Genomic DNA, 56529 nt, shown 5'->3' on the forward strand with positions numbered 1-56529 from the left:
TGTGGGCCATAGCCCCGCTGGTGAAGCGCAGGGTGACCAGGGCGTAGTCGGCGTCCGGGCCCAGATGGCGTTGGCAGTAGACCCGCTCGACGTCACCGGCCAGCCAGCGGGCGTAGTCGTAGTCGTGCACCATGAGGTCGAGGAGGACGCCGCCGGAGCGGTACTCCTCTACGAACCACTGCCGGGGGCCGGTGCCCGGGTGGGCGCCCCCACGGGTCAGGCGGATGACGCCTACCTTCCCGATGGCGCCTTCATCAGTGAGCCGCTTGGCGGTGGCGTATTCGGGGAAGAAGCGCACCACCTGGGCCACGAAGAGCCGCACGCCGTTGGCCTCGGCGGCCCGGATCATGTCGCCGCAGCCGTCCACCGTCAGAGACATGGGCTTCTCGCAGATCACGTGCTTTCCCGCCTGGAGGGCGGCTATGGCCACCTCTCGGTGGGTGTAGGTGGGGGTGCACACGTCCACGATGTCGGCCGCATCCAGGAGGGCCTCCCGACTGGCGAAGGCGGCGACCTCGAACCTGTCGGCGGCTTGCTGCGCTGTCCGGGGCTCCAGGTCGAAGAAGCCCACCAGCTGTGCCTCGGTGGTGCGCCAGGCGTAGGCGTGCGCTCCACCCATGGTACCTGCGCCGACGATGCCGACTCGTCTCATCAGTTGCCTCCGCAAGCCAACCCACCGAGACGGGCTGGGTCGGTGCCGTTTGGTGCTGCGCCGGGATTATAGTGACGAGGGTCTCAGCCGACAACCGGCGAGGGGGGACAACGGGAGGGGGTGACGGGCAGAAGGTGAGAGGGGGGTTGGGGAGCCGGACGCAGGATGGGATCGGGTTGGGGACCGGCTGGCCGAGTGGCTGCATGTAGCGGGCGTGTTTCGCTCCCTTGCAAGGAGTCAGCGCCCCCAAGGCGCGGGGGTGCTGATCGGGGCCTGCTCGCGCGTAGGCGCGCGAGCTTTTCGGGTTGGGGGGATTCGGGAGCGATGCACGATCGGCCCGGGGGGTCGGGTCGGACCGGGTGCGCCCCAGATGGTCGGTCAAGCGACCGGCGAACGGACAGGGGCCCACGCCGCGGTGTGCTCCCTAGGCATATCCGGCTCGCGGCGCAGTTGACAGGCGAAGACTGTGCCGGCATAGTTGAGACCGAGTCTCAACTGGAGAGACGCACGTGAATGGTTCGTTGGAAGAGCGGTTGCGCCAGGCGGGACACCGCGTCACCGGAGCCAGGGTGGCAGTCCTGGAGGCCATGCAGGAGGCGCCTCCAGGCCAGCACTTCCGGCCTGGCCAGTTGCTTCGGCTCGGTCGCCGCCGGCACCGAGGGTTGAGTCGGGCGACGGTGTATCGCACCCTGGAGTTACTGACCTCACTGGGGCTTCTGCGCCCCATCTACCTCGGCCACGCGGACCGCTGCTACATCCGGTCGGACGAGGGCCACCATCACGTCATCTGTTCCGGGTGCGGTCGGGTGGTGGGATTTGAGGAGTGTGTGACCAAGGAATTGGAGGGCCGGCTGGCCCGGCGGCTTGGCTTCGCCATTCAGGGGCACCTGCTGGAGTTCTATGGCCTCTGTGGCGCCTGTCAGAATCCAGGAAGCATGCTGGTCTCCGCCCATGCGCCGGAGGCAGCCGCCACCAGCCAATCAAGCGGGGAGGGCTGTTATGCTCACCGTTAGTGCGACGAGCCGATGGGCTTCTGCTGGACTTCTCTGGGCCGTGGTGCTGATCCTCCTGACGGGCTGCAGGGCCGCTGGCGGGTTGCAGGCGGCGACTGCTGCTGCTCCTGCTTCCGATAAGTTGGCGGTGGTAGCTACCACCAACATCGTCGGAGACGTAGTGGCTGCGGTGGGCGGCGAGGCGATAGACCTAGTCGTGCTCATGCCCTTGGGCGCTGACCCACACGCCTTCGAACCCACACCCCGGGATCTGGCCGCCGTAGCTGCCGCCGACCTGGTGTTCATCAACGGAGCCGGCCTGGAAGCCAACCTGGAGCCATCGGTGCGCAGCGCTGCCACCGGTCCGGTGGTTGCCCTGTCGGAGGCCGTTCCATTGCGGAGGCTGGATGAGGGGCACCCCGAGGGAGACGCCGACCCCCACGTCTGGCTGGATCCGACCCGGGTGCTTCTCTGGGTGGACCGCATCGAGGCGGCGCTGACGGAGCAAGATCCGGACCGGGCGGAGGTGTACTCCGCCAACGCCGAGATGTACCGAAAGCAGTTGCGAGAGCTGGACACCTGGATCGCGGAGCAGGTGGCGAAGATACCGCCTGAGCGGCGCAAGCTGGTGACGGATCATCAGGTCTTCGGGTACTTCGCCGAACGCTATGGGTTCGAGCAGGTGGGAGCGCTGATGCCCGGGTTCAGCACCCTGGCGGAGCCCTCGGCCCGGGAGGTAGCCGAACTGGAGCGCAGGCTCGTTGAGCTGGACGTGCCGGCGGTATTCGTGGGTTCCACAGTGAACCCTATGCTAGCCGAGCGCCTGGCTGGGGACACCGGGGTGAAGGTGGTGGTCCTGTATACCGGTTCGCTGAGCGGGCCGGGAGGCCCGGCAGAAACCTACCTGGACCTGATGCGCTTCAACGTGACCGCCATGGTCGCGGCGCTGCGGTAGGAGAGAGGACGATGGTAGGGATTCTACGGCGTCCGATCGCCCACCAGGTAGGGTCAGCGGTCCTGGAAGTGACCAACCTGACGGTTCGTTACGGTGATGTGATTGCGCTTGAGGACGTCAGCTTCGAAGTGACCCTAGGTGAGCAGGTAGCCGTGGTGGGCCCCAACGGATCCGGCAAGAGCACTCTGTTGATGGCAGTTGCAGGGCTGATCCCGCCGGCGCGGGGTCGGGTTCAGGTCTTCGGCTCTGGCCCCGCCGGACACTGCTGTATCGCCTACGTGCCTCAGCGGACCCAAGTGGACTGGACGTTTCCGGTCTCGGTAGCGGATGTAGTGATGATGGGCCGGACCAGGCACGTGGGCTGGCTGCGCTGGCCTGGCCGGGCCGATCGCGAGATGGTGGAGCAGAGCCTGCAGACGGTAGGCCTGGCTCACCTGGCGGAGCGCCAGATTGGAGAGCTGTCGGGCGGTCAGAGGCAGCGAGCGTTCATCGCCCGAGCCCTGGCGCAGGAGGCGCGGCTGATGCTCCTGGACGAGCCACTCGCCGGGCTGGACTGGCCCTCGCAGCAAGAGGTTTTGGAGGTTCTGGGAGAGCTCCGGCCCCGGGGAGTGACTGTGCTCTTTAGCACCCACAACCTCAACCTGGCGAGCGAACGTTTCGACCGGGTGCTGTTGCTGAACCGGAGGCTGGTGGCGGCAGGCAGGCCTGAGGAGGTCCTGACCTCAGACCGGCTGTACCGGGCCTACGGCGATCAGATTCACCTGACCCCTTTGGCAGACAAGGGCATCCTGGACGAGTGCTGCGAAGGGCGGGAGTATGAGTGATCTGTCCGACCTGCTGCTGGAGCCGCTGCGTTACAGCTTCATGCTGCGGGGGCTGGTGGCTGTGGTTCTGGTGGGGCTGACCTCGGCGGTGGTCGGTTCCTACGTGGTGCTGCGCCGGATGGCCTTCTTCGGGGACGCGCTGGCCCACGCCATCCTCCCCGGGGTGGCCATCGGCTACATCGTCGGCGGTGGGGAGCGAGGAGTGCTCTTCTGGTGGGGGCTGTTGGCGGCGGTAGTGACGTCTGTGGCCATCGGAGCGGTGACGCGGGGCGGACAGGTGAAGGAGGACGCCGCCATAGGCATCATCTTCGCCGGCATGTTCGCTCTGGGCATCGCCATCATGTCCACAGCTCGCAGCTACGCCGTGGACCTGGCCCACTTCCTGTTCGGGAACGTACTGGGAGTGGCAGCTGCCGACCTGGCCCGCACCGCAGCGGTGGCCTTCGTGGTCCTGGTGGTGACGGCCCTGTTCTACAAGGAGTTCTTGCTCCTGTCTTTCGACAGCACCCTGGCAATCACCCTACGGCTCCCGGTGCGATTCCTGGACAATCTCCTCCTCATTCTGGTGGCGGTCACCATCGTGGCTTCGCTGCAGACGGTGGGCGTGGCTCTCATGGTAGCCATGCTGGTGGCGCCAGCGACGACGGGGTTCCTGCTGGCTCGCCGGCTGCCGGGCATGATGGCGGTGGCAGCGGCCGTGGGGGCCGCGTCGGGGATCGTGGGGCTGTACCTGTCCTACTACGCCGCCATCGCCTCGGGGGCGGCCATCGTGCTGGTGTCCATTGCCGCCTTCCTGCTAGCGTTCCTGTTCTCGCCCCGGAAGGGCTGGTTCTGGCGGCACTCGGCGGTAGGATAGGACGCTGATGGCGCTGATGAGGCGCAGATCTGCGCTGATCAGAAAGAGATGGCAAGGGAAGGTCGGCTGGGGACAGAGTAGCATGGGCGCCATCAACGTTCCATTCACCCCGAAGTTTGACGGTGCCAATGGGCTGCTGTTAGCATCGCGGTCATGGCTCAACGCTGGGTACTGACGGAAACCGAAGTCAGGCCGGCGACCCCCGAGGACGTCGACGAACTACGGCTGCTGGTGGCCTGGAGCGAGCGGGGCCACTTGCGTTTCCAGACCTCAAGGATGGCTCAGATTGTACAGGCTGGGCTCATCCAGACGGTGCATCAGGGCGGTCGGATGGCCGGGTTCTTCTACGTCACTATGGACAATCCCAACAGCTCCGTGCGCGGGCTGGTGGTACGGCCCGGGTACCAGACTCCCGCAGTGCTAGAGCCGGCCATGGAGTGGATCGTGTCTGCCGGTGCGGCGTTGGGCTCGCTCAGTGTCGTCTTCATCGGGGACGATCGCTGGCTGGTGCCTCACCTTCAGCGCGCTGGTTTCGAGCGCGCGGGAGAGATCGTGGGCCTGCATCGCCCAGGGTCTTTCCTGCCCGTAGAGGGCAATGTGTCCTGTCGCGTGCGTCCGGCGGCCTCGGCCGATGTGGATCAGGTAGTGGAGGTGGACTGGTCCGCCTTCGAGGGGCCGTGGCAGAACGGCCGACAGACTACGCTGGAGTTCCTGGCCCAGATGCCGTACTTCCTGGTGGCAGAGCAAGATGGACGCCTGCTGGGCTACGTGTGTGGCACCAACCAGGGCCGTTCGGGGCACATCGTCCGCCTGGCGGTGCGGCGTGAGGCCCAGAGACGGGGAATCGGCACTCGGCTGCTCCGGGAGGTGCTGCAGCGGATGGCCGCCGCAGGAGCACGCGCTCTCTCGCTGAACACCCAGCGCGAGAATGTCCAATCGCAGGCGTTCTACCGCGCCCTGGGCTTCACGCTGACGCGCCGGCCCACCTCGGTCTATCGCTACCACTTCTAGGAGAGGTAGTCCCTCAGTCGGTTGCTTCGACAAGGCTGGCGCAGCTTGCGTAGGGCCTTGCTTTCGATCTGCCGCACGCGCTCCCTGGAGATTCCCATCACTACCCCGATGTCCTCCAGGGTCCGGGCTGGCTCTCCGTTCAGGCCGAAGCGCATCTCCAGGACTTCCCGCTCTCGCTCGCTCAGTTCCTCTAGGATGTCGCGCAGGTGATCCTCAAGCAAGGACTGAGAGGCCGACTCCACCAGGTTGGCGGCCTGGGCATCGCTGACGAAGTCGCCGATGACGCTGCCCCCATCTTCGCCCACGGGTGTCTCCAGCGACAGCGGGTCTTGCGATACCTGGGCCAGCAGCTCCACCTTGGCGCAAGCGCGGCGAAGCTCCGCCTTCAGGGCGGGGCTGAGCGCAGACCGCTCTCGCCGGGCCTCTTCGATGGCGGCCTGATCTTCTTCCCTCAGCAGGCCCATCTCCAGGGCCACTTCCTCGGCCGTCGGCTCGCGGCCCAGGGACTGCTGCAGCCGCTGGCGGGTGCGGGCGTGCTTGCGGGCCTGGTCGGCCATGTGAGCGGGCAGGCGGATTATGCGGGAGTGCTCTGTCACGGAGCGGTTGATGGCCTGTCTGATCCACCAGGTAGCATAGGTGGAGAACTTGAATCCGCGGCGGTAGTCGAACTTCTCTGCGGCGCGTATGAGGCCGAAGTTGCCTTCCTGGACCAGGTCCCCTAGGAAGAGCCCAGTACCAACGTATCGCTTGGCGATGCTAACCACCAGGCGCAGGTTGGCCCGGATGAGGTGCACGCGCGCCTGCTCGCCATCGGCCACCGCTCGCTCCAGGGCCAGCCGGCGGGCGTAGTCGCGGTCGCTGCGAGCGGCCGCCTGCCGCAGCTGCCGGCGGGCTTGTTGGCCCTGGTAGATGCGTTTCCCCAATGCCAGCTCCTGCTCGGGCGTCAGAAGGGGTACGCGAGCTATCTCCCGCAGGTACATGGCGATGGGGTCGCGGGCCATTTCCACGGGCACCCTAATGGCCACCGGCTCGTCCTGGGCGTTGGCTCGGGCCTGCGCGGCGGGCGACGCCACCTCCGCATCAGAAGAGATGTGAAGTGGGCCGTTGCGCTCAGTAAGGCTGCGGTAGACAGCGCTGTCTTCGGGGTGCAGCGTCGTCAGTAGTGAGGACGCCAGAAACTGGTCGTCGGCGCCGCTCTCGTGGGGGCGTCTGGAGCGGGCGCCGTCCAGATGGCTATGGACCGGGTCACGCATGTCTCCTCCTCGAGCTACACCGTGCCGTCCCAGAGACCCGGCCGCTGTGTGGCAGCTGGGGCTGGGGCTAGGTCTTGGCCTTCAGCGAGGACCGCTCGGCCATGGCCCGGGTCAGGAGTAGGACCTGCCGGGTAGCCTTGCCGATGGCGGCCTCGAAGCTCCTCTCTTCCTCCTCTGTCTCAACCTCCCTCAAGGCCTGCTCGAGCAGGCGTAGTTGATGGCGAAGCCGGCGCTCTCGGACGCGCATGCAGGCGGCCACGCCGTCCCTGGTGAGCACGCTCTCCGCCGTCTCCGGTGCTTGCGCCCAGACTCGCTGCACTTCGTCGTAACGCTGCCGCAGCGCCGGGCTAAGCGACGAGCGCAGGGCCAGTCGGTCGGAGGCGCCCACGGAGAGCAGGGCGGAGAAGAGCGAGCGGTTGGCCGCATCGAGGAAGTCCGCGGGCTCCAACCTCTCCAGACCCGCGTTCTCGAGGGCCCCGTTCACCAGCGCAAGAGTGTCGGGCGACTGAAGCAAGAACCCGAGCACGTACTCCTCGGCGCTCATGGCCGGGCCGCGACGAAGAGCATCGGCAGTGGGTGGCTGGAGCTCTCTGCCGCGGGTCCTGCGCATGGCGGAGATCTCCTGCTCCACCACGTCCGGATCCACCTGTATGTGACGGGCCAGGCGCTCGATGTAGTGGGCCCGCTCTATGGGATCGGGGATGGCGGCGATTACGGGCAGAAGCTGGCGGGCCAGGCGCGACTTGCCCTTGGCGTCGGACAGGTCGGCCTCCGCTAGGGCCACCTCGAAGTTGTAGTCCACCAGGGAGCGCGCCTCCTGAATCAGGCGTTCCCAGGCGCCGGCGTCCTCGCGCACCACTTCGTCCGGATCCTTGCCCTCGGGCAACACGGCGACCCGAATTTCGGCCTCCAGCTTGCGCTCGAAGCGCAGCAGCCCCCCATCGAAGCTGGGGCTAGGCTCGCCCTGGAGGGCTTCGCTGGCCACCGACAGGCCGCGCAGAGTGGCAGCGCTGCCGGCTGAGTCGGCATCCAGGGCCAGCACGATGCGGGGGGCCAGGCGTACTAGGGCCTGCAAGTGGGGCTCGCCGATGGCAGTGCCCATGCTCGCAACCACGTTGCGGTAACCGCTCTGGTGGAGGGAGATGACGTCCAGATAGCCTTCGACGATGACGGAGAAGCCGGCGTCGACGATCGCCCGGCGCGCCTTGTCCAGCCCGTAGAGCAGTCTGCTCTTGTCAAAGACCCGCGTCTGAGGGGAGTTAATGTACTTGGGCAGGGATGAGTCCAGAGCGCGGGCCCCGAAGCCGACCACGCGTCCACGGGCATCGGCGATGGGTATGATCAGGCGGTTGCGGAAACGGTCGTAGGCGCGGGCACCGACGCGAGTGGGGTCATCTCCCTCCCGCTCCACCACCAGCCCCGCCTCCACCAGCTCTTGGTGCGTGTAACCCTCGGCCGTCATGCGGGTGATCAGAGCCCGCCACGAGTCGGGGGCGTAGCCTAGCTGGAAGTGGTCCGCCGTGGCCTCGGTCACCCCGCGCCGGGCGAGGTACTGCCGAGCCGAGTCCCCCTGGGGGCCACGCAAGTGATCGGCGAAGAAAGCGGCCGCCCGGTCCAGCAGCTCAAGCAGTCGGTCTCTCTCCTCCGCCTCCTGAATCATCTCGGGAGTCTGCGGGTGCAAGCTCATGCCGGCCCGTTGGGCCAGAATGCGCAGCGCCTCCCCGAACTCCACACCCTCCATCTTCTGCACGAAGGTGAAGACGTCCCCTCCCTCGCCACAGGCGCCAAAGCAGTGCCACGATTGGCTCTCGGGGTAGACGACAAAGGAGGGCGTGCGCTCCTGGTGGAAGGGGCAGAGGCCCTTGTAGTGGCGGCCTGCCTTCTTCAGGACGACAGACTCGGAGATGATCTCGACGATATCCACTCTCTGCTTGACTTCGTCGGCTACCGACATCTGTCCCCCGAAGACCAGAACAGTCTAGGGATAGCAGCTCGAACCGTCAACCCCGACTCTCTCTCCCCCCATGCTTCGCCCGGACGGGTCATGACGCGCGAGCGTCGAGGTGCCAATGCCGAGCTGAATGCACTGAACGCTGCGACCGCAGCACCGATGCATGGGGCCCACCGGTGCAGCGACAGGCGGGCGTGCCTCCCCCGGGGGTACGGCCGTCTGCCCCTACCTAGAAATGACTGCTGGGAAGGCTCAGATATCTCCGGGTGGCTGCTTTCGGCACGGGCCACGCTGAGCCCGATCACCCTCACGATGCGCGCGTAGGACACGAGCGGGTTCAGCCGTAGGGGCGATGCCGAAGGTTTCAGCCTGTAGCCCCGCCGGTTGCCCTGTCTGGTTCAGGACGACTTGGATGCTGACTCACCACTCTATCCTACCACCCACGGCCCCAGGATCAAGCTGGCCACCCGTCGTGGCGAGAGCCAAGGCCAGGGCGCTCAGCCGGCATGCCGGCGGCTCAAGCATCTGGTGGGACTGTCGAGGCGGCCCTCCTCACAGTCCTGCCGCCCGGCGGCTCCCTCGAGCGTCGAGCGCCCAACCATGTGACTGCCTTGCTCGGGAGCGGCTAGGCTCTCTTCCACACCGGCCCGCCAGAGTTGGCTCTCCTGGCTGGTCGGAGCAAGCACCCCAACCTTGTGCCTGTTTGCCTCTCAGACGTCGGGCATGCTCGCTGCCGGGTACGAGCCCAGGACCTTGACGAAGGTGGCTCGTTGCAGAAGGCCAAGCAAGGCCTCTCGGCACGCCGGGTCGGCAGCGTGGCCTTCGAAGTCCAGGTAGAACACGTACTCCCACGGCCGGTTACGCCTGGGCCTCGACTCCAGCTTGGTAAGGTTGATGCCACGAGTAGCGAACTCGCCCAGGCATTCGTAGAGGGCGCCGGGGCGATGGGGCAGGGCCAGCACCAGGGAGGTCTTGCTACGTTCGGTGGGCTCCGGGGTAGAGGGGCCCAGAACGAAGAACCGGGTGTAGTTGAAGGGGTAGTCCTCGATGCCTACGTCCAAGACCTCAAGGTTGTAGATCTCCGCCGCCAGGCGGCTGGCGATGGCGGCGACGCCCGGCTCGGGGTTAGCAGCCAGGTCCTTGGCCGCGCCAGCGGTGTCGTAGGCTGGCTGGGGCTCCCAGCCTCGGGCCGCCAGATAGCGTTCGCACTGGGCCAGAGCTTGGGGGTGCGAGCGCACCACTCGGATCTGCTCCATCCGAGTGCCGCGAGGGGCCAGCAGGCAGTGGCGCACGCGCAGGAATACCTCCGCCTCGATCTTGAGATCACTCTCGAGAAGGAGATCGTAGGCGGCTATGACCGAGCCGGCCACAGCGTTCTCGATGGGCAGCATGCCTCGGTCGGCCCGCCCGCCCTGGACGGCGGCGATGATGTCGCCGAAGGAAGGCTGAGGGATGGGCTCGACGTCCGGACCGAAGTGCTGGCGGACGGCCTCCTCGGAGTAGGCTCCGTGTTCCCCCTGGAATGCTACCCTGGGCATAGCGGCTACTGCCTTGCCATGCGGGATTGCGGCGCTGCCAGGATCTGCCGCACTCGTTCGGCGATGGCTTCTGCCATGCGCCGCGTTCCCACCGCTGTAGGGTCGTCCCGGCTGGGTTTGAGGTCGTAGGTTACGTACTCCCCGGCGGCGATTACGTCCGCCACCGCCTGCTCCACCGCTGTCGCAGCAGCCTCCTCGCCCAGATGGCGCAGCATCATCATGCCGCTGAGGATGGTGGCGGTGGGGTTGACCTTGTCCTGGCCGGCATACTTGGGAGCGGAGCCGTGTACGGGCTCGAATACGGCGATGTCCTGGCCGATGTTGGCGCCAGGCGCCACTCCCAACCCGCCCACCAGGCCCGAGGCCAGGTCGCTCACGATGTCTCCGTACAGATTGGGCAGGACGAGGACGTCGTACTCCTCCGGCCGCTGGACCAGCTGCATGCACATGTTGTCCACGATGCGATCGTTGAACTCGAGGTCGGGGTAGTCGGCTGCCACCTCGCGGGCCACGGCCAGGAAGAGCCCGTCGGTGTGCTTCATGATGTTGGCCTTGTGCACGGCTGTCACACAGCGGCGTCCGTGCCGCCGGGCGTAGTCGAAAGCGAACCGCACGATCCTCTCGGAGGCGGGCCGGGTGATGACCTTGATGGACTCGGCAGCCACGCCCGGTATGACATCGTGCTCGATGCCAGCGTAGAGGTCCTCGGTGTTCTCCCTCACTATCACCAGGTCTATCCCCTGATAGCGGGAACGCACGCCGGGATAGCTCTTGGCGGGCCGAAGGTTGGCGTACAGGTCTAGGGCTTGGCGCAGGCTGACGTTGACGCTGCGGAAGCCGCCTCCTACCGGGGTGGTGATGGGCCCCTTGAGGGCGACTCGGGTGCGGCGAATTGAATCCAGGACCCTGTCCGGCAGAGGCGTGCCCTCGTCTTCGTACACGGGCAACCCGGCCTCCTCCACCTCCCACTCGAAGGCGACCCCGGTGGCCTCCAGGACCAGTCGAGCGGCACTCACCAGTTCGGGGCCGGTCCCGTCCCCCGGTATCAGGGTCACTCGATGCAGCTCTCTCAAGGTTCGTCTCTCCTTCGGCAACCAACTGCCCTGGATGGAAGTCGCGGCCAAGGCTTCGCCCTCTGCGACCACGCCGACACGGCGGTGGTGCCTCGCTGTCTCGCCACCGGTTTGGCCGTATGCCGTGCCGCGAGAACAGGCCCCGGTACCTGCGCCCCAGGGCGAGCGCAGGGGACTGCCCCCGCCCGCCCGATGCCGGAAAGGACGAGCGGCAACCTGCCCGTGGATTCAGTGTAACGGCCGGCGTGCCTCGAGGCCAACGGCGCGGTCATCCAGCGTGGGTGGCCACTCCGAGGAGGGACTCGGCACCCTCCAGGACCGCCTCCGACACTGTAGGATGGGCATGGACGGTGGCGGCTATCTCGGCGGCAGTGGCCTCCAACCGCATGGCCAGGGCAGCCTCCGCGATCAGCTCGGAGGCCGAGGGGCCCACGATGTGCACCCCTCGAACCACGTGGGTGTCCTCCTCGGCGACGATCTTCACCATACCCTCGATCTCGCCGTAGATGGCAGCCTTACCGTTGGCCCGCAGAGGGTAGCGAGTGACGGCCACGTCCAGACCCTGACTCTCTGCCTGCTCCTGGGTTAGGCCCACGCTGGCTATCTCGGGATGGGCGTACGTCGCACGGGGCATGGTCTCCTGATCCAGCCGCCGGGGCCGGCCTCCCGCGATGAGGTCAGCCACGTGCTTGCCCTCAGCCGCGGCGACATGAGCCAGGGCGAGCGTCGGAACGCAGTCCCCGATGGCGTACAGGTCGGGCACCGAGGTGCGCAGGTCGGCGTCCACCTCTATGAACCCCCGGACGCGTCGCACCCCCAGTTCCTCCAGGCCGATGTCGTCGGTGTTGGGGACCCGTCCCACGGCGACTAGGACCTTGTCCGCGGTGACTCGAACCGCCTGCCCCTGGGCTTGGCACTCTAGTAGGACGCGACCGCCGGACTGCCCTACGGCACGGACGGGAGCGTCGGTCAGGATGCGCACCCCGCGGCTGGCAAGCGATTGGGCCACCACCTCGGCGCACTCGCGGTCCTCCAGGGGGAGGATGTGAGGAAGCGCCTCGATGAGCGTCACCTCGGAGCCGAAGTCGGCAAACATGGAAGCGAACTCGGTGCCCACGGCGCCGGCACCCACCACCGCGATGGCGCCGGGGAGCTCCTCCAGGGCGAGAGCTTCGGTGCTGCCAAGCACGCGCGCTCCGTCTATGGGAAGCTGAGGAAGTTGGCGCTCGCGCGAGCCGGTGGCGATGACACGAATGGAGCCCCGGACGGTCCTGTGCCCCTCCTGGCCCCGAATGCCCACCACGCCGTCCGGCGCCAGACGTGCGTCTCCCGGGAAGACTTCGACCCCACGTTGGTAGAGCAAGGCCTCCACGCCGGAGGTAAGCCAACGCACCACTTTGGCCTGGTGCTGCCTTAGGGCAGGGAGGTTCAGCTTCGCCGGGCCCAGGGAGACGCCGAAGGGCGCGGCAGCAGCAGGACCACGCATGAAGGCGGCCGCCTGAAGGGCTACCTTGGTAGGAATGCAGCCTCGATTGAGGCAGACCCCGCCGATCCGATCCTTCTCCACCAAGGCCACCCGGAGGCCGCGTTGAGCAGCACGCAGGGCGCAGGAGTATCCCCCGGGGCCTCCCCCTAGGACCACCAGGTCATACAGCGTGTCTCCCGGCATACGAGCCTCCCCCCAAGGTCGGCGCGATTATAGCAGCCGGCCCAAAGGGGCGGCAAAGGGCTGGGCCTGATGCCGTTCTAACCAGGCTCTAATGAATCACTTGACATAAGAGGTGCATGCGAGCGTATGCGTGCGTTACAATTGGAGTGAGAAGGGTGCTCTTGGAGACGGATGAGTGGAGGGAAGGGTGCCCCCCGAGGTGCTGGTTCTGGCGGAGCGGCCGGAGAACTACGGCGGCCTCAGCGAGGAACTGGCCCAGAGGGGTTTCAGTGTCTCCATGGTGGAGTGGGGAGGCGGTGCCTGCATAGGCAGCGCGGAGAAGTCCGCCGCCTCCCTAGTGCTTGTGCAGGTGGACGACTTGGCCGAGGTGAGCCAGGCGGACATCGCCCAGCTAGCGGGCGAACGACCGGGACAGCGTCGGATCGTGGTGGTGGGGCGGGGCGAAGTGGAGGACCGGGTGCGGGTGTTGAATGCCGGGGCTGACATGTGCTTGGCGCCCGGGCTGAGCCGCGCGGAGCTCCTGGCCAGGCTGCTGGCGCTCTTGCGGCGTCCCAGCTTTCATCGGGAGCATCCGACTCTCTGGGAGGGGCAGCTGTCCATGGACCTGGTACGGCGCTCGGCGGCCTATCGGGGCCGTCGGCTGAACCTGTCGTCTTACGAGTACAAGGTTCTGCGTGACCTGGTGCTGCGGGTCATGGAATGTCGCTCGCGGTTCTCCGGTGGCCTGGGGGACGAGCGTCTTACCGGCGCTCTGCGGCGCCTGAGCGAGTATGCCGAGGGGCTGGAACAGCGGTCGCAGGCGAGGATGATGCACCCGCAGAGTCTTCCCTCGGGGGAGACGTTCGACACCCTGAGTGACTAACCCCGCCGCGGCCGGGCCGGCACGCCATAGACGAGCGCTCCCGCCGGGACGTCGTGGGTGACCACGGAGCCGGCTCCAATGACTGCGCCCGGCCCGATCTCCAGCGGTGCCACCAACATACTGCCGCTGCCCACGAAGGCGCGCTCCCCGATCCGGGTCCGGTGTTTGGTCTCTCCGTCGTAGTTGCAGGTCACCGCGCCAGCGCCTATGTTGGCCTCCGCCCCTACCTCGGCATCTCCCACATAGGAGAAGTGCCCCATGTGCACCCGCTGGCCCAGGTGGGAGCCTTTGACTTCTCCGAACGACCCCATGTGCACCCCTGAGTCGAGGGTGGTTCCCGGCCTGATGCGGGCGAAAGGTCCGATGGAGCAGTCCTCGGCGATTCGAGCTCCCTCGACGAACGAAGCCCGCACGGTGCAGCGGTCGGCGATGTGGCAGTCTCGCACGAACGTGTTGGGGCCGATGTGGCAGTCCTCGCCCACAGTGGTCTGGCCGCTGAGGAAGGTGTTGGGCCATATGGTGGTGTCCTGCCCCACCTTCACTCCGTGGTCCACGTAGGTGGTGTTCGGATCCAACAGAGTCACGCCCGAGAGCATTAGCTCCTCATTGATGCGCCGTCGCAGCACGCGTTCTGCCTGGGCCAGTTGCACCCGGTTATTGGGCCCGAGGACCTCATCTGCGTCGTAGGTGACCACGGGTTCTACCCGCCGGCCCTGGGCGACGGCCATGCCCACCATATCGGTCAGGTAGAGCTCCCCCTTGGGGCTGGGCTGCAGGAAGGGGAGGTTGTCCCACAGCCAGGCAGCGTCGAAGCAGTAGACGCTGCAATTGAGTTCCTTGATGGCCAGCTGCTCGGGGGAAGCTACCGCCTCCTCCACCACTGCCACCACACCGCCGGAGGCGTCGCGTATCACGCGGCCGTAGGCCATGGAATCCTCGGACACTACGGTGAGCATGGAGATGGTGGGGCGCAGCTGCCGGTAGCGGTCCACCACTGCCTCGAGCGTCTCTCGGCGCAGGAGAGGCATGTCGCCGAAGCTCACGAGCACGGCATCGCCCTCGCCCTGGAGAGCTTCCCTTGCCTGGAGGACGGCGTGGCCGGTGCCTAACGGCTGGTCCTGACGCACATAGCGCACCCGGTCGCCCAGGAGGGCGCGCAGCTGGAGCTCGTTGTCGCCCACGACGAGGGTGGGTGGGTAGGGGGAGAAGGTCTGGGCGGCGTCCACGCTGTACAGGATCATGGGCCGGCCCGCCAGGGGGTGGAGCACCTTGGAGGTACGGGAGCGGAAGCGGGTGCTCTTGCCGGCGGCGAGGATGAGTACCGAAAGCTCCATGTGTGGCGGCCTCGGATGGGTTGAGGTGGTGAGACGATCGGCCCATGGTGTGGCCGGGGTCCCGCTGAAGAAGGCTGGGGCGGGAGGATTCGAACCTCCAGATGGCGGCTCCAAAGGCCGCTGCCTTGACCGTTTGGCGACGCCCCAAGGGCTCAGCCCTATTGTAGCATCGCCGGGCCAGGGGGCACAAGGGTGTGCTCCTGGCCCTGGGAGTGCTGCAATCGCCCTTCCTGGCCGCACAAACCGCCCCAGTGCTGGTGTGCCCTTCCGACAGCCTCATGCTACACGATGCTACACTGATGCTGTCAGAACACCCGTTCTGGCCCAGAAGCACGAAGCCCGCCAGTGTGGTAGCTGACGGGCCGATGTGGTATCCTGTCGGTGTCAGTCAGCTCACCCTGACTGGCCATGCCCTGGGCTGCTAACACCAGCGCCGGGGCTTTTCGCTTGGTAAGGTGGCCACAGTCTACACCCAGTCAGCCAGGGCGTCAACAGCCCATTAGTGCGGAACGCCTCACGCCGGAATGTCAGGCCTATTGTCAGTGGCAGGGGCTCTAGGGCCACTCAGACGGGCAGCGTGATACCCCCCTTTGTGAATTTTGCGGTCATACGAGTGAGACCCCCGCCACGGTCCCGGCATCGGACCAGTCTGGCGATGGCGACGCCCTACCCTCGCCTATCCACTACCCGCAGGCCTGCTTCCCGTGTTGGGATGGCCAGCTCGCCCGTCTCCGCCTGCCGCACGGCCTCAGCCAGCAGGAAGTCCACCAGGTCGGACACTCCTACCCTGTGACTGACGGCCAGCCGGTCCAGAGCGGCAATGGTCTCCTCACGCAGCCGGTACGTGCGGGCACGGGAGTCCGGCCAGCGGGTGGCCAGCCGGTGGTAGTCGTGGGCGCCACCCCAGGTGTCAGTCATGGTTGCCCCCGAATGTTAGCAATTGTAGTCCAGAACGAGGATAGAAGCGGGACAATTCCCGCTAATGGCCCGAGCCAACGGGGAGGTCCCCGAACCAGTCGCAGAAGTCGCCCAACCGCAGCACCACCAGGTCGCCATCGTGGCGGGAGCCGGCCTCGTGCAGCACTACGCATGGCAACTGCGAGACTCCAGCAGCGGCCACCGCCTGACTCATGGCCTCGGTCAGCCACTGGGGCAGGGCCCTCCGGTGCTTCACCTCGATGCTCAGCCACTCGTGGGCCACATCGGGCACGTCTCCCCGTTGCCTGCCAGTGATAGGGACTCTACGGCCACCCAGGCGGGTGGCCACGGCCCGTTCGGTGGCCTTCCAGGTGGCTTCACTCATGGCGCCTCCTCTGCCGGCACCAGCTCGGATACCGGCACATTGCTCAGCAGCTGGCCCGAAGGGGTGAGCAGGTCGCACCGCCTGCCGTCGTCGCCGGCCTTCCTGGCGGCGTCCGCATCGGTCCACAGGCGAAGCACCGTGACCGCCAGCGTGGCCGTGTCGCCGAGGCGCAGCCGGTCGCCTACTACGTCTTTGGGGCGTCCCTGCTTCCTTGGGGTCGCCCCCGTCACCGCCACCGCTCTCGCTCCGGGGGCCACTGCCGGGGGTCGGGAGTCTGCCACCGCCCCCGGGCCCAGGCTCCGATTTCTCTCAGGCTCCACCCCTCGCCCAGCAGGTAGGCCAGCTTGGTGGCCCAGCTCGCCAGCTTGGGGCGGTAGCGGCCTCCGGGGCGGTCGGGGCGCAACAGCCCCGCCTCCTGCAGCCGCTCCAGGTCGTCCGGGGAGAGGCCGGACCTCCGGCACAGCTCCTCAGCGCTCAGGTAGGCCATTGTTCCACCCCCAAGGCGTTCCAGTAATGCTCGGGTCGCTCATGTTGAGTTTTCCAAGGCGTTGCAGTCACCCGCCTCAGCCAGCGACGGCGTGACCACCATTCCAAGACCACCGCCAGGCAGGCCAGCAGCCCCAGGGCTGCCACGGCCAGCACGGACTCGCTCATGCCTCCCCCCTTTCGTGTCCGGTTCCGGCCAGCATGATGCACTCAGTACATTGCAATTCTGGCCCGTTCCTGTCTGTCTGGTGCCGGGCTCACTGCACGGAAAGCCCATTTCCTGCCCTGTAGTGGCTTGCTGCTGGCATGGCACATACGGCGGGAACCGGAACCAGGCCGGACGTTTTCGGACATCTCCGGTCAGTTCAACACCGCACGGCGCTTCGCCTGAAGCCGGTCTTCCACCACGTACTGCACTCCTGGACGGGCACAGTTCTCACACAGGCCGTACCAGACGGTTCTCAACGTGCCCGGCGCCGGCGCCTCCGAGGTCAGTCCCCACCGTTCGGGTTGGTGCGGCACGAAGCAACCGAGGATGGTTGCCGGCGCCCCACAGAGCAGACAGCGTCTGACTGCCGGCTGAGCAGCGCCCTGGGGCACACAGGCCGACACTGTGCGGGGAACAGAGCCACGGGGCTTGCTCATAGTGGCTCCTCAGCTGCCAGGGCTGCCTCCCGGCATGCATTGCAGTACGTACGGGGCCACGGCACCGGTCTGCCGCAGTCCAGACAGGTCCGCCCAGAGGGCGCCTCAAGCTGGGTCACTGGCTCACTCTGTTCCGCTGCCTGGTGTTCCGCCCTGGCGGCCATGTCCGGCCAGCGCGCTTGATTCTTCCCCGTGGTCAGGTTGACTCGCCACTCCACACCGGGCGGGCAAACGTATCCATCGGGCAGGTCCTGCCACTCGGCGGAGGGGGTGAAGGGGGCAGCGTCGGTTGCAGTGTTGCAGTGTTGCACGGTTGTTGGGGGGGATAGAACACCCCCCTCCCCCCCTGCGACGACGGCGGCTAGAGTCTGCGGAGTCGGAAGAATAGGCTTCTCTTCGGGGAGGTCCTCGCCCGGCAGCAGCCGAGCGGGTTTGCCCCGTCGGTCCTCCAGGTTCACGAGGTAGCCGAGCTCAGTAGCCACCCGCACCCGGCGGCTGACAGTGCTCTTATCCAGGCCCAGAAGGTCGGCTAGGCGGCCAACGCTCACGGGGTCCTCGCCGCCGTGGCTTAGCTCCACCACCGCCTCGACAGTCTCCCGCACCGTGGGGCTCACCGTAGCCTGCACCCCTTCGCTCACCAGGTCCGCCACCAGCTCATACACGGCGGCGTAGTCGGCCAGAGTGGCGACGATGCGCCCCTGAGCGTCCCGCTCCCGCTGGGTCTGGTGCAGGATGGCATGGGCCTTGATGAGGTTCAGCAGGGCGCCGAAGTCCCGCCGCAGCCGCACGGCGGCAGGGTTGCACAGGGACGCCAGGTCGAGGGCGTAGGGGATGGTCACATCCCGGCAACCGGCCAGCTCCAGCCAGGTTTGCAGAGCGTGCCAGGGCGTCAGGTCCGAGTCCGCCGGCCCTTTGCCGTTGGCCCGGTCGGCCAGCGTGGCCAGGACGGCAGCGGTCTGCTCGGTGGTGTCCTTGACAGTGAGGGATAGCAACCGGGTCTCATTCTCCGGGTGCAGACTGGCCCAGGTGGTGGTGAGGATGGCGCCGGTGGGCCCGGCCCGCTCGATAAGCCGGGGCACCAGGCCCTCAGAAGTCTTCTCTACAGTCTCGTAGCGGATGCGCCCCTCGGAGAGGAGCGTCCTGAGCAGGTAGCTGCCGAAGTCGCTGGCCATGCCCGCTGCCTCATAGAGTACCAGCATGCGATGCGACAGGGGCTCCTGGCTGTAGGCCAGAGCCCTCTCGGACATGCTGGACAGGGCGTAGTACGCCGAATCCGGAAAGGCATCCAGGACCGTCTGGACGGCGAAGGACTTGCCGCCGGCGCTGGGGCCCTTCACTACGGCGCTCACCGGCCTGTCTAGCAGCCGGGTGGTCAGCACCAGGTACAGCAGCTTGGCGTTGCGCTCCTCTCCCACCAGGCCGGCCCGGCGGCAGTGCTCGGCGAAGGCACCCAGGATGTCGGGCTGGGTCAGCAGTTGCCCCGCCCTGGCCTTGGCTGCTGCTGCTTCCTGGCTCACCTGCTTGGCGGCTATCTCCCGATATGGCCTGGCCTCTGCCATGAGGCGCTGCATCAGCGCCGGCACGTCCTCGCCCAGTAGGTGACACTCGCTGATATCCTTACGGCCATCCGGCGCCGTGATGATGCGGGCGTCGGGGAGCGACTGGCCCACCTTGGCGGCAAACCTGTGCCCACCGTCGTCCGGCTCCTGCCACACGTAGACGGTCAGCCCTTCTAGGTAGGTGGCCCACTCCGCTTTCCAGGTACTGGCGCCGGGGAGGCCCAGGGCGGGGACGTCATGGTACCAGAGCGTTTGGGTGTCGGACTCCCCCTCCACCAGGACCACATAGCCGGCCTGGCGGGCATTGTCCAGCCGCCAGAGGCCATAGGGCATGGTCTTGGAGCCCTTGCGCCAACGGAAGCGGTCCTTGCCGGTCAGGCTCAGCCGCAGCCGGGCCGCCGTCTCGGTACCATCGGCGTCATAGTAGGGAACGCTCAGGGCTGGACGGCCCTTGAGGTGCACCGTCCCCACCCCTAGGACCTCCAGGAAGGGCACCGGCAGGGCCTTGGCCTCGGCGTAAGCTTCCAGAGTGAGGGGGGGAGGGGGGGTGTTCTTACCCCCCGTGCAACACTGCAACACTGCAACGCTACTTACGGGCGCTAACTTCTCGGCAAGCTGCCGAAGGCTGCCTTTGTCCCCTGTGGCGAAGTCAACGTAGCCCTTCGGTCCGACAGAGAAGCTGCCGCTGCTACGGTCCGCTCGGAGCGGCGACAGGGGCCAATAGTCGCCTTTGCTGTCTGGCCACTTGTCGTCGGGACAGTCGCCACGGTTCAGGTGGGGCAGGATGGCTTGCAGTAGGTCAGTCACGGCATCACCGCCTCGAAGAGCCCCAGCTGGCGCACTGCCGGCTCCCCAGGGTCGGAGACCTTCCACAGCGCCAGCGGTAGCGCTAACTGCTCACCATGCCCCCGATTCAGGCGTATGCCCTTGCTCCAGAACAGCCCTAGAGGTGCGCTGTATGTCCGGCCGGAGTCGGTGTCCGTGACTTCGGTAGCCAGGGCCCCAAGGTGCTGAGCATCCAGGAGGGTCCGTACATCCCAGGCGATGGCCGGCGGGGTGCGCAGGAAGTGCTCACGGGCTCGCACCCGCTTGCGGAGCACGCCACTGGCGACCGTGCCCACTACCTTGCCAGATTGATTGCGGACCGGGGTGCCGCTAGAATGGGGATGACGGTCTCCGCCGTCTGTGTTCCGTTGCCCGCCCCTGGCCTGCCAGCCGGGGGCACTTCTTTTCAGCGGGGGCATGGTGTGGCCTCCCGCTCGGGCTCCGGCTCCTCGCCCAGCAGCTCCCGCCGCACGGCGTCCCGAATGAGTGACTCCAGCACCTCGTCTTCAGACTGCTGGCGCCGCTCGGCTAGCTCGGTGAGCGCCACTCGAATGAGGAGCGGGACACGTATCTGATGCAGACTCGCCGACATAGCGAAACCTCCTGAGCGTTTGCCAGGAGGCTACCACAAGCCAGATAACAAAAATTGTTAAATGAGCGATATTGGCTTTATTGGTTTTCGCCCAGCTCCCTCATCCTTTGCTGGATGCGCCGCACGGTACTGGGCGGCAGCCCCACAACGGCAGCAGCGCCTATGGCGTTGTGCTTACCCTCAGCTATCAGTCGCTCATAGCGCCTGGCTTTCTGGCACCGCTCTGCCCAGTCTTCCCGCTCTTCCATCCGGGGAGCGCCCCGCTTCGGCCTGTCTTTCGCCTCGGCCTCCCCCTCGGTCTCCATAGGGCCGGCCTCGGCGGGGGTATTGCCCTCTAGTACATGCCCCTCCAGCCTCAGGTGCTCGGCAAAGCGCTCGCACCACCTAACCAGCGGGGGGTAATCGTCAGCAGCAAGCATGCCCTGGCCAAGGACGCCCTTCACAGGGTGGCCAACACGAAAGCCCCAGTCGTGCGAGTCGTTGGGCAGTATGGTGAGCACACAGCCCACCCCACTCTTGCTGAACTCGATGACCGGCCCGCCTGGTATCTGGCCCAAACGAAAGCGCAGAAGGCCGGACACAGATTGCTCCCTGAGAAGGGGCGGCCAGTATGATAGGCCACCTTCCCGAAAGTAGTGTTGCTCCAGGGCTTGGGCCGCCGCCTCCTGGTCAAGGCTCAGGCGCAGCGTCAGCGGCGGCGTAACCCCACTCGCACCCTCGACGAGGGGAACGGGCCTGCCTGGCTGCCACGGTATCCGGTACCAGCAAGACTCTGCGGGCCCTTCGTGCCTTGGCTGCCCCGCTTCGGCTGGGCCTTCAGTGGCCCTTGCCAGGAGCTCGGGCCACGCAATGAATGACTCCCTTCTCACTTCGTGCATCAAGAGCTGCCAGCGAAGGAGCCCAGACGTGCTCTCCCCATTGGAGAGTAGTCTGCCGCCATCGTCAGTCCAGAACATAGAGCGGTGGCACCGAGGTGCGTCGTGGCCCCAGTTAACCTGACACCCTTCGCACGTCCGCTCCAGGCCAGCAGCGGCGAGCATGTCCCAGGTTGGCTGCTGGCCGTCGGGCACCTGCCATACGACAAGGTGGATGCTCCACTTGTCGCTGTACCTCTCATGGCAGCCCATCACCCACTTGCCCATGGCCCACCCCCAACGCAACGAGCCCGCCCCAGCAATGTGCTTGCTGAAGCGGGCTCTGTCGATTACCCTTCCCTTGCTGGGGCGCTGTGCCCGCCTCAGCCATAGCCCCAGGGCTCCCACCCGTGGGGCTTCTCTCTTGCGTGGCGTAAGTCTAGCACGGGGATGCTACTCCGTCGAGGCGGTGACAGCCGTACACCTAGCGGATACTTCTGGCGCCTACGGTCCGGCTCGGTCGCCACATAAGCGCATTGCACTTCCATATGTTCCAAAAGAGGTGCGCACTTCTGCGCACGCTGTGTGCACTTTTGCGCACTATGGTTGCCCCCCTTCCCGCACCACTCCCAGGAGGGCCGGATAGCTGTTGTCTCCCAGCTTGACGATGCTGCCATCATCCAGCTCTACTGTGTACACGTGCTCGGTGGGGCCGAAACCCCTCAGGCTGAAGTCGTCCGGCGCCCCGCCACAGAAGCGGTGGCCGATGACAGCCGCCACCTTGCGCCCCGGCAGTAGCCCGGCCTCCTGGGCCTTCTCCAGGAGCCTCTCGGCCAGAATCACCATGCGGCCAGAATGGTAGGAGTTGCGCCAATAGGGCGTCCTCTCCTCCTCCGGCAAGGCCTCGATTCTCATCCTCGCACCTCCTCCAGGTAGGCATCCCAAGGTCCCCGCCGGCGCCCATCCCTCAGGCAGGCAGCCAGGGCCTTGGCTTTCAGAACTTCACGGCGCCAGCGGGTCAGCACCGCCTGATTGCGATGGCCGGCCTCCAGGCGGCGCTGGTAGTACTCCGCTCTGGCGTCCTGGCGGGCTAGGGCTTGCTCACGCTGTCTCTGGTTCATCCCAAACCCCCCTTTCTGCCAGCTCCGCAGGGCAGGGATAGAGGCTGCTCATGTTCACCGCTCCGCCCAGCTCCTCGATAGCCTCGATGGCCTCCTCCTCCAGCTCCTCCCAGTTGAGCGCCTCCTTGAGGACGTTGCCCTCCCAGCGCCCCACCGCAGCACGACAGTTCCAGACATTGATGACGTAGCCCGGTAGACCCATTAGAAAGTCCATGTTCCCACCTCCTCATGATGGATATGTCTCGGAGGGCCCAGAACGGCCCTCTGGCGGCCTCTCAGCGGCCTCTAGCGGCCATTCCTACCGGCTCCCCGACAGAGCCCGCTCTATGGCCCTGGTAGCGGCACTGTCGTCGCTGGCCAGGGCGTGGGAATACACCTGGGCCGTGATGCCGCTGTGAGCGTGGCCCAGGCGCCGGGACACTTCGGGCAAGGGCAGTCCCTGGCTGAGGAGTAGGCTGGCGTGCAGGTGTCTCAGGCCATGAGGAGTCAGTTTCGGCACCCCGACGGCCTCACAGGCCCTCTGGAGGGCACGGGCCACGGTGCTCCCCTGGAGGGGCTGTCCTGCCTCCCCGGTGAACACCAGCCCGGAGTCATGCCAGTGGGGGCCGGCCCGTAGCCGCCGTTCTGCCTGCAGAGCTCTCTGGCGCCGCAAGGCCGCCACTCCCTCCGGTGGCAATGAGATGGTGCGGCTCCCCGCTTTCGTCTTGGGCGTCGTCACTACCCACTCCCCCCGGATGTGCTGGCCGGCCTTGGTGATGCTCACCACACTGCCCTGCACGTCCGTCCACTCCAGAGCCAGCGCCTCCCCCAGCCGACAGCCGGACGTGAGGAGCACCACCCATAGGGGTTGCAACCAATGGCCTGCCGTGCCGGCCAGGAAGGTACCCAGCTCCTCCGGGCTCCACACGTCCTGCCGGGGAGCCTGATACTGGGGGCGCAACACCTTGTCGCAAGGGTTGTCCGCCATCCAGCCCCAGACCACTGCCAGCCGGAACATCCGGTGCAGCCGGCAGTGGAGGCGCTGGGCCAGGCGGTGGTGTCCCCGCCCTTGGACGGCGGCATAGAGGGACTGGATGCGGTCGGGGCTGACCTGGGAGAGCCGCACCCGGCCCAGGGCGGGCAGGACGTGCAGCTCCATCTCCTGGCGGTAGTCGTGCAGGGTGCGGGGCTTGAGCTGGGGACTGACCGCCCCCAGCCAGGCCGCCACCAGGTCGGCCACGGTGCGCCGCCCCGGAGCGGGCAGAGTGCCGGCGCCGGCCTGTCGCTTGAGGGCGGCCAGCTTCTCCGCCGCCTCTTTGCGGGTAGCGCCGTAGACGGTGCGTCGCCTGCCCTCCAGGCTGAGGGAGGCCACCCATCGTCCGTCTGTTCGTTGGTAGATACTGCCTTCGCCGGGGCTTCTGCGTGCCATGTCGGCTCCTTTCGCCCCGGCTGGGTCACAACTTGCTGTGACCGGTGATGCTACACGGAAGCTACACGAACGGATGTTCTGGGTGGGGGCATACTACTGGTAGGGCTGGGGAGGTCTGTGGGAGACTAGGGGTAGGGGGTGGTTGGGCCTCGGGTTCGGGACAGCGGCTCCAAAGGCCGCTGCCTTGACCGTTTGGCGACGCCCCAAGGGCTCAGCCCTATTGTAGCATCGCCGGGCCAGGGGGCACAACGAGGGCAGGCAAGAGCTCAGGGCCGGGGGGAGCGAGTGTGCTCAGATGGCAGTGGCACGGCGTGCTCTCGCGCGGGCGGCCTCTACGCCGAGCTCATGCCCTGGAGGTACCGAAGAGAACGTAAACGGTGTGGTAGGGGCAGACCACCGTGTCTGCCCTCGGGCGGATGGAGGCGTCCGCCCCTCCCGGCCGTTCTCGGGTTAGGCTCCCAGAGCCCGCTCTTCGGCCGGCTGCGGGGGCAAGGCGATGTGGTTTGACTCCCCCTTGAGCAGTGCCCGTGCCCATGCGCGCTGGCCGTGCGGAGACATGGCGCGCGTGGGCGCGCGCACTCCTCACATAGAGGGTGCGGCAGGCGCGGTGGGCAGGTCGGAACACGCCACCCGTGGGCGCGCGCAGTCCTCCAAGGAACGCTGTGGATGCGGTGTAGTCGGGGCTTGCTCTCGTAGTCTGAGGCCAGCGAAGAGACTGAGCGGCGGTGCTCGTCTCAGCACTCGTCCCCCCGGCCCTGAGGCGTTGCGGGGGTGAGCTCCTACTTGAGTAGCGCCCACTCAACTTACTTGACTGGGAGACACTCACATGCTAGAATGCCGCGCATGAGAATCCGGTGAGTCGGGGATGGAATACAAGGACTACTACAAGATACTGGGAGTGAGCCGGGACGCCAGCGACGATGACATTCGCAAGGCCTATCGCCGGCTGGCGCGCAAGCATCACCCGGACGTGAACCCCAATGACAAGGAAGCGGCCAACCGCTTCAAAGAGATCAACGAGGCCTATCACGTCCTTTCCGATCCCGAGAAGCGGCGCAAGTACGACCAGCTGGGTAGCAGCTGGGAGCAGTGGCAGCGGAGTGGTGCCAATGCCGGCGGGTTCGACTGGAGCCAGTGGTTCGGTGGCGCCCAGGCCGGCCCTGCCGCCGGTCAGAGGGTGTACACCACTGACTTCGGCACTGAGGACCTGGGTGGTTTCGGATTCTCCGACTTCTTCGAGGCGTTATTCGGCTCCATGGGGGGTGCCCCAGGCACTCGCACTCGCCAGCGTTCCTGGACGCAGGTGCCCCGCAGGGGACAAGACGTAGAGCACGAGGTGGAGATCAACCTCGAGGAGGCCTACCGCGGCACCACGCGGGTCATCGCCATAAACGGCAAGCGACTGGAGGCCAGCATCCCTCCTGGGGTGCGTACCGGGTCGCGCGTGCGGCTACGGGGGCAGGGCGGCCCAGGTTCCGCAGGAGGACCATCCGGCGACCTGTATCTGCGAGTGAAGGTGCGGGAGCACCCTCGCTTCGAGCGCAAGGGAGACGACCTCTACACCGAGGTGCCGGTGGACCTATACACCTGCATCCTGGGAGGCACCGTCAGTTTCCGCGGGCTGAGCGGCGACCTCAGGCTGAGCATCCCTCCCGGAACCCAGAACGGGCGCACCTTCCGCCTGCGGGGCCAGGGCATGCCGAACCTGCACCATCCGGAGCAGCGGGGCGATCTGTACGCCAAAGTCCGAGTCGTCCTCCCCACCGGATTGACCGAAGAGGAGCTGGAGCTATTCCGGCAGCTGGCTGGCCGACAGACGATCGAGAAAGCCCGATAGGGGATAGAGCCGTGTCTTCCCTTGATCCGCAGGCCGAACCAAGGTACTCCATCGGGGTCGCGGCGCGTATGGTTAGCCTGCACCCCCAGACCCTGCGCCACTACGAGGGGCTAGGGTTGGTTACCCCCCGGCGCACGCGCGGGAATCGCCGCCTCTATTCCGAACGAGACCTGGAGCGGCTTAGACTCATATGCCGCTTGACCGGAGAGCTCGGGGTGAACCTGGCAGGAGTCGAGGTGATCCTGAACATGACGGAGCAGATACAAGAGATGCGAGAGGAGAGCGCGCGGCGGGAACAGGAGCTGCTGCAAGAGATCGAGTACCTGCGCCGGTTGGTCGCGGCCGAGGGACGCGTACGAGTGCTTTCGAGCCGGCCGGCGCTGCCCGGGGGGATGGAAAGCTGATGACGCTGAGGAGACGCTGATCTCTGGTCACGTTCGCGCCATCTGGTCAGCGTTCATATCCGTGGTATGAGCGGCACCTAAGTTCCACTTGATAACGTTAGGGGGCAGATGATGGACTACAGCAAGTTTACCGAGAGAGCGCGAGAGGCTCTCGCTGGTGCCCAGGAGAGGGCAAGAGAGAGCCACCACCCCCAGATCGAGCCGGAGCACCTGCTGTTGGCGCTGCTGGAGCAGCCGGATGGTGTGGTGTCCCGGGTCCTAGCCAAGATGGGAGTGGACCAGGCTAGCGTGAGGCGCGAAGCCCTCAGCCGGCTTGAGAGGATGCCGACGGCGCACGGGGCGGTGCAGGTCTACCTGTCTCGGGCGCTGGACGCGGTGCTACGGGAGTCGCTGGAAGAGGCGCAGAACATGCGCGACGACTACGTAAGCACCGAGCACATGCTACTGGCGCTCACGGGGCCATCGGCTGGGGCAACGGCGCAGTGGCTGCGCCGGCTAGGCATCGAGCGCGACGCAGTGCTGCGCGCCCTCACTCAGGTGCGCGGCAGCCAGCGGGTGACCGACCCCAACCCTGAGGGCAAGTATCAGGCCTTGGAGCGCTACGGCCGAGATCTGACTCAGATGGCGGCGCAGGGCAAGCTGGACCCGGTGATTGGCAGGGATGAGGCCATAAGGCGGATCACGCGCATACTGCTTCGGCGCACCAAGAACAACCCGGTGCTGGTGGGTGAGCCAGGAGTGGGCAAGACCGCCATTGTGGAGGGTCTGGCTATCCGCATCACCAATGGCGACGTGCCCGAGGGTCTCAAGAACAAGAAGCTGGTGGCGCTCGACTTGGGCTCCCTGATCGCCGGGGCCAAGTACCGGGGCGAGTTCGAGGAGCGGCTCAAGGCAGTGCTGAAGGAGATAACCGACTCCCGCGGCCAGGTCATCCTGTTCATAGACGAGCTCCACACTGTAGTGGGAGCCGGGGCCGCCGAAGGGGCCATGGATGCCAGCAACATGCTGAAGCCGATGCTGGCCCGGGGCGAGTTGCACGCCATCGGGGCCACTACCCTGGACGAGTACCGGGAGCACATCGAGAAGGACGCCGCCCTGGAGCGCCGCTTCCAGCCCGTATACGTGGGCGAGCCCAGCGTGGAGGACACCATTAGCATCCTCCGGGGCCTGAAGGAGCGGTACGAGGTGCACCATGGAGTGCGCATCAGCGACTCGGCCCTGGTGGCCGCGGCTACGCTGTCGCACCGCTACATTAGCGATCGGTTCCTGCCCGACAAGGCCATAGACCTGGTGGACGAGGCTGCCGCCCGTCTGCGCATGGAGATAGACAGCCTGCCCGCCGAACTGGACGAGATCCAGCGGCGCATCATGCAGTTGCAGATCGAGCAGCAGGCCCTCCGCAAGGAGACCGACCCCGCTAGCCAGGACAGACTGGCTCGTCTGGAGGAAGAGCTGGGTCGCCTGGAGGGGGAGCGCGACCAGCTGCAGCAGCGTTGGCAGGCAGAGAAGGCTGCCCTACAGGCCATTCGCGACGTTAAGGACCGCATGGAGCACACCCGGACGGAGATCGAGCGGGCGGAGCGCGTGGGCGATCTGGAGACGGCAGCTCGGCTGCGCTACGGAGAGTTGGCCCAGTTGCAGCGGCAGCTTGGGGAAGCGGAGGCAAGGCTGCACGACCTGCAGGCGAAGGGTGGGCTGCTGAAAGAAGAGGTCACCGACGACGACATCGCTGAGGTTGTAAGCGAGTGGACCGGAATACCCGTATCTCGGATGCTGGAAGGTGAGGTCCAGAAGCTGTTGCGCATGGAGTCGCGACTGCGCCAGAGAGTGGTGGGCCAGGACCACGCTATCCAGGCGGTGGCTAACGCTGTGAGGCGCTCTCGCGCCGGCCTTCAGGACCCCAACCGCCCCATCGGGTCCTTCATCTTCCTCGGTCCCACGGGGGTGGGCAAGACGGAGTTGGCCCGAGCACTGGCCGAGTTCCTGTTCGACGATGAGCAGGCCATGCAGCGCATAGATATGAGCGAGTACCAGGAGCGCCACACTGTGGCTCGTCTGATCGGGGCTCCGCCGGGCTACGTGGGGTACGAGGAAGGCGGTCAGCTGACTGAGGCAGTGCGGCGGCGGCCATACTCGGTGGTACTCTTCGACGAGATCGAGAAGGCGCACCCGGAGGTGTTCAACGTTCTGCTGCAAGTGCTGGATGACGGCCGGCTCACGGATGGGCACGGCCGAACGGTGGACTTCCGCAACACTGTCATCATCATGACCTCGAATATCGGCAGTCAGTGGATTCATGAGCTGGGTGGACGCGATGACGAGGAGATGCGCCGCAGGGTGATGCAGGCCCTGCAGTCTCACTTCCGGCCGGAGTTCCTGAACCGGATCGATGAGGTGGTTATCTTCAACTCTCTGCACCAAGAGCAACTGGTTCAGATAGTGCGCATCCAGGTGGACCGGCTGCGGGCTCTGCTGGCAGACCGAGACGTCACGCTGGAGCTCTCGGAGGCGGCGTACGACTACCTGGCGGAGGTGGGGTACGACCCCGCGTTCGGCGCTCGACCGCTCAAGCGAGCCATCCAGAGAGAGTTGGCCGACAAGCTGGCCCTGCGCCTGCTGCAGGGAGACTTCCGGGATGGTGATACAGTGTACGCCGACGTGGGCGCCGACGGACTGACCTTCAGTCGCGAGCCTCTGGCTGAGGCAGCTGGGTAGGGGTGCGGAGGCCGTCCCAGATTGGCCTAAGGGGCGGCCTGGTTTCTGGTTTTCAGCAGACGGCAGAAGTTATGGTATAATATGCTGGTACATTCCAAGCAAGAGGTTAACAGCAACTTTGGCTGACATAATGCGCTTTGATAAGTTCTCAGAGGCAGCTCAAGAGGCTGCCATGCGGGCTCTAGAGGTGATGCAGCGGTTCGGACACAGCCAGATGGACACGGAGCACGTCCTCTTGGCGCTGCTGGAGCAGCCCGAGGGAGGTGTAGTCGAGCTGCTGCAAGAGATCGGCGTGGATGCAGACGCCCTGCGGCACCGGGTGGAACAGGCGCTATCTAGCACTCCTTCCGCCGGTCGTCCATACTACCCGACCCCAGGGATCGGGCAGGTGTTCGTGACACCTCGGCTCAAGTTCCTGATGGACAACGCTGCGGCCGAGGCCAAGCGGATGAACGAGGAGGTTGTGTCAGTCGAGCACCTGTTACTGGCCGCCTGTCGGGAGAAGGGCACGGTAGCGGCCCGGATCCTGAGTGAGGCTGGAGTCACTGCGTCCCGAGTGGAGGCCGCCCTGGCCGGTCGTCGGCGCGGGGGCGGCGCTGGGAAGACGGAGGAGGCACGCTTCAAAGCCCTGGCGAAGTACGGTCGCGACCTGACCGCCATGGCCAGGGAGGGCAAGCTCGACCCGGTGATCGGTCGAGACGATGAAGTGCTTAGGGTGATGCAGGTGCTCTCGCGTCGCACCAAGAACAACCCCGTGCTCATTGGCGATGCCGGGGTGGGCAAGACGGCCATCGTGGAGGGATTGGCTCAGCGGATCGCCAGCGATGACGTGCCCGAGATCCTCTCCGGGAAGCGGATCTTCTCTCTGGACATGGGTGCTATGATCGCCGGGACTCGCTTCCGGGGCGAGTTCGAGGAAAGAATGAAGGCGATCCTGCAGGACATAGAGAAGGCCGAGGGTGAGGTCATACTTTTCATCGACGAGTTGCACACCCTGGTAGGAGCGGGAGCGGCCGAGGGCGCGGTGGACGCCAGCAACATGCTCAAGCCGGCATTGGCCCGGGGCGAGCTGCGCTGCATCGGGGCTACCACTCTGAACGAGTACCGGCAGCACATCGAGAAGGACTCGGCTCTGGAGCGCCGATTCGCGCCTGTGTTTGTGGACGAGCCTACGGTGGAAGAGACGATCAACATGCTCCGTGGCCTGCGCGAGCGCTACCAGGAGCATCATCGGGTGCACTTCACCGACGGAGCCCTGGAGGCCGCTGCCAGGCTCTCGCACCGCTACGTGCAGGACCGCCGGCTGCCGGACAAGGCCATTGATCTGATGGACGAGGCGGGCGCGCGCGTGCGCCTGGCGATGTTCAGCGTACCGGCGGAACTCAGGAGCGTGCGCCAGGAGTTGCAGCAGTTGGCCTCCGCCGAGGAGGAGGCCTGGGCCAGCCGCGACTACGAACGGGCTGCGGAGTGCAAGGCCCAAAGGCTGAAGCTCCAATCTCAGTTTGACCAGGAGTACAGCGCCTGGCTGGCAGAGCACAACCTGGACGAGGTCGTCACCGAAGAAGACATTGCCGCGGTGGTGGCGAGTTGGACGGGGATCCCGGTGGCCACCATGCTGCAGACGGAAGCCGAGCGGCTGGTGGCGATGGAGGAGCACCTACACCGTCGCATCGTGGGCCAGGAGGAGGCGGTGGCGGCAGTGGCGGATGCCATCCGGCGGGCGCGATCGGGCCTGAAGGACCCGCGGCGGCCCATCGGCTCCTTCATCTTCTTGGGGCCTTCAGGCGTGGGCAAGACGGAGCTGGCCCGGGCGCTGGCGGAGTTCCTGTTCGACGACGAGGACGCCTTGCTGCGGGTGGACATGACCGAGTACCAGGAGCGACACACGGTGGCCCGGCTGATCGGTGCCCCACCTGGATACGTGGGTTACGACGAGGGCGGCCAACTCACCGAGGCAGTGCGGCGGCGTCCTTACCGGGTGGTCCTGTTCGACGAGATCGAGAAGGCCCACCCCGAAGTCTGGAACGCCTTGCTCCAGATACTGGATGACGGGCGCCTGACAGACGGGCACGGTCGGACGGTGGACTTCCGCAACACCGTGATCGTGATGACGTCGAACGTGGGGACGCGCTACGTGGAGAAGAAGGGCGGTGCCCTGGGCTTCCGTGTTCGGGCGGAAGACTCGGAGGACCCGACGCCGCGACCGGCAGAGGTGGACGAGAGCCTGAAGCGAACTTTCCGGCCCGAGTTCCTGAACCGGATAGATGAGATCATCGTGTTCCACAGTCTGACCGAGAAGCATGTGCGTCAGATCGTCGAGCTGCAGATGCGGGACATCGAAGCGAGACTGCGGGAGCAGGGCATCACCTTGACGCTGACGGACGCGGCCAAGGACTGGCTGGCGATGAAGGGCTACGATCGTCAGTTCGGGGCCCGACCGCTGCGTCGAACGCTGCAGCGACTGGTGGAGAGCCCGCTCAGCATGAAGCTGCTGCGGGGCGAGATCGCGCCGGGCGCGCACGTTCGGGTCGATCTCGAGGGCGACGAACTGGTGTTCCAGACCGAGGGAGCGGATGCCGTCCAGATGGCAGGAGCTTCAGTGTAGGTCTAGCCAAGAGAGGAACGAAAGGGGCCGGCCCGCGGGTCGGCCCCTCTCATGCTCGGCGCTCTCAGTTAGAGGAGCCGACACTTCCGGCCGGTGCGGGGCCGGCTGCCCCTACAAGCGAACCAGCCTGGCCGCGGTGAGCATGATCTCGGCCAGAGAGTACATGTTGGACACTGTGCCCAGGGCCACCCGGTCTCGCAGGCCCAGATAGTCCAAGCAGGTGCCGCATAGGAGAATCTCGGTACCGCAGTCGGATAGGGCGCGGAGGTCCTCCAGCACCGGTGACCCCTCCACTGCCAGGCGGACCCCGGCATTCATGCAGATGATGCGCTGGGGCTTGGGTTCGATCTCCTGAAGAGTGTGGAGGAAGGTGCGCATCAGAAGCGCACCCAGGTCCGGATCGCCCGAGCCCACGACGTCCGAGGCCAGGAGGACCACCACCTCTCCTGAAGGCATGAGCTCCGCGGCCGAGGAGGCGGGGGCAACGATCGGCTTGGGCTCTCCTGAGGGGACCACCGTGATCACGTAGACGTCCCCTGATACCTCTGTCTCCACATTCCACCCAGCCCGCTGAGCCATGCGGGACACGTTCTGGGCCGCGGTGATATTGTCCACCGTGATCACTACCGTCTCACCCGTCTGCATGGCGCGTCGGGCGAGCACCACCGGCTGGGGGCAGGCCAATCCGCGGGCATCTACTCGTTGCATGCCGAATGTTCCTTTCCAGGCCGACAGCTGCCCCGATGATGCCACAAAGGGGGCATGCCCTCAACTCGGCCCTAGAGATGGTCGTCTTTACGGTGGCTTTACGGGATGACCACGGGAGGTTTACTGACGGCCGGGATGCAGGGGTGGTATTGTGTGCCTGTGGGTTACCCTTCCACTCCTTCTGTACGGGAGCGGGGCGCTGTTGGCGAAGGCAGCGCCTCGTTCTCTTTGGTGGACAGCACGCCGGGAGCCAGTCCGGAACGAACGAGAGCTTCGCTAGAGAGGCTGAGCCGGCGAAGAAGGGGGAAGCTGCTGAGGAAGGGAGGCTGCGGGTAGATAGAACGGCCCCGCCATGCCGTGTGCCGGTGAGTTCTGAACCTGCTCACGCAGGTGGGGTCTGCACCGCTCCTTCAGCCAAACCTTCTGACGGGTTTCCGCATCCCGAGCGAGATATGAGACCCCTCTCTTGGACTGTTGGCTCAGAACGTGTTCCCGCATCACGTACACAGCAGAGCCAGTTCAAAGCTAGCACATTAGCGTTGCAGCAGCAAGTCGGGCTCTAAGTCCAGCTCTCCAGCAGTTTCCTTCTCGCGCAGGGCTCGCACCAGGGGCGCGAGCTCGAAATGGCGACCGACGTGGACGAGCTCGTTCAGCGGCTCGTCCAGAGAGTAGACGCGCCAGAACAGCTGCGACGCGCACGTGAACACGGCCACGTAGCGTGCCTGCCGGCCGGCGCTGGTCTGGAAGTACAACCGCAGCATCTCTAGGTCTTCGCTCAGGGGCGCCAACGGGTCGTCGCCTCCGTTTTGGGCTCCTGAGGTGGCGGCGCGCAGCTTGTCCCGCACGCGGTGCAAGACGGTGGCCCGCCTCTCGGGTGAACTGACGTCGAGATAGAGGCTCAACGCCAGTCGGCCGTCGGCATCAAATCGCTGAAGTAGACCCAATTCCTCGTGGCTAACCACAACTCCTCCGTAACGACGACGGGCCACCCCGGGGGAGGAGCGGCCCGCTTCTGCGGCTCACCCTCCGCCGCACCCGGCAACGTGGTGCGGACGGAAGCTTCGTGGCGTCGGTCGAGCTTTGTCTGGCGAACACCACTGTCCCCAGGGCCTCGGCACACTGCATCGTGCGACATGAATATACGAAACAGCCCGACTTCTGTCAAAGGACGGGCAGGTGATGCTCCCCGCCCTTTCCTTCCGGGCGGGGCCCTATCGCCTGCAGACGCCGGTGCGTCCGCCCACGGGGCGCCGGCGTGCACCAAGAGGTGCCCCGCAGGAGCCCCGTGTCAGGGGGCCGCACGGTCCGCCTAGGAGGGGCAAGGCCCCTAGATGCGAGCCCTCGGCCGGGCGAAGCCAGCTCGTCCTGTGCACTCGGGGTGAAGCGCTTGCACGCTGCGTGCCTGCAGAGGGGTTAAACGCAAACGGCGGCCGGAGTTATCTCCGGCCGCCGCGCCAGGCCACCTAAGTTAGGCGGCTGCCTGCTTCTCTTCCCGCTTGCTGAGGTACTCCCGCACCTCCGCGCGGGCCTTCTCATAACGCTTCAGCAAGCCGGCATCCGTGAGCTTGGCCGAGTTCACAGCCCGTCGCGCACAAGACGCACAACCTAGGGAAGCCTTGTAGGAGCCCAGGTCGCACTTCATGCACTCGCTCAGCCGGACCATTGTCAGGCAGAAGGCGAGCTTGTCCTCATGAGTATCGGGCAGAGGCATGATGTACTCCACCAATCTCTGCCATTCAGGACCCCGAAGGTTCGCCACAGCAGGTATGGCTTTGCACGGGAACAGTATTTCGCTGTGGAGAGTCATCCGTCCACCTCTAGCCTAGTAAGAGCCCGAGTTACAAAAGCACGCGCCGCCAGCCCACGGCGGCGCGATCTGACATATACTAACACGGATCGCCCTGGGTGTCAATATACATGTAGGCTGTGCAGATATATGCCAACAGCTGCTTCAGGTCAACTGTTGCCGCGGCTCGAGGCGGCTGAAGGCGACCCAGTATACCGCGGTCGCCATCAGCAGGGCCCCGCCGGCGAGGGCAAACATGGGGCCGTAGCCGAAGCGGACGATGGCCTGGCCGGCGGCGAAGGCCGTGACGGCCCAGGTGGCGTTCCAGGCCACGCTCCGGTAGGCCACTGCCCGCGCTTGCCGGCGGAGGGGGATCACCTCGGCCAGGAAGGCTCCGTCCAGAGGCCAGCCCGCCATCTCGGTTACGTTGCGGGTCAAAATGGCGGCAGTGGCCAGGACGACTCCCGGGTTGAGGGAGAGGAGTAGCAGCAGGGGAACCCCGGCCGCCCGGATGGTGACCATGGCCGGCACCTTTCCCACCCGCCCGGCTAGGGCGGAGGCGGCGACGCTGGCAACTGCTGCCAGGATGGCACTGCTGGCCAGGATGAGGCTGATGCTGGAAGCGGAGAGCCCCAGCTCCCGGCTGAAGTACACGTTGACGAAGGGGGCTATGCAGGCACCGCTCAAGGCGAAGAGCACTGTGGTGGCCACGAAGACGGCGACGCGTCGCCGAACCTGAGCTGGTGGCACCTCGCTCTCGGGCCCTAGTGGCAGGCTGGAAGGGGCGGCTCCCCGATCCGTCCGGTCGGTGGCCATGGACATGGGCAGCACAGCTACCAGACCCAGGAGGGCGCCCACCACTAGGCTGAGGCGGAAGGACGGGATACTCTCGCTGGTGTCGAGGCGGAGCAAGGCGGCGAAGACGGCGGGCAACTGGCCTCCTACCAGGCTGCCGACCGTGCTGGCCACCGACATGGCAGCAGAGTTGGCGGAGAAGACCAGCGTCCTCTCGGCCGGGCCGGTGTTGTCCACTAGATACGGCGTATAGGGCACGATGCGCATGGCAAAGCCTAGCCCGGTGACGAAGTTGAGCCCGGCGAGAGTGGCTGGCCCGGAGGCCAGGGCCATCCCGAGGGCTCCAGCTGCCATCACCACCGTCCCCAGTATGAGGACCGGCCGGGGCCCGACGCGCTCGGAGAGGGCGCCAGCGGGAATGGCGCCCGCGGCGATGGCTCCCATCTGCACCAGGGAAAGCAACCCGATGAAGTCCTCCTGATAGCCGAGGGCCACCAGGTAGAGGTTGTAGAGCAGCAGGAAGATGCCGGAGATGCCCACGTTGGACAGGAACACTGTCCACAGGAAAAGCCGGGCATTGCGGCTGATGCTGGGCCTGCGAACCCGCAGCCAGGCCGGCCGGACCCACGCCATGCGTCGCCTGCCACACAACGAGCGGGCGCGAGGCCCGCTCTGTTGATGTAGTAGTGCAGCAGTATAGTGCTGGCGGCCGGGAAAGCAAGCCGGGCCAGCGGTGAACCTAGGAGAGGGGCGGTCCCGTTGGCGCCTGGCGCCCAGGAGCCTATACTGCGCTCGCGGCGGGGCAAAAAAGTGACGCCGAGGCCGTGCCATCGCCATCTGCGGAGGTCAGATGCTGTCCGCTGGGGAAGAGAGAGCTATCAGTGCGTTCGTGGATGCTTTCGGTCGGCCCCCTGAGGTCGTCGCTCGGGCTCCGGGCAGGGTCAACCTGATCGGCGAGCACACCGACTACAACGACGGGTTCGTGCTGCCGGTGGCTATAGACAGGGCGGTGTACGTAGCTGCGTCGGCCCGAGCCGACGACCGGGTGACGCTGGTGGCGGTGGATTTCGGGGAGAGGGCGGAGTTCGCCTTAGGCCGGATCGAGCGCGATCCGGTGCACGGCTGGAGCAACTACCCTCGGGGGGTGGCGTGGGTCCTCCAGGGTCGCGGGCTCAGGCTCTCGGGGATGGACGCTGCCATCCACGGGGACGTGCCCATAGGGGCCGGGCTGAGCTCGTCTGCCGCGCTGGAGGTGGCGACGGCCAAGGCGCTGCAGGCTCTCTCCGGATTTGCGCTCGATGACGTCGAGCTGGCCCGGGCGGCACAGGAGGCGGAGAACCGCTTTGTGGGCATGCAGTGCGGCATTATGGACCAGTTCGTCTCTGTTCTGGGCCGAAGGGATCACGCTCTGTTGATAGACTGCCGCTTTCTGGAGCACAGGGCCGTGCCCATGCTGGCCGGATACCGGGTGGTGGTGGCCGACACCATGAAGCGGCGCGGGCTGGTTGACTCGCAGTACAACCAGCGCCGGGCCGAATGTGAGGCGGGGGTGAGGCTTCTGCGCCAGCGGCTGGGTGGCATCACCGCCCTGCGGGATGTCACCCCGGCCCAACTGGAAGAGCACAAGGAGGTGCTGCCCGAGGTGGTCTACCGGCGATGCCGGCACGTGGTGCGGGAGAACGAGCGGGTGCTGGCAGCGGTAGCGGCCCTCGGGGCGTCGGACGCGGCCACCTTCGGCCGGCTGATGCTCCAGTCGCACGCCAGTCTGAGGGACGACTATGAAGTCAGCTCCCCGGAGCTGGACTTCATGGTCGATGCGGCCCTAGACATCGGTGGGGTGGTGGGGACCCGCATGACCGGAGCTGGGTTCGGTGGTTGCACCGTTAGCCTGGTGCGCGAGGGTGCGGTAGGCCCCTTGGTTGAGGAACTGCGGAGGCGTTACTCGGAGTGGAGCGGGGTGGCGCCCGATATCTACGTGTGCCGGGCAGAGCAGGGGGCAGAGGCAAAGAGGCTGCCGTGACCACGGCAGCCTCGGTTGCTCATCAGCGGGGCCAGCCCATGACGCGATGAGGTAGGGATGGCGATTAGCGTCTCCTGCTAGGCCTCCTCTTCCTCCTCGTCAGCGATCTCCTCTTCCTCTTCCGCCACTTCCCGCTTGGGGCGAGAGGCACGAGACTGGCGCCTACGGGCAGAAGGAGTCATCTCCTGCTCCTCTTCGTCTTCTGCGGCCGCCCTGCTAGCAGCCCGGAACTCCCGGATGCTCTGGCCGATGGCGCCGCCAATCTGAGGTAGCTTGCCGACGCCGAAAACGATGATGACGATCACGAGGATGATGACGAGTTCGAGTGGCCCGAGATGTGGCATTATCCCCCTCCATAGATCGGTGGCGCCGCTCTCGACGCCCCTCTCCGGTTATCGCATGACAGACCAGGTACCGACACCGGCCGGCATTATAGCACAACGCTAGACGGGGCAAAAGCGCAGGGAGAAACCGAAAGCGCTTCGCCCCAGGCGTGGGTCAAGGCGTCACCTGTACGAACTGGCCCTCGCGCACCTGGAACACGTACACCCGTTGATCCCGCAGGTCGCCCGTCTCGTCGTAGGCGATGCGGCCAGCCAGCCCCTGGTAATCGAGGCGGCGAATGGCGTCGCCCATGGGCTCAGCCGCCACGGTGCGGGCCTCTTGGGCCGCCCGGATGAGAACGTCCATGGCCATGTAGCCCACGATGCTGTAAGTATCTGGGTTGCGCTGCTCCACGGCCTGGTACTGGCGCACCCAATCGTCGCTCACCACGGTGGAGGGGCTGGGGGTGAAGCCGCTCACGTAGGCGCCCTCGGCTGCCTCGCCGGACTCGTCTATGAATGCCGACAGGAAGCAGGCATCGCTCGCCATGAAGGGGGCATCTATCCCGGCCTGACGCAGCTGAGGAAGCAGAACGTACCCCTCGGTCTCATAGGCGGCCAGGAAGACAGCGTCTGGTGCCACCCGGCCAATCTGCTCCACGGCTGCATCGTGACGCTCTACGGCCTCCTCGACCACGATGTCGGCCGCCACGTTCGCGCCCAGGCGGGCTAGGTTCTCAACTAGCAGGTCTCGCAGGCCGTTGCCATAGTCGTCGTCCAGGTGGGCGACGGCGATTCGGGTTGCTCCCAGGTTGCCGACCAGGAACTCGGCATCCACCCGGCCCTGGGTGGCGTCGGTGGCGTTGACGCGGAAGAAGTTGCGGTAGCCGAGGCGGGTAAGGTTCACATTGGAGGCGGTCGGGGTAACTACATTCACGGCCACGTCGGCGTAGATCTCCATTGCCGCCAGGGTCTGGCCGCTGTTGTAGTGGCCGATGATGCCGAGCACTTCCTTGCCTCCGCCTACTTCGGCGGCGATCTGCCGGGCTACCTCCACCGCCACCTCGCTGTCGGCCTCGTCGTCCACCCCCTCGACCACGATGCGCCGGTTCAGCACCCCTCCCTGAGCATTGGCCTGCTCGGCTCGGAGGCGGGCCCCGCCGAGGACGGTCTGACCACCATTGGCCTGGAAGCCGGACAGGGGCACGGCCACGTACACGGTGATCTCGCCTCTGGGGGTTGAGCGGCCACCGCAGGCCGCCAGCAGGCCGGCGTACGCGGGCAGCCCCAGAACAGCTCGTCGGCGCATCCTCACTCCTCCGCTGATCGGCGATATAGCTCGTCGAGGGTGGAGACGACGTCGTTGAGCGAAGAGACCTGCTCCTCGATATCCTGGCTGAGCCGGCGCATTCGTCCGCTATCCACGTCTTGTGCCTCCAAGAGAACCACCTGGGAGTATATGGTGCCCAGGCTATTCACGGTATTCTCCAGCTGCAGCTGCCCCCGCTCCATGGTGCGGGCTAACTCGCGCAGGTTGGCCAACTGGGTTTCCTTGGCGGCCAGGGCCTGCTCCAGGTGGCGGCGGACCTCGGGATCACTCTCGCGCTGGATTCGAGCACGGTAGCGGGCCACGTCATCCGGAGCTGACTTCAGGTCGCGCTGCACTAGGTCATCGCTGCTAAGCTGATCGAGCCGTTGGGCCAATCCGTAGACCTGGCCTAACCACTGATCCACTTGTCCGGCAATGTCGGCCAGCCGGTCGCGCAACACTCCCTCGCGCCGACGGGCGATGCCGGCCTCGATGCCGGTGCGGTATTGCAGGGCCCGCTCTACTTCGGCCTGCAGGTGGGGGAGACGAAGCCGGCGGGGGTCGAAGCGCTGGCGCAGCATGTCGGCCACTACGCGCTCAGTGGTGCGGACATCGGTGATGCTGGTCCATACGATCAGGGCTTCAGCCAACAGGAACAGGATGAGCCAGTACCACCACCGCCAGAAGGGGAAGGGACGAGGGAACAGGCCGATGGCCAGGATGGCCAGGGCGATGGTGACGGCGCTCTCCAGCCGGAAGAGGGCGTGCTCGAGGATGGCGACCAAGGATCTGCGCCTCAGAGTGGACTCACCCATCCTGCATTCTCTCCAGTGCCTCCCGGAGGCCAGCGGCTACTTCATCCAGGTAGCTGCGATCGCCTCGGGCCCGGCCCAGGGCCTGGATGCGGAAGCCGTCGCCGGGGTAGCGAGGAATGACGTGTAGGTGGGCGTGCATGACCACCTGGCCGGCCGGCCGCTCGTTCGCCATCCAGAGATTGACGCCGGAGGCGGAGAGGGCGCGCTTGGCCGCCCTGGCCACCTTGGCTCCGACCAGCATGAGGGCCGAGCTGTCCTCGTCGGGCAGGTCGTACAGGTTCTCCCAGTGCTCGACGGGGACCACCAGGGTATGACCGCGGGTGATGGGGTTGATATCCATGAAGGCCAGGGTCCGATCGTCTCGGTAGACGACGCTAGCCGGTGCCTCGCCAGCGATGATGCGGCAGAACACACATTCGGCTCGATAGGTGGTGGATGGCATCGAGTTCCCCTCGGCCGGGCCAAGCTGGGCGGGTCCGTTCCTGACTGTGCCGTTAGTGTAGCACCAGGAGCGGGGTCTTGGTAAGCGGAGAGGGCGGGCGAGGCGCGGGCGCCGGGTTCGCGATGCTCAGAGCTTGCGGAGGGATGAGCTCCGGCCCCGGCAGCCGGGTCCTGACGCCTGCGCACCCAGAGCAGCGGGTTGACCAGCTCGGTGCCTGCTGGTACGCTGCCGTGGCCATTACGGTTCGGTAATACTGGATGGGGGACATCAGTTGGCTGACTCCCTGCGCGTGTGGACGATAGGCCACAGCGACCGCTCGCTGCCGGAGCTGATCCAGCTGCTGCGGGCGCACTCGATCTCGCTGGTGGTGGACGTGCGCAGCCAGCCCTACAGCCAGTGGGCGCCGCAGTTCAACCGGGAGGCCCTGGCGCGCGGGCTGGAGGCTGCGGACATCGCCTACCGGTACCTGGGGGACGAGCTCGGGGGGCGTGTCGCCGAGGGCAGAGCAGATCTGGAGCTGTGGCTGAGACTGGGTGAGGCTAAGGTAACCGCCATGGAACGGTGCGCTCTGTGGGCCACCAACCGGTCCGACGCCAGGACGGACGCCGCGATTCCCATACCGCGGCCACTGAGGGTCCCGCCTGTCAACCGCGACATGGGTCGGCCACCACATGACTTCTGGGAGCTGCGGGGGAAGGACTCTGGGCTCGCGGTGGAGGCCAGACTGATCCTATGGGGAGCCCATAGTCACGGTGTTGCCACGCGCTTAGCGATGTGAGTGCCGCGGCAGTGCTGTTCAGCGTATGGCAGATGATAGCCGGCACTCCCAGGACACTAGAGAAGCAGCATCCTATCGGGCGACTCTGACGCGGCCAGAACATCCGCGAAGTCTGGTTTGGACTGGCTGGAGGTGGCGACTGAGGAAGATGAAAGGGGAGTCGAGTGCTCCACGTACACAATGGACAGAAGAGAAGATACTGGTTCTGGTCAAGACATATCCCGCGCCGAGCCACAAGTACATAGAGACTTCCTGTATTGCCGGGATTACAGCGGAACATGAATGGCTGCGGCTGTACCCAGTACAATTCCGCATGCTCGACAAGAGATTCAGGAAGTACCAGTGGATCACTGCCAGGATTGTGAAGGACCCTAGCGACCCAAGGCCCGAGAGCCACAAGATCGATCAAGATAGCATAAGGCTAGGGCGCCAAGTCGGCACTCGACGGGACTGGGCTGAACGCTGGAGTTTGGTCCGTCCCTTGGTCGAACCCTCGATGGAGGACCTCTGCTCGAGAGCGCCGCAAGGAAAGCGGTCTCTGGGACTAGTGCGAGTGCGCGAATTCCAGGGTCTTGAGATCCAGCCAGAGGAATGCCCCGATTGGACCGAAGAGGAACTCGCGAAGCTCAGGAGAGAGCAGCTGTCCCTGTTTGGCAGCCACCAAGGACAGCCTCCTATCCTTGAGAAGATGCCCTACGGCTTCTACTACAACTTCCGGTGCGAAGGATTAGGTTGCTCCGGCCATAGGATGAAGGTCCTCGACTGGGAGATCTGCGAGTCGTATCGCAAGTGGCGGCGCGAATACGGCGGTGACTGGGAGAAGCACCTGAGGCAGAAGTTCGAAGCCGAGCTACCACGGAGAGATCTTCATCTCTATGTGGGGACCCTGAGGCGCTTCATGCGCTCCTGGGTGATAGTCGGGCTCTACTATCCGCCGCGCGGGCCGAGTCAGCTGACGATGCTATAGGTGCCTGATTTGCATGCCGTTTCCATCGGCTTGCTGAATCGCTCTGGCAAGGATGGACCGGTGACACTTTGTCGGCTCGCATTCATAGCATAGGAGCGAACACGAGTTCACCCTGGCCAGCCGCAGAACCTCAAGGAGCTCCTGCTCATGAGACGCCAGCGAACGCCGATAGGCGGCGAAGAATGCTGGGTAGTTGCTGTCAGCTCTTAGCTGGCTACGGAGAGGCTTGGGAACGCCCAGGCCTTGCATATGGATATACCTGATTCCGTTGGCTTGCAGAAGGCTGTTAAGCGCGTTCTCTGAGAATCCAGGCTTGCGGCTGCGAGGGTTACTTCGGATGTCAACGACCAGATTCACTCGAGCCTCCAGCAGCACACCAACAAGGCCAGTGGCTGTTCTGCCTTGGTAGCCGATTGTGTAGAGCACTGCATCGTTTGCCATGGCTGTCCCTCGGCAACAATGATGAGGTACTGGCGACGCTCCGCGGCATTCTAGCGCAGCCGCGATTCAGTGCCAAGCTTCCTTCAGGTCAGGAGAAGTACAAGGCGGTGTAGGGCACGGCGAACCCGCCCCTGCTAGCGCTGACGGCCACCGCGCCGGAGCGGGTAAGACGGGACATCGCCGCGCATTTGGGACAGATGCGCGTGATAGCTGGCGATGCCATCAGGCCCAATCTGCGGTTGGAGGTGTGGCGGGTCCGGAACCTGGATGACAAGCTCGGCTGGTTGGTCGCGCTCTGCCGGATGGAGGCAGGGAGTGGCATCGTGTATGTGGACACCCGGGCCCGAGCGGAGGAGTTGGCCGCCCTCCTACGCGGCCAGGGGACGGAGGCACAGCACTACCACGCCGGGATACCGAACCGAGGCCAGGTGCAGGACGACTTCATGGCGGGCCGCACCCGCATCGTAGTCGCCACCGTGGCCTTCGGCTTGGGAATTGACAAGCCGGACATCCGGTTCATCGTTCACTTCGCACCTCCTCCTTCGCTGGAGGCGTACTACCAGGAGGCGGGCCGGGCCGGACGAGATGGGCTACCGGCCCGATGCGTGCTCATGTACAGCCCGGCCGACCGGAGGGTGCTGACTCGCCGGTCCCGACGGGACCGGCTCACCGTCGAGCAACTGCGGGACACACACGCGGCGGTGCGGCGACGGCTGGGCGGGGCATCAGTGGGACGAGTGGCCGAGGCCGACCTGCTACGTGACCTGCAGGTGGACGAACTGACGCTACGAGTGGCTCTGGGATTCCTGGAGCAGGCTGGGCTGCTGCGCCGCGGGTTCGATGTCCCGCGTGCCGCCCGAGTGCGGCTGGATGCCGAGGAGGTGCCGGAAGGCTTAACGCAACTGACCGCCTTCTGCCGGGCCGCCCGGCTGCGCCCGGGGCAGATGCTCAGTCTGGACGTGATGGGGGCGGCGAGGCGGGCGGGCCTTCCGCTGGCGGAGGCTGAGCTCCACCTGGTGCGCTGGGCTGACGAGGGCTGGATTACCTACCGCCCCGCTGGCCGGGACCTGCTTCTGGAGCTGCTGCCCTCGCCGCCCGATGCTCCGGCGCGGGTGCGCGAGCTGCTGGAGCGGCACGCCATGATCCAGGCCCAACGGGTGGACGACATCGCCGCCTATGCCGAGACAAGACGCTGCCGGCACGGCTACGTGGCCCAATACCTGGGCGGAAGGACGGTCAAGCGATGCCAGGCGTGTGACAATTGCCTCGGCGCCTCCACACCGGCTGCCGGCCTTCCCGGAGAGGCAGAGCAGTTGCGGACGGTGCTGGAGTGCGTCGCCGGAGGGCCGTGGAGCTGGGGGCGGGGCAGCCTCATTCGCATCCTGAGGGGAGATCCCAAGGCGCCGGAGCGCGGACGCGAGCAGCCGGGCTTCGGGGCCCTGGCGTTCCGGTCGCGGAGTGCGATCGAAGGCATGCTGGTGCGCCTGGAGGCGGAGGGGTTCCTGGCACGGCGCCAGTTGGCGCATGGCGGTGAGGTGCTCGACCTGACCAGGGCCGGCAGCGAGGCTACGCGTGACCTGGAGATGCTGGAGAGGCTGGTCGAGCCCGCACCGGCGCCGCCTCTGAGCCCGGGCAGAGCCACACCTGAGGGGGACCAGCGGCCGCTCGTGGACGAGGGACTGCTCGGAGCGCTGCGGGCCTGGAGACTGGAGGAGGCGCGGGCCGCCGGTGTGCCGTCGTACTTCATCTTGCACCTGAGCGTACTGCGCGAGATCGCGGCGCGCCGGCCTTCGTCGCTGGAGGAGCTGGGCGCCATCAAGGGAATAGGAAAGGGCAAGCTGGCGCAGTATGGTGAAGCGGTGCTTGGGGTCGTTAGGAGTCACCCTCCGGCCTCTGCTACAATGCAGCACGATGACGAATGAGACCATAGCCGCTGGCATCGCGAGGGGCGAGACCCTGGGGCGACGCGGCGGGCGCGGATGGAGGCTCCGATGCACCATTGGCAGAAGGCATACGAGGTACTGGCTGAGCAACTGGTGACGCAGGGGGTGGACGTCGAGTCCGTCAAGGCTGCGCTCAAGGCCCAACGGATCGAGACGCCCTCCTGGGGCTACGGGGACTCGGGCACCCGCTTCAAGGTGTTCGCCCAGGCCGGGGCGGCGCGGACGCCCTTCGAGAAAGTCGCCGACGCAGCTCAGGTGCACCGATTCACCGGCGTTTGCCCTACGGTGGCCTTGCACATCCCCTGGGATATGGTGGACGACTTCGGAGAGCTGAAAAGCTACGCCGAGAACCTGGGGATGAGGCTGGGCGCCATCAATCCCAACCTCTTCCAGGAGGACGAGTACAAGCTGGGCAGCCTAGCCCACCCGGACGAAGCCGTGCGCCAGAAGGCAGTCGAGCACGTGCTCGAGTGCACGCGGATCGCGCAAGAGGTCGAGTCCGGCATCATAAGCTTGTGGTTGGCGGACGGCACCAACTACCCGGGCCAGGACAGCATCCGGGGGCGGAAGAGGCGGCTGGAAGCGTCTCTGGTGGAGATCTATCAGAGCCTGCCCGCCCGGCAGCGGCTGCTGATCGAGTACAAGTTCTACGAGCCTGCCTTCTACCTCACCGACATCCCCGACTGGGGCACCGCCTACGCGCTCTCGCTCAGGTTGGGCCAGCGAGCCCAGGTGCTGGTGGACCTGGGGCACCACCCGCTGGGCACCAACGTAGAGCAGATCGTGGCCTTCCTTCTGGACGAGGGCAAACTGGGAGGGTTCCACTTCAATGCCCGCAAGTACGGCGACGATGACCTCACCACCGGGTCCATCAATCCCTACGAGCTGTTCCTCATCTACAGCGAGCTGGTCGACGCCGAGCGCGATCCTGCCGTGGACATGGATGTGGCCTACATGATCGACCAGTCCCACAACGTCAAGCCCAAGATCGAGGCCATGATCCAGTCGGTGGTGCAGATCCAGGAGGCCTACGCCAAGGCGCTGCTGGTGGATAGGGAAGCGCTGGCGGAGCACCAGCAGGCGGGCAACATCGTGGCCGCGGAGGAGACGCTGCGGGCGGCCTATGACACGGACGTACGCCCACTTCTGGCACAGGTGAGGGTGGAAATGGGGCTGGAACCCGATCCGCTGGCGGCGTACCGGGCGAGCGGCTACCAGGAGCGCATCGCCAAGGAGCGCGGGACGGCGGGGGGCGGATCAGGGTACCAGGGGGCGTAGTTGGGGCGCGCGGCGGCGCCTATTGCGCAGTGACAGGCGCCGTAAGCGGGTGCTCCGGGCCGGACGGGGCATTGCGTGGGACGGTCCGTCGCGCCGACATCTGGGACTCTGCGTGGCGCCTCCTACTGCACCGGTCTTAGCTCGTCCAGTATCAGTAGCGACAGCCCGGTGGTCCTTGGCAGCCTATGATCGTTGGTGAGGAAGTGAGTCGCTCCGCCCTGGAGCGCTGTTGCCATCTGAATGGCATCTGGCGTCCTTATGCCCCATTCGGCGCGCAAGCGAGCAGCCATCTCCGCCGTGGAGCTTGTCACCGGTAGGGTGGTGAGGCCGTCGGCGTGGAGAAGGATGTCGCGGTACTCGCTCGCGAGGCGCTGGTCCCCGTGGCGCAGCGGCTGAACCAGCACCTCGATCAAGCTCACGACTGAGGTGACGGCATCGAGCTCGTGGCGGTCGAGAGCGGCAAAGAAGGGGCGCACCACACCCATGTAGTCGGGGTGTCTCTGTATGAAGTAGATGAACACAGAGGTATCGAGCCCGACCACGTCGCCCCGCAATGGCTCTAGCCAGTCCACGAATCGCGCTCCTTGTCGACGTAATCCTGTGCGACCACCCTGGCCCATACTTGCTGGCCGAGCCCTTCCAGCTCCAGAACACTGCGCCGTCTGTCAGCGTGGACGTCCCGGCGGGCCAGGGCTGCCAGCTCTTCGATCAGCCGGAGCCGCTCGTCAGGCTGAAGCAGACGCGCCTGTCTCAACGCTTCACGGTACGCCACCGAATCGCCTGCGCCCATTTGATGCCAGCCTCTAGAGGTTTACACCAGAGTATGACAACCGCCACCCGCTGGCAAGGGCCGACACGGAAGCCTGGCCGCGTCTCTCTTGCTCGCCGGACGGACCGTCTGCCGCTTCAGGCCCCTGGAGGCGATGCCCTCGGTGAAAGCGCTTGGTTGGAGGCCCGGCCGAGTGCCAGGCCAGCGGGCCGGTGGCCACGCTGAACGCACGGCCGCAGATGGCAAGCCAGCTTGGCTAGGAGCGACCGGCAGGCGGCCGCTTGCCGCCAGTGCGTGCTCGCAGCCACTCCACAGCACCAGGCGTTTTCCGCCAGAGGTTGAGGCTATCCGCCGCGTAGAGCACGGCCTCACTCTCCTCCCCTGGGGTGTACCCGGCCGGCAAGTGCGGGGGGATCCGTTTCCTGCCCGTAAGATACGCGGGGACATGCGGGTTCATCCGCAGCGCCGCCCTAAGCAGCCTGTCAGCCTTCGGGCTGGGGCCACGGCGGAAGGCAAGCAAGGCAGCGCCATAGCTCCACTCGGCACTCCAGTCGTCCGTGTACTGGTTCAGGAGGGCCTGGGCTTCGTCGTCCCGGCCCAGGTTGAGGAGCAAGGGCAGCAGCAGATACCGGATGCCCTGATTGTCGCCTGGGTTCAGGCGAAGCAGCTCGCGGTAGTTGGCGATCGCCTCATCGCTGCGGCCAAGATACTCCTGCACGCCGGCCAGACCGGCCAGGGCCCGCATGAACGGCCGTGTCTCGAGGATTCCCCAGAAGTGGCCCAAGTTCTCGGGATCGCGGAAGAAGGCCTCGCCGAGAGCGCGCCGGCCGGCTGCTACTCCCGCCTCGTACATGGCCATCGCCTCGTCGGCGGTTTCGGCTGTGTTCTCGGCTAGGATGACATAGGCGTCGGCGCAGTCGGGCGAGAGTTCCAGGGCCTGGCGTGCCAGGGCGACCCTACGCTCCGGGTCTTGCTCCTCCCAGGCCCGGTAGATCAGTTCCTGTGCCTTCGCCACGGCCTCACCGATCAAGCTTCCCGCTCCCAGATCGGCCACTGCCTGGGCGAGATGTCCCTCGATAGCGCGACGGTCGAAGGCCAAGGCTCCGGTACCCTCCTGTTCGTCCGGGTCCGATCGGAGCGGGCGCCGAATCTGACTGAAGTCGGCAGCGGGGTAGGAGAGGCGGACAGTGACGTCCCCAGCACTCGTGGGTACGGCGATCTCGGCCACCGAGGGGCCCAGCTCGGCGGGAGCGCCGGTCGCAAGATACTCCGCGACGAAGGCGGGAATGGCGAGCAGCGCCGCCTCGTACCAGCGCAGCATGGCCGCATCAGGACGGGCGACCGAACGCCGCCGGAAGACCATAGGTGTAGGGTAGAGGCCTGGCTCGGGCAGTTCCCAGCCGTAGCGATCGACAGCGTCAAGATCGCTGAAGGAGACGTAGGGCGGCTCATTGAAAAACAGGACGTGCCGACCCCCCGATGAGGGGGCGCTCATGGGCGCGCGGAGGAAGCGCTCGAGCTCCTCATGGTCGCGAAAGAGGGAGAGGCCATACTCCTGGCCGGCCTGGCCCATCACGATGACGAGCCATTGCTTCCTGCCCGGAAGTACCTGGACGCTGAGCACGTCCTCGTTGCCGAGTCGGACCCAGGGCTGGGCCCGGTAGAAGGCAGCCGCGGCGCGGAAGAACCCGGCCGCCTGCTCCGGTGTGATGTCGCCCTTGTCGAGTAGGCCGCGCAGCTCGGGCTCGGAGGTGGCTGTAAGCACGCTCTGCAGCTCTTCCAGGGCTTCTTCTGCCTCTGGGGGCAGGGCCAGGTAGCGTGCCTTCACCCCGGCAGGTGCCAGCAGAGGGGCCATGGCCTGAGCCAAGGCTTCCTCTTCGAAGGCAACCACACCGGGACGGTGAGGCTGGAGGCCGGGCACTGGCAGCGGGCGGCGCATAGCGCCGAACAGCATCTGCTGCAGCTCCTCCGGCGACGGCGCAGCCGTCAGAATCTGAGTGGCGATGATGAGACCAAAGCCAAGCTGGACCGTGAGGAGCACGAAGGGGCGGAAGAGCTCGTCGCCGCCTTCCTCGACAGCTACCCAGGTGTTCACTGGGCGTATGACCGAGTACCAGGTGTCGGCCATGATGGGAAGGGACCGTGGTGGCTTCGCTTTGGGTGCCATCTATGCCCTCGCGGGGAGTGGTGTCTCCGCAGTCAGCATACACGAAGCGCGAGAAGCGGTCCATGCGCCCGAAGATGGGCCGCGAGTCAGCTCTTGGGCTGAAATCAGACGAGCAGTTGAGAGCACAGATGCAGGGTGCCTGAGGGACGGTCAGGCGCCCCCGATGCCAAAGCTACAGGTCCTCAAGTTCACCGGCGGTCTGGGCTCCGGACATGGAGCAGTGCGGCCAGAGCAAGCCCTCCGCGAACCCGTACGTGACGGACCTCTCCGGTTCGGTGGCCACACCGCCGAACAGCAAGCGGGTGTCGCTCTCTACCCCTTCACCCCGCTCACCACCACGCCCTGGATGAAGTAGCGCTGGGCCATGAAGAAGAGGGCCAGCACGGGCATCATCACGATGAGCGAGGCTGCCATGAGCAGGTGCCAGCGCTGCACCCCGTAGCCGCCGTAGCCCTGGATGATGCGCAGGCCCAGGCTGAGGGTGTAGTTGTGGGTGCTGTTGAGGTAGATCAGGGGGCCCATGAAGTCATTCCAGTGGCCCAGGAAGGAGAAGATGCCGGCGGTGATAAGGACGGGGCGGGACATGGGAATGATGATGCGGCTGTAGATGCCGGCGGTGCTACAGCCATCTATCTTGGCGGCGTCGTCCATTTCCAGGGGGATGGTCATCATGAACTGGCGGAAGAGGAAGACGGTGAAGGCACCACCGCCGAAGAAAGCCGGGACGGTCAGCGGTAACAGGGTGTCCACCCAGCCCAGCTGCTTGAACAGGATGAATACCGGTATAAGCGTAACCTGGCTGGGAAGCATCATGGTGGCCAGCACCACTATGAAAAGGACGTCTCGGCCCCACCAGCGCAGGCGGGCGAAGCTGTAGGCCACCATGCTGGCGGACAGCAACTGCCCGAACATGGACACGAAAGTTATGATGACGGTGTTCTTGAAGAAGGTGCCAAAAGGCGCATAGGGCAGGGTGACGGCGTCGTAGTAGTTGCGCCAAACGAACGGATCGGGGATCCACTCTGGCGGGAACTTGAGCACATCGCCGGGCTCCTTCAGCGATGTAGAAACCATCCACACGAAGGGGATCATGAGAAAGCAGGCTCCGATCAGGAGCAGGGCATAGGTGACTGCACGGGAGATGCTTGTGCGCAGTCTCTTGCTCGCGAACACCGAAGCGGTCATCAGCCGTCGCCCCCTGCCTAGCCGCGGCGTAACTCACCCTCATAGTACACCCAGGCGGAGGATGACCGGATGACTAGGAGGGTGAGGAAGAGGATGTAGAAGAACAGCACCCAGGCCAACGCGGCGGCATATCCCATCTTCAACCACTGGAAGGCGTTGTTATAGAGGTGCAGCATGTAGAAGTAGGTCGCCTCGCGCGGGCCGCCGCCCGTCATGATGAAAGCCTGGGTGAAAGTCTGCAGGGCGCCGATGATGCCCATCACCAGGTTGAAGAAGATCACCGGCGAGACCATAGGTACCGTGACCGTCCAGAACCGGCGCCAGGCGCCTGCGCCGTCTATCTCTGCCGCTTCGTAGAGGTGGGTGGGCACGCTCTGCAGCCCGGCCAGGTTGATGATCATCCCGCCGCCTACCCCCCACATGCTCATGATGATAAGGGCCGGCAGAGCCCAGCCCGGGTCGAGCAGCCAGCGCGGTCCTTTGACGCCCACAAGTGATAGAAGCCAGTTAGCCAGCCCGAAGTCGGTGTTGAAGATCCACTGCCAGAGCAGGGCCACCGCCACGCCCGAGACCACGGCGGGCAGGTAGTAGACGGTGCGCCAGACTGCCACGCCCTTGATGGGCTGGTTGAGCAGGATGGCTAGGAAGAATCCCAAAGTAAGGTTGAGCGGTATGGCTACGACGGCATAGATCGTGGTGACCTTGAGGGCCTGGAAGATGGACTTGTCGCCGCTGATCATGGTGCGGTAGTTCTCCAGCCCGACCCACTTCGGTGGACTGATCACGGGAAAGTCGGTGAAGCTGAAGTACACCGACGCCAGCATCGGGCCCAGGGTGAAGATGAGGAATCCCAACACCCAAGGCGCGGCCCACAGCCAGCCGGTCAAGTTCTCCTTGGCGCGGGCGCTCAGTAGCCCGCGGGCAGCCCCTACCCTACCGGCGGCAACCGCTTGGCTCATATCTCTCCCCCAGGTCTAGTGCACTCCGGGCTCCATGGCGCATCTAGAGGCTCCGGTCCCCGTGCCGTCCTCGGGGACCGGAGCCCCAGATATCCCTCAGCGGGACAGGGGCGCTAGCTGAACAGTTCGTTGACCGCGGCCGCCATGGACGTTAGGCCCTCCTCTACGCCCACACGTCCCTCAAAGATCTCCGTCTGCCACTCGCCTGTGGGCTTCATCATCTCGCCCCAAGTGACCGTCTTGTGGGTGGGCAGCGGGGTGGTCCACTGCTGCACCTTGAAGGCCGCCTGCCGGTTCGACGGGCCGAGCGCGGGATCGTAGTACAGCTCGGCAGAGTCATTGCGAATGGGGGCGAGCACGTTGGCTTTGGCCAAGATGTCTTGCGATTCCTTGGTCAGATAGTGGGTCATCAAGGCCCAGGTCTGCTCTCTGGCCTTGCTGTCCTTGTTGATGACCAAGCCGACCACGTTGGTTGTGCCACCATTCCCGCCCGTCGTGGGCGACTTGGGGAGAATGGCGATGTTATAGGTGAAGTCGGTGAGTTGCTCGTTAAGGGTCTTCATCACCCAGCTTCCACCTGGCAGTGTGGCCAGTTTGCCGGTCATGAACATGGAGCGGGTGCCTTCGGCCTGTAGGGCCTCAGGACTAGGCGAGACCTTGTCCACCAGGCGCATGTCGGTGAGGAACTGCCACGCCTCGACCGATGCCGGCTCGTCAATGATGCACTTGGTGGAGTCGGAGTTGAGGAAATCGCCTCCGTTGCCACGCACGAAGTTGAGCCAACCGGTCTCGATCCCTTCAGTGCTCTGGCCGCCCCACATGGTCACGGTGTCGCCGTCACGCTGGGTGAGGGCGTTGGCGTACTCGCGCCATTGGTTCCAGTCGAAGTCGTCTTCGATTTCCGCGATGGGAGTGAGGCCCTGCTCCTTGATGTAGTCCTCGTTGTAGTAGAGGACGACGGTGGTATACATGTAGGGCAGACCGTAGTTCTTGCCCTCAAACTTGTAGAAATCAATGGCGGCCTGCCAGGAGTTGGCCAGATTGTCCTGCATTTCGGGGTCGGCCGCGACCATCGGGTCCAGATCCACCAGAATCCCCTTGCTGGCCCACGACCAGTAGTTCACGTTGTTCATGAAGTACATATCCGGACCGGCACCACCCGCCAGTGCGGTCTGCAGCTTGGTCCAGTAGTCGGCAGGAGCCTCGTTGACCACCTTGATGCCAGGGTTGGCCTCGCTGAAACTGGCGGCCATCTGGTTGAGCGACTCGATCGGATCCGGCCACCAGACCCACACCGCCAGCTCGGCCGGTGCCAGGCCGGCCGAAGGCGGCGCGGCCTCCCCCTCACTTACGGTAGTTGGCTGGGCCGCCGGTCCTGCCGGGGCAGGGGTAGCGCCACAGGCTGCCAGTGCGCCCGCGCCCAGCCCTCCCAGAGCCACGGCGCCGGCGCCTCTCAGAAACGTGCGACGACTCACTGAAGCACCCATCGCTTTCCTCCCTCTCTCTGACTGAAGAGCAGTCCGCTGCAGGCGCGCCTGTGGGAGTGGCTGCCCGCCGCTCCCGCGGCGCATGGCGATAGAGCCGAAGTCCGGCGGGCTAGAACCTGCCGGCGGCATAGGCCTCCTCGTACATGGCTACGATCCGCTCCGGCGGGGTAATGGGCTGGATGTTGTGGCAGGGACCCAGGATGAATCCACCTCCTTCCCCTAGGATGCGGATGTTGTCCCGCACTTCCTGTCGTACTTCCTCCTCGCTGCCGAAGGCGAGGGTGTACTGGTTGTCCATGGCTCCGTGGAAGGCGATCCGATCGCCGAAATCGCGCTTCAGTCCCTCCCGCTCCATGCCCTGGCAACGCCATTGCACCGGATCGAGGACATCCATGCCCAGTTCGATAAGCTCGGGGATGATGGCACGGACGGCGCCGTCGCTGTGGGTCATCACGTATGCGCCCGCTTCGTGCGCCAGGTCCATCATGCGCCTCATGTGGGGGAAGAAGAACTCCCGTATCTGAGCCGGGGAGAAGAGCAGGCTCTCCTGGGTGCCCATGTCCTCGGCCACGGTGGTGATGAGCACCCTACCCGGGATCTGCTCGTAGATGCGCTGGGTGTTGATGTAGCAGAGGTCGTAGAGCTTGCCCAGGCAGTAGTGCACTATGTCCGGGCTCTCTATCAGGTCCACGTAGGCCTGCTGCTGGCCGCGCAGGTGGCAATAGGTAAGGAAGGGCTCGGAGCCGCCACCGGAGATGGGCTGGTCTTCCAGCCCCTCGATCTGCTTCGCCACCTCGGAGTAGTCCCACCAGTCGGGGTCGGGCCAGGTGTAGTTGGCCTCTATCTCCGCCAGAGTCCGGTACTGGGCCAAGGGGCCGTAGGTGCACTCCCGGTACTTGCCGGTGCCATAGTCCACGTCGGTGTAGCGGCAGCCGAATACGTCGCCGTCGGGCGGGATGGGCGGGCCGACGTAGCGGGGCCCGGCGCCCACCATCTTGTCTATGTGCAGCCGGCGGTACATCTCCTCCAGCTCACAGCCCAGGTACGCCAGCAGGGAGTGGGTGAACTCGGAGGTGGCGCGGTAATCCAGCGGGATGCGGTCTGGCTTCTGGCGGGTGAGTACAGCCAGCCAGCGTTCCCGCGGAGTCATCGAGTCGCGAGGCATCGCACCTCCTGCCGGCGATCGGGTAGTGACACATGCGTGGCTAGCACCATTATAGCCGGTTGAGCTGGCCATGGGGGGCGGACTGGAGTGCCTTGTGAGTGACTCGGGGGTGACATATCATACCTTCGCGGGAACCCGGAGCGACGGAGGGAGGGGCCAGCCATGGCGCAAGGGCCGGTCATAGGGCGGGAGGAAGTCCGAGAGGCGCTGGACCTCCTCTACGACAACCCCAGGCTGGCGAAATGCGCTCTGGTGGAGCTCTTTCCCGACATCGCCGAACTGGAGAACCTCAACGACCGGGCCCTGCGCTTGCGGGCGGTGCTGCTGGAGGCGGTGGAGACATTGCGCCCCGTGCGGGCCGCTCCCTTCGGCTCGCGCGAGGGGCGAGCGTGCGACGTTCTGACCCTGCGCTACGTGGAGCGCATGAGCATCGCGGACATGATGCAGGAGCTCTCGGTGGGACGGCGGCAGGTGTTCCGAGACCTGAGCCAGGCGGAGGAGAGGCTGGCGGAGGTGTTGACCACCTGGGCCGCGGCGGGGGAGCCCCTGGATGAACCGGCGCCTGAAGCGGACACCCTCTCGGGAGAGCTCGCCACTCTGGCGGCCCAACCCATGGAGGTGGGCCTGGGAGACGTGCTTCAGGAGGCGGTGGAGATGGTGGACGCCCTGGCCCGGCGGCGGGGAACGGGGCTCAGGTACACCGGCGCCGCGGGGGAAGTGGTGGTGGCGGACCGGGCTCTGCTCAAGCAGTTGCTGGTCCAGCTTCTCAGCCTGGCGGTGCAGTCCTCCAGCGCGGTAGACGTGGGGCTGGCTACGGGCGACGTGGGCTCGGCCGCCGTGGTCAAGATCCGCTTCTCGCCCGGGGGCGAGGAGCAGGCGGCCGGGATCGCCGAAGCGCAGCGGATCGCCGCCCACCAGGGCATCGCAGTGCAGTTCAGCCCTCGGGTGCAGGCGGATGGAGGCACCGCGGCGGGAGAGATCGCGGTGCGGCTACGCCGGCGGGAGCCACTGACCCTGCTGGTGATCGAGGACAACCCGGGCGCAGTGGAGCTGTACCGCCGCTACTTGAGTGGTAGCTCGTGGCAGGTGCGGCATCTGGCTGACCCTCGGCTGGCCTTTGAGGTAGTGCGGCGGGACCGCCCCCACGTGGTGGTGCTGGACATAATGATGCCACGGGCGGACGGATGGTCGGTGCTCCAGGCCCTGCGCCAGAGGCCGGAGACGCGGGAGGTACCGGTGCTGCTGTGCTCGGTGGTGGAGGACCGCGAGCTGAGCGCGGTCCTTGGCGCCACCGTGTGTCTCAAGAAGCCGGTATCTCAGGGAGACTTCGTTGCAGCACTGCATCGGTGTCTGACGGGAGCTCGCCGCGGGCATTCTCCAGCACCCCGGCGATGAGTTGCAGCACTAGGCGTTGGCCGTTGGGCCGGCGGGTGCGCAGGGAGAATGTGGTCCCCCGAGCGGCCAGGTCGTCCTCTCCTGGGCTGGCCGCGGTCACCGCCACCACCGGCACGTGCCGCAGGTCGGCATCCTGGCGCAGGCGCTCCAAGGCCTCGAAGCCATTGAGTTCGGGCATCACCAGGTCCATCAGCACCAGGTCGGGCCGCTGGCGGCGGGCCCGGCGGAGGGCGTCGGCACCGCTGTAGGCCGGTACGACCTCGATGCCCGGCCGGCCCGACGCTTGCAGGGTGCGGGTGACCAGCTGTACGAAGCTCCGGTCGTCGTCGGCCACCAAGACCGAGGCCGGGCGGTCTCGCTCCAGGAAGCGGTCCAGTACCTCCAGCAGAGACTCGGCAGACACGGGCTTTCCCAGCATGCCGTCGAAACGATCGTGGCCCGATAGCCATCGGATGCTGGGAAGGACGCAGTGGATAAGCGGCACCCCAGCAAGCGCCGTTTCGGCGGGCAGCGGATCGATGCTGTCAGGGGCCACGTTGACGATGGCGGCGATGGGTCGTACGTCGACGACCTGCCGGGCGGCCTCGTTGCAGGAGTCTACCCGTACGAACTCATAGCCACCCAACTGACGCTCCAAGTAGGCGGCGGCCACGCCGTCATCGTCCACCACTAGCACTCGGGGACGGGAGGACGGGCGAGGGAGGGCGCCGGAGCTTCGTACGACTGAGCGGGCGGTGGTCTTGTCCATCAGGGGGAGGGCGAAGTAGAAGGTGCTACCCTTGCCTTCCTCGCTGCGCACCCACATCCGGCCCCCGTGCAGGTGGACGAAGCGCCTAGCGATGGCCAGACCCAGTCCCTTGCCGGGATCTTCACCCTCCTTGGGGCGCCCGACCTGCAGGAACTCATCGAATATGCCTTCTAGCTGGTCGGGCGCGATGCCCCGCCCGGTGTCGGCGACAGAGATGACTACCTCGTTGCCCTCGACTACCGCGGACACGGTGACAGAGCCGGCGTCGGTGAACCGGATGGCGTTGGTGATCAGATTGAAGAGGACCTGCCGAACGCGTACCGGATCAACATTCAGGTCGGGCAGCGGCTGGGCCAGGTCCTGCCTGAGGAGGATTCCTTTCTGCTGAGCCACGCTGGACAGGGTATCGAGCACCTCGCTGATGAGACTGACGGGGTTCACCTGCTCGCGCCGGATGGGCATGGCCAGGGCGTCCACGCGGGCCATGTCCACTATGTCGTTCACCAAGTCGGAGAGGTAGGCAGCGTTGCGCTGCACCTGCACCAGGTCGCGCATGAGGGCTTCGGGCCAGCCATCGAAGCCGTAGAGCTGAGGGTTGCGGTAGATGAGCTGGGCGAACCCCAAGATAACGTTGAGGGGTGTGCGGAGCTCGTGACTGAGGTTGGTGGCGAAGCGGGTCTTTAGGTCGCGCCACTCCTCTGCCTCTCGCCTGGCCACGGCGGTCTGGTAGTGGCTCTCCTCGAGGAGACGGTAAGCCAGGTCCAGCGCCTTCACCGCCTGGTTGAGCTCTCCCTGCCGTTCGCGCGCTTGCGCCACTAGGTCGTGGGCCAACCGGCTGCGTTCCCAGTGAAGCCGCAGCAAGCCGACATACTCCCCCACGCCGGCGTAGGTGACGCCCGCCACAGCCAGCAGACATACCACCAGGGGGACGGCGGCCTGTGCCAAAGGCGGGACCGCCAGCAAGAGGGGCAGGAGCACAATGGCGGACGCCGGGGCAGCCCAGGGACCGTAGAGGAGTCCGGCGGCAACGACGGGCAGGACCAAGAGGAAGGACCAGGACGGCTGACCGCCCAGAGCTCCCCAGACGGCGGCTGCCGTGGGGACGGCGAGCAGCAGGAGGCCAGATAGACGAGCCAGACGGGAGGAGAGCGCCAGGCTGGCGCCAAGCAGGGAGGTCAGCCCTACCGACAGAGCGAAGAGAAGCCAGTCGGTGTTGTGGCGGACCAGCACCAGCCACAGCAGCACCAGGGCCAGCCCGGCCGTCCGCTGGAGGGCACTCAGCGTTCTCTCGTAACGCTCGGCATCCACACCCATGGCGGCACTCCTGGAGGGATGGGCCCATTATACCCGAGCCACGCAGGGTAGGTGCCTTCCGGTGGTGGAGGCTTGCCAACCGGATGGGAGCGGCCCACAATGGGCCTGAGAGGAAGCAAGCCTCTTCAGCCTGTGGCCCACCCGGAGAGCAGCAGATGCAAGCCATCCCCAAGACCATGAAGGCCGTCGTACTGCAGGAGCCCCATCGCCTGACGGTGGAGCAGATACCGGTGCCGGAGATCCTTCCCCATGAGATCCTGCTCAAAGTGGGGGCCTGTGCCATGTGCGGATCGGATCTCGAGGCCTACTGGGGCATCCACCCCAGCGTGAAGACGTACCCGGTGGTGCTGGGCCACGAGTTCGCTGGCACGGTGGCGGCGGTGGGATCGAAGGTGAGACGCTACAAGGTGG

53 protein-coding genes, 1 tRNA gene and 1 other RNA gene (2 of these 55 running past the window's edge) are annotated in these 56529 nt (G+C 65.9%); 17 read left to right on the plus strand and 38 right to left on the minus strand.

Translation table 11 applies throughout. The features are described from left to right. Nucleotides 1-652: the 5' portion of a Gfo/Idh/MocA family oxidoreductase gene (locus HPY83_08740; protein ID NPV08035.1), read on the minus strand. 341 nt of this gene lie to the left of the window's left edge; 652 of the gene's 993 nt are visible here — the first part of the coding sequence; its start codon is at nt 650-652; its stop codon lies off the left edge, out of view. Between the two features lie 509 nt (nt 653-1161). On the opposite strand from HPY83_08740, the gene HPY83_08745 reads away from it, so the two are divergent. The 5 genes from HPY83_08745 to HPY83_08765 all read left to right on the plus strand — a co-directional run bounded on the left by HPY83_08745 (nt 1162) and on the right by HPY83_08765 (nt 5290). Next, nucleotides 1162-1665: a transcriptional repressor gene (locus HPY83_08745; GenBank protein ID NPV08036.1), complete on the plus strand. Its 504-nt coding sequence runs from the start codon at nt 1162-1164 to the stop codon at nt 1663-1665. Further along, on the plus strand, nt 1652-2599 hold the full coding sequence (locus HPY83_08750; protein NPV08037.1) for a zinc ABC transporter substrate-binding protein: 948 nt from the start codon (nt 1652-1654) through the stop codon (nt 2597-2599). The genes HPY83_08745 and HPY83_08750 overlap by 14 nt, the downstream gene beginning before the upstream one ends. Nucleotides 2600-2610: 11 nt before the next feature. Further along, entirely contained in the window at nt 2611-3423 is an 813-nt protein-coding gene (locus HPY83_08755) for a metal ABC transporter ATP-binding protein (GenBank protein ID NPV08038.1), read from the plus strand. After that, nucleotides 3416-4279, plus strand: coding sequence for a metal ABC transporter permease (locus tag HPY83_08760; GenBank protein ID NPV08039.1), 864 nt, complete (start codon nt 3416-3418; stop codon nt 4277-4279). The genes HPY83_08755 and HPY83_08760 overlap by 8 nt, the downstream gene beginning before the upstream one ends. A gap of 153 nt (nt 4280-4432) precedes the next feature. Continuing rightward, on the plus strand, nt 4433-5290 hold the full coding sequence (locus HPY83_08765) for a GNAT family N-acetyltransferase (GenBank protein NPV08040.1): 858 nt from the start codon (nt 4433-4435) through the stop codon (nt 5288-5290). Here HPY83_08765 and HPY83_08770 read toward each other — a convergent pair. The 5 genes from HPY83_08770 to lpdA all read right to left on the minus strand — a co-directional run bounded on the left by HPY83_08770 (nt 5287) and on the right by lpdA (nt 12774). After that, nucleotides 5287-6543 (minus strand): sigma-70 family RNA polymerase sigma factor, encoded by a 1257-nt coding sequence (locus HPY83_08770; protein ID NPV08041.1) that lies wholly within the window; start codon nt 6541-6543, stop codon nt 5287-5289. The two genes, HPY83_08765 and HPY83_08770, sit on opposite strands and share 4 nt — an antisense overlap. A 67-nt stretch (nt 6544-6610) precedes the next feature. After that, nucleotides 6611-8497 carry a DNA primase gene (locus HPY83_08775; protein ID NPV08042.1) on the minus strand — a complete coding sequence of 629 codons (1887 nt, stop codon included), beginning with the start codon at nt 8495-8497 and terminating at the stop codon, nt 6611-6613. 707 nt (nt 8498-9204) lie between these two features. Beyond that, a complete protein-coding gene (gene pheA, locus HPY83_08780; GenBank protein NPV08043.1) occupies nt 9205-10032 on the minus strand; it encodes a prephenate dehydratase in 828 nt (275 codons plus the stop codon). 5 nt (nt 10033-10037) lie between these two features. Further along, the gene (locus tag HPY83_08785) at nt 10038-11096 is read right to left on the minus strand and encodes an isocitrate/isopropylmalate dehydrogenase family protein (protein ID NPV08044.1); all 1059 of its coding nucleotides are present in this window, start codon (nt 11094-11096) and stop codon (nt 10038-10040) included. A 277-nt stretch (nt 11097-11373) separates the two neighbouring features. After that, a complete protein-coding gene (gene lpdA, locus HPY83_08790) occupies nt 11374-12774 on the minus strand; it encodes a dihydrolipoyl dehydrogenase (protein NPV08045.1) in 1401 nt (466 codons plus the stop codon). Nucleotides 12775-12949: 175 nt separating this feature from the next. On the opposite strand from lpdA, the gene HPY83_08795 reads away from it, so the two are divergent. Further along, nucleotides 12950-13636: a hypothetical protein gene (locus HPY83_08795; GenBank protein ID NPV08046.1), complete on the plus strand. Its 687-nt coding sequence runs from the start codon at nt 12950-12952 to the stop codon at nt 13634-13636. Here HPY83_08795 and glmU read toward each other — a convergent pair. The 14 genes from glmU to HPY83_08865 form a co-directional block, all read right to left on the minus strand. Further along, on the minus strand, nt 13633-14970 hold the full coding sequence (gene glmU, locus HPY83_08800; protein ID NPV08047.1) for a bifunctional UDP-N-acetylglucosamine diphosphorylase/glucosamine-1-phosphate N-acetyltransferase GlmU: 1338 nt from the start codon (nt 14968-14970) through the stop codon (nt 13633-13635). The two genes, HPY83_08795 and glmU, sit on opposite strands and share 4 nt — an antisense overlap. Before the next feature lie 74 nt (nt 14971-15044). Beyond that, nucleotides 15045-15117: transfer RNA gene (locus HPY83_08805), tRNA-Gln, on the minus strand. 519 nt (nt 15118-15636) lie between these two features. Next, complete coding sequence (locus HPY83_08810; GenBank protein NPV08048.1) at nt 15637-15888, minus strand: hypothetical protein; 252 nt, start codon at nt 15886-15888, stop codon at nt 15637-15639. 61 nt (nt 15889-15949) lie between these two features. Beyond that, entirely contained in the window at nt 15950-16273 is a 324-nt protein-coding gene (locus HPY83_08815) for a hypothetical protein (protein ID NPV08049.1), read from the minus strand. Beyond that, on the minus strand, nt 16270-16509 hold the full coding sequence (locus HPY83_08820; GenBank protein ID NPV08050.1) for a hypothetical protein: 240 nt from the start codon (nt 16507-16509) through the stop codon (nt 16270-16272). Before HPY83_08820 ends, HPY83_08815 begins: the two co-directional genes overlap by 4 nt. Further along, complete coding sequence (locus HPY83_08825; protein NPV08051.1) at nt 16500-16760, minus strand: MerR family transcriptional regulator; 261 nt, start codon at nt 16758-16760, stop codon at nt 16500-16502. The genes HPY83_08820 and HPY83_08825 overlap by 10 nt, the downstream gene beginning before the upstream one ends. Nucleotides 16761-17400: 640 nt before the next feature. Continuing rightward, entirely contained in the window at nt 17401-19770 is a 2370-nt protein-coding gene (locus tag HPY83_08830; GenBank protein ID NPV08052.1) for a MarR family transcriptional regulator, read from the minus strand. Further along, entirely contained in the window at nt 19767-20207 is a 441-nt protein-coding gene (locus HPY83_08835) for a hypothetical protein (GenBank protein NPV08053.1), read from the minus strand. Before HPY83_08835 ends, HPY83_08830 begins: the two co-directional genes overlap by 4 nt. After that, entirely contained in the window at nt 20195-20380 is a 186-nt protein-coding gene (locus tag HPY83_08840) for a hypothetical protein (protein NPV08054.1), read from the minus strand. Before HPY83_08840 ends, HPY83_08835 begins: the two co-directional genes overlap by 13 nt. Nucleotides 20381-20457: 77 nt before the next feature. Beyond that, entirely contained in the window at nt 20458-20961 is a 504-nt protein-coding gene (locus HPY83_08845) for a hypothetical protein (GenBank protein NPV08055.1), read from the minus strand. Between the two features lie 873 nt (nt 20962-21834). Next, nucleotides 21835-22149 (minus strand): hypothetical protein, encoded by a 315-nt coding sequence (locus HPY83_08850; protein NPV08056.1) that lies wholly within the window; start codon nt 22147-22149, stop codon nt 21835-21837. Further along, nucleotides 22146-22355, minus strand: a complete 210-nt coding sequence (locus tag HPY83_08855) for a hypothetical protein (GenBank protein NPV08057.1) — start codon at nt 22353-22355, stop codon at nt 22146-22148. The genes HPY83_08850 and HPY83_08855 overlap by 4 nt, the downstream gene beginning before the upstream one ends. After that, the gene (locus HPY83_08860; GenBank protein ID NPV08058.1) at nt 22336-22569 is read right to left on the minus strand and encodes a hypothetical protein; all 234 of its coding nucleotides are present in this window, start codon (nt 22567-22569) and stop codon (nt 22336-22338) included. The genes HPY83_08855 and HPY83_08860 overlap by 20 nt, the downstream gene beginning before the upstream one ends. Before the next feature lie 84 nt (nt 22570-22653). Then, nucleotides 22654-23763 carry a site-specific integrase gene (locus HPY83_08865; protein NPV08059.1) on the minus strand — a complete coding sequence of 370 codons (1110 nt, stop codon included), beginning with the start codon at nt 23761-23763 and terminating at the stop codon, nt 22654-22656. Nucleotides 23764-24628: 865 nt separating this feature from the next. Here HPY83_08865 and HPY83_08870 point away from each other — a divergent pair. From HPY83_08870 to HPY83_08885, 4 genes are all read left to right on the plus strand, one after another. Next, complete coding sequence (locus HPY83_08870; protein NPV08060.1) at nt 24629-25600, plus strand: J domain-containing protein; 972 nt, start codon at nt 24629-24631, stop codon at nt 25598-25600. 68 nt (nt 25601-25668) lie between these two features. After that, entirely contained in the window at nt 25669-26004 is a 336-nt protein-coding gene (locus HPY83_08875) for a MerR family transcriptional regulator (GenBank protein ID NPV08061.1), read from the plus strand. A gap of 111 nt (nt 26005-26115) precedes the next feature. Beyond that, nucleotides 26116-28719: an ATP-dependent chaperone ClpB gene (gene clpB / locus HPY83_08880; protein NPV08062.1), complete on the plus strand. Its 2604-nt coding sequence runs from the start codon at nt 26116-26118 to the stop codon at nt 28717-28719. Nucleotides 28720-28849: 130 nt separating this feature from the next. Continuing rightward, nucleotides 28850-31324, plus strand: coding sequence for an AAA domain-containing protein (locus tag HPY83_08885; protein NPV08063.1), 2475 nt, complete (start codon nt 28850-28852; stop codon nt 31322-31324). Nucleotides 31325-31435: 111 nt separating this feature from the next. Here HPY83_08885 and yedF read toward each other — a convergent pair whose 3' ends face one another. The 5 genes from yedF to HPY83_08910 form a co-directional block, all read right to left on the minus strand. After that, on the minus strand, nt 31436-32032 hold the full coding sequence (gene yedF / locus HPY83_08890; protein NPV08064.1) for a sulfurtransferase-like selenium metabolism protein YedF: 597 nt from the start codon (nt 32030-32032) through the stop codon (nt 31436-31438). Between the two features lie 340 nt (nt 32033-32372). Continuing rightward, nucleotides 32373-32550, minus strand: a non-coding RNA gene (gene ssrS / locus HPY83_08895) — 6S RNA. 15 nt (nt 32551-32565) lie between these two features. Continuing rightward, a complete protein-coding gene (locus HPY83_08900; protein ID NPV08065.1) occupies nt 32566-32994 on the minus strand; it encodes a hypothetical protein in 429 nt (142 codons plus the stop codon). Between the two features lie 506 nt (nt 32995-33500). After that, on the minus strand, nt 33501-33743 hold the full coding sequence (locus tag HPY83_08905; protein ID NPV08066.1) for a hypothetical protein: 243 nt from the start codon (nt 33741-33743) through the stop codon (nt 33501-33503). Nucleotides 33744-33983: 240 nt separating this feature from the next. Further along, nucleotides 33984-35246 (minus strand): MFS transporter, encoded by a 1263-nt coding sequence (locus tag HPY83_08910; protein NPV08067.1) that lies wholly within the window; start codon nt 35244-35246, stop codon nt 33984-33986. Between the two features lie 217 nt (nt 35247-35463). Between HPY83_08910 and HPY83_08915 the strand changes: the two genes are divergently transcribed. Then, nucleotides 35464-36633: a galactokinase gene (locus HPY83_08915; protein ID NPV08068.1), complete on the plus strand. Its 1170-nt coding sequence runs from the start codon at nt 35464-35466 to the stop codon at nt 36631-36633. A gap of 77 nt (nt 36634-36710) precedes the next feature. Here the strand turns inward: HPY83_08915 and tatA are convergent, their stop codons facing one another. The 4 genes from tatA to HPY83_08935 form a co-directional block, all read right to left on the minus strand. Further along, nucleotides 36711-36977 (minus strand): twin-arginine translocase TatA/TatE family subunit, encoded by a 267-nt coding sequence (gene tatA, locus HPY83_08920; GenBank protein ID NPV08069.1) that lies wholly within the window; start codon nt 36975-36977, stop codon nt 36711-36713. A gap of 154 nt (nt 36978-37131) precedes the next feature. Continuing rightward, a complete protein-coding gene (locus HPY83_08925) occupies nt 37132-38265 on the minus strand; it encodes a branched-chain amino acid ABC transporter substrate-binding protein (GenBank protein ID NPV08070.1) in 1134 nt (377 codons plus the stop codon). 2 nt (nt 38266-38267) lie between these two features. Next, nucleotides 38268-39080, minus strand: coding sequence for a hypothetical protein (locus HPY83_08930; protein NPV08071.1), 813 nt, complete (start codon nt 39078-39080; stop codon nt 38268-38270). Next, nucleotides 39073-39522 (minus strand): HIT family protein, encoded by a 450-nt coding sequence (locus HPY83_08935; GenBank protein NPV08072.1) that lies wholly within the window; start codon nt 39520-39522, stop codon nt 39073-39075. Before HPY83_08935 ends, HPY83_08930 begins: the two co-directional genes overlap by 8 nt. A gap of 271 nt (nt 39523-39793) precedes the next feature. On the opposite strand from HPY83_08935, the gene HPY83_08940 reads away from it, so the two are divergent. Both HPY83_08940 and HPY83_08945 read left to right on the plus strand, forming a co-directional pair. Next, nucleotides 39794-40300 (plus strand): DUF488 domain-containing protein, encoded by a 507-nt coding sequence (locus HPY83_08940; GenBank protein NPV08073.1) that lies wholly within the window; start codon nt 39794-39796, stop codon nt 40298-40300. Between the two features lie 148 nt (nt 40301-40448). Continuing rightward, on the plus strand, nt 40449-41267 hold the full coding sequence (locus HPY83_08945; protein ID NPV08074.1) for a hypothetical protein: 819 nt from the start codon (nt 40449-40451) through the stop codon (nt 41265-41267). Here the strand turns inward: HPY83_08945 and HPY83_08950 are convergent. Further along, the gene (locus HPY83_08950) at nt 41262-41708 is read right to left on the minus strand and encodes a DUF488 domain-containing protein (GenBank protein ID NPV08075.1); all 447 of its coding nucleotides are present in this window, start codon (nt 41706-41708) and stop codon (nt 41262-41264) included. The two genes, HPY83_08945 and HPY83_08950, sit on opposite strands and share 6 nt — an antisense overlap. Before the next feature lie 197 nt (nt 41709-41905). Here HPY83_08950 and HPY83_08955 point away from each other — a divergent pair, with 197 nt between their 5' ends. Both HPY83_08955 and rhaI read left to right on the plus strand, forming a co-directional pair. Further along, nucleotides 41906-43630: a hypothetical protein gene (locus HPY83_08955; GenBank protein NPV08076.1), complete on the plus strand. Its 1725-nt coding sequence runs from the start codon at nt 41906-41908 to the stop codon at nt 43628-43630. Nucleotides 43631-43699: 69 nt separating this feature from the next. Next, nucleotides 43700-44929 (plus strand): L-rhamnose isomerase, encoded by a 1230-nt coding sequence (gene rhaI, locus HPY83_08960; protein NPV08077.1) that lies wholly within the window; start codon nt 43700-43702, stop codon nt 44927-44929. Between the two features lie 122 nt (nt 44930-45051). Here rhaI and HPY83_08965 read toward each other — a convergent pair whose 3' ends face one another. From HPY83_08965 to HPY83_08995, 7 genes are all read right to left on the minus strand, one after another. Continuing rightward, a complete protein-coding gene (locus HPY83_08965; GenBank protein ID NPV08078.1) occupies nt 45052-45501 on the minus strand; it encodes a PIN domain-containing protein in 450 nt (149 codons plus the stop codon). Further along, nucleotides 45489-45719, minus strand: a complete 231-nt coding sequence (locus tag HPY83_08970; protein ID NPV08079.1) for a hypothetical protein — start codon at nt 45717-45719, stop codon at nt 45489-45491. The genes HPY83_08965 and HPY83_08970 overlap by 13 nt, the downstream gene beginning before the upstream one ends. A gap of 235 nt (nt 45720-45954) precedes the next feature. Continuing rightward, entirely contained in the window at nt 45955-47865 is a 1911-nt protein-coding gene (locus HPY83_08975; GenBank protein ID NPV08080.1) for a tetratricopeptide repeat protein, read from the minus strand. 312 nt (nt 47866-48177) lie between these two features. Then, nucleotides 48178-49050, minus strand: coding sequence for a carbohydrate ABC transporter permease (locus tag HPY83_08980; protein ID NPV08081.1), 873 nt, complete (start codon nt 49048-49050; stop codon nt 48178-48180). Between the two features lie 17 nt (nt 49051-49067). Next, nucleotides 49068-50009: a sugar ABC transporter permease gene (locus HPY83_08985; protein NPV08082.1), complete on the minus strand. Its 942-nt coding sequence runs from the start codon at nt 50007-50009 to the stop codon at nt 49068-49070. Nucleotides 50010-50122: 113 nt separating this feature from the next. After that, entirely contained in the window at nt 50123-51496 is a 1374-nt protein-coding gene (locus HPY83_08990; GenBank protein ID NPV08083.1) for a sugar ABC transporter substrate-binding protein, read from the minus strand. Nucleotides 51497-51605: 109 nt separating this feature from the next. Further along, nucleotides 51606-52661 carry a uroporphyrinogen-III decarboxylase-like protein gene (locus tag HPY83_08995; protein NPV08084.1) on the minus strand — a complete coding sequence of 352 codons (1056 nt, stop codon included), beginning with the start codon at nt 52659-52661 and terminating at the stop codon, nt 51606-51608. Between the two features lie 162 nt (nt 52662-52823). Here HPY83_08995 and HPY83_09000 point away from each other — a divergent pair, with 162 nt between their 5' ends. Next, on the plus strand, nt 52824-54056 hold the full coding sequence (locus tag HPY83_09000; protein NPV08085.1) for a response regulator: 1233 nt from the start codon (nt 52824-52826) through the stop codon (nt 54054-54056). On the opposite strand, the gene HPY83_09005 is transcribed toward HPY83_09000, so the two are convergent. Next, on the minus strand, nt 53962-56118 hold the full coding sequence (locus HPY83_09005; GenBank protein NPV08086.1) for a response regulator: 2157 nt from the start codon (nt 56116-56118) through the stop codon (nt 53962-53964). The two genes, HPY83_09000 and HPY83_09005, sit on opposite strands and share 95 nt — an antisense overlap. Before the next feature lie 155 nt (nt 56119-56273). On the opposite strand from HPY83_09005, the gene HPY83_09010 reads away from it, so the two are divergent. Then, nucleotides 56274-56529, plus strand: the beginning of a protein-coding gene (locus tag HPY83_09010; protein ID NPV08087.1) for an alcohol dehydrogenase catalytic domain-containing protein. The gene runs 800 nt beyond the window's last position; 256 of the gene's 1056 nt are visible here — the first part of the coding sequence; it begins with the start codon at nt 56274-56276; its stop codon lies off the right edge, out of view.

The sequence above is a fragment of the Anaerolineae bacterium genome (assembly GCA_013178015.1).
Classification (GTDB): Bacteria; Chloroflexota; Anaerolineae; order DRVO01; family DRVO01; genus Ch71.

Coding starts and splice junctions, on each gene's coding strand:
- HPY83_08935 (NPV08072.1), bottom strand. CDS start 39,522: ATGCCATCCACCACCTATCGAGCCGAATGTGTGTTCTGCCGCATCATC.
- HPY83_08855 (NPV08057.1), bottom strand. CDS start 22,355: ATGAACCAGAGACAGCGTGAGCAAGCCCTAGCCCGCCAGGACGCCAGA.
- HPY83_08775 (NPV08042.1), bottom strand. CDS start 8,497: ATGTCGGTAGCCGACGAAGTCAAGCAGAGAGTGGATATCGTCGAGATC.
- HPY83_08815 (NPV08049.1), bottom strand. CDS start 16,273: ATGAGTGAAGCCACCTGGAAGGCCACCGAACGGGCCGTGGCCACCCGC.
- HPY83_08750 (NPV08037.1), top strand. CDS start 1,652: ATGCTCACCGTTAGTGCGACGAGCCGATGGGCTTCTGCTGGACTTCTC.
- HPY83_08925 (NPV08070.1), bottom strand. CDS start 38,265: ATGCGCCGACGAGCTGTTCTGGGGCTGCCCGCGTACGCCGGCCTGCTG.
- HPY83_08985 (NPV08082.1), bottom strand. CDS start 50,009: ATGAGCCAAGCGGTTGCCGCCGGTAGGGTAGGGGCTGCCCGCGGGCTA.
- HPY83_08905 (NPV08066.1), bottom strand. CDS start 33,743: ATGCCTCTGCCCGATACTCATGAGGACAAGCTCGCCTTCTGCCTGACA.
- yedF (NPV08064.1), bottom strand. CDS start 32,032: ATGCAACGAGTAGATGCCCGCGGATTGGCCTGCCCCCAGCCGGTGGTG.
- HPY83_08865 (NPV08059.1), bottom strand. CDS start 23,763: ATGGCACGCAGAAGCCCCGGCGAAGGCAGTATCTACCAACGAACAGAC.
- HPY83_08870 (NPV08060.1), top strand. CDS start 24,629: ATGGAATACAAGGACTACTACAAGATACTGGGAGTGAGCCGGGACGCC.
- rhaI (NPV08077.1), top strand. CDS start 43,700: ATGCACCATTGGCAGAAGGCATACGAGGTACTGGCTGAGCAACTGGTG.
- HPY83_08945 (NPV08074.1), top strand. CDS start 40,449: ATGAAAGGGGAGTCGAGTGCTCCACGTACACAATGGACAGAAGAGAAG.
- HPY83_08915 (NPV08068.1), top strand. CDS start 35,464: ATGCTGTCCGCTGGGGAAGAGAGAGCTATCAGTGCGTTCGTGGATGCT.
- HPY83_08990 (NPV08083.1), bottom strand. CDS start 51,496: ATGGGTGCTTCAGTGAGTCGTCGCACGTTTCTGAGAGGCGCCGGCGCC.
- pheA (NPV08043.1), bottom strand. CDS start 10,032: ATGCCCAGGGTAGCATTCCAGGGGGAACACGGAGCCTACTCCGAGGAG.
- HPY83_08810 (NPV08048.1), bottom strand. CDS start 15,888: ATGACTGACACCTGGGGTGGCGCCCACGACTACCACCGGCTGGCCACC.
- HPY83_08910 (NPV08067.1), bottom strand. CDS start 35,246: ATGGCGTGGGTCCGGCCGGCCTGGCTGCGGGTTCGCAGGCCCAGCATC.
- HPY83_08995 (NPV08084.1), bottom strand. CDS start 52,661: ATGCCTCGCGACTCGATGACTCCGCGGGAACGCTGGCTGGCTGTACTC.
- glmU (NPV08047.1), bottom strand. CDS start 14,970: ATGGAGCTTTCGGTACTCATCCTCGCCGCCGGCAAGAGCACCCGCTTC.
- HPY83_08875 (NPV08061.1), top strand. CDS start 25,669: ATGGTTAGCCTGCACCCCCAGACCCTGCGCCACTACGAGGGGCTAGGG.
- HPY83_08850 (NPV08056.1), bottom strand. CDS start 22,149: ATGAGAATCGAGGCCTTGCCGGAGGAGGAGAGGACGCCCTATTGGCGC.
- HPY83_08840 (NPV08054.1), bottom strand. CDS start 20,380: ATGTCGGCGAGTCTGCATCAGATACGTGTCCCGCTCCTCATTCGAGTG.
- HPY83_08950 (NPV08075.1), bottom strand. CDS start 41,708: ATGGCAAACGATGCAGTGCTCTACACAATCGGCTACCAAGGCAGAACA.
- clpB (NPV08062.1), top strand. CDS start 26,116: ATGGACTACAGCAAGTTTACCGAGAGAGCGCGAGAGGCTCTCGCTGGT.
- HPY83_08755 (NPV08038.1), top strand. CDS start 2,611: ATGGTAGGGATTCTACGGCGTCCGATCGCCCACCAGGTAGGGTCAGCG.
- HPY83_08955 (NPV08076.1), top strand. CDS start 41,906: ATGCGCGTGATAGCTGGCGATGCCATCAGGCCCAATCTGCGGTTGGAG.
- HPY83_08760 (NPV08039.1), top strand. CDS start 3,416: ATGAGTGATCTGTCCGACCTGCTGCTGGAGCCGCTGCGTTACAGCTTC.
- HPY83_08765 (NPV08040.1), top strand. CDS start 4,433: ATGGCTCAACGCTGGGTACTGACGGAAACCGAAGTCAGGCCGGCGACC.
- HPY83_08930 (NPV08071.1), bottom strand. CDS start 39,080: ATGGGTGAGTCCACTCTGAGGCGCAGATCCTTGGTCGCCATCCTCGAG.
- HPY83_08825 (NPV08051.1), bottom strand. CDS start 16,760: ATGGCCTACCTGAGCGCTGAGGAGCTGTGCCGGAGGTCCGGCCTCTCC.
- HPY83_08770 (NPV08041.1), bottom strand. CDS start 6,543: ATGCGTGACCCGGTCCATAGCCATCTGGACGGCGCCCGCTCCAGACGC.
- HPY83_09005 (NPV08086.1), bottom strand. CDS start 56,118: ATGGGTGTGGATGCCGAGCGTTACGAGAGAACGCTGAGTGCCCTCCAG.
- tatA (NPV08069.1), bottom strand. CDS start 36,977: ATGCCACATCTCGGGCCACTCGAACTCGTCATCATCCTCGTGATCGTC.
- lpdA (NPV08045.1), bottom strand. CDS start 12,774: ATGCCGGGAGACACGCTGTATGACCTGGTGGTCCTAGGGGGAGGCCCC.
- HPY83_08885 (NPV08063.1), top strand. CDS start 28,850: ATGCGCTTTGATAAGTTCTCAGAGGCAGCTCAAGAGGCTGCCATGCGG.
- HPY83_09000 (NPV08085.1), top strand. CDS start 52,824: ATGGCGCAAGGGCCGGTCATAGGGCGGGAGGAAGTCCGAGAGGCGCTG.
- HPY83_08970 (NPV08079.1), bottom strand. CDS start 45,719: ATGGGCGCAGGCGATTCGGTGGCGTACCGTGAAGCGTTGAGACAGGCG.
- HPY83_08860 (NPV08058.1), bottom strand. CDS start 22,569: ATGGACTTTCTAATGGGTCTACCGGGCTACGTCATCAATGTCTGGAAC.
- HPY83_08975 (NPV08080.1), bottom strand. CDS start 47,865: ATGGCACCCAAAGCGAAGCCACCACGGTCCCTTCCCATCATGGCCGAC.
- HPY83_08835 (NPV08053.1), bottom strand. CDS start 20,207: ATGCCCCCGCTGAAAAGAAGTGCCCCCGGCTGGCAGGCCAGGGGCGGG.
- HPY83_08980 (NPV08081.1), bottom strand. CDS start 49,050: ATGACCGCTTCGGTGTTCGCGAGCAAGAGACTGCGCACAAGCATCTCC.